41 protein-coding genes and 1 riboswitch are annotated in these 45,327 nt (G+C 64.3%); of the genes, 22 read left to right on the top strand and 19 right to left on the bottom strand.

Translation table 11 applies throughout. From position 1 onward, the window contains the following. Positions 1-66: 66 nt before the first annotated feature. From phrB to MnOB_RS21795, 4 genes are all read right to left on the bottom strand, one after another. Positions 67-1,497 carry a deoxyribodipyrimidine photo-lyase gene (gene phrB, locus MnOB_RS21810; protein ID WP_077526315.1) on the bottom strand — a complete coding sequence of 477 codons (1,431 nt, stop codon included), beginning with the start codon at positions 1,495-1,497 and terminating at the stop codon, positions 67-69. 11 nt (positions 1,498-1,508) lie between these two features. After that, positions 1,509-2,438: a MerR family transcriptional regulator gene (locus MnOB_RS21805; RefSeq protein WP_077526314.1), complete on the bottom strand. Its 930-nt coding sequence runs from the start codon at positions 2,436-2,438 to the stop codon at positions 1,509-1,511. Between the two features lie 2 nt (positions 2,439-2,440). Next, positions 2,441-3,409, bottom strand: a complete 969-nt coding sequence (locus MnOB_RS21800) for a YbgA family protein (protein ID WP_077526313.1) — start codon at positions 3,407-3,409, stop codon at positions 2,441-2,443. A gap of 253 nt (positions 3,410-3,662) precedes the next feature. Continuing rightward, the gene (locus MnOB_RS21795; RefSeq protein WP_077526312.1) at positions 3,663-4,646 is read right to left on the bottom strand and encodes an NAD(P)/FAD-dependent oxidoreductase; all 984 of its coding nucleotides are present in this window, start codon (positions 4,644-4,646) and stop codon (positions 3,663-3,665) included. A 197-nt stretch (positions 4,647-4,843) separates the two neighbouring features. Between MnOB_RS21795 and MnOB_RS21790 the strand changes: the two genes are divergently transcribed. From MnOB_RS21790 to MnOB_RS21780, 3 genes are all read left to right on the top strand, one after another. Beyond that, complete coding sequence (locus tag MnOB_RS21790; protein WP_077526311.1) at positions 4,844-5,752, top strand: TIGR01777 family oxidoreductase; 909 nt, start codon at positions 4,844-4,846, stop codon at positions 5,750-5,752. After that, positions 5,752-6,780: a ferrochelatase gene (gene hemH, locus MnOB_RS21785; protein WP_077526310.1), complete on the top strand. Its 1,029-nt coding sequence runs from the start codon at positions 5,752-5,754 to the stop codon at positions 6,778-6,780. The genes MnOB_RS21790 and hemH overlap by 1 nt, the downstream gene beginning before the upstream one ends. 209 nt (positions 6,781-6,989) lie before the next feature. Further along, positions 6,990-8,357: a spinster family MFS transporter gene (locus tag MnOB_RS21780; protein WP_077526309.1), complete on the top strand. Its 1,368-nt coding sequence runs from the start codon at positions 6,990-6,992 to the stop codon at positions 8,355-8,357. A 147-nt stretch (positions 8,358-8,504) separates the two neighbouring features. Here the strand turns inward: MnOB_RS21780 and MnOB_RS21775 are convergent, their stop codons facing one another. Both MnOB_RS21775 and upp read right to left on the bottom strand, forming a co-directional pair. Continuing rightward, complete coding sequence (locus tag MnOB_RS21775; RefSeq protein WP_077526308.1) at positions 8,505-9,782, bottom strand: uracil-xanthine permease family protein; 1,278 nt, start codon at positions 9,780-9,782, stop codon at positions 8,505-8,507. 3 nt (positions 9,783-9,785) lie between these two features. Further along, entirely contained in the window at positions 9,786-10,424 is a 639-nt protein-coding gene (upp, locus tag MnOB_RS21770; protein WP_077526307.1) for a uracil phosphoribosyltransferase, read from the bottom strand. A gap of 279 nt (positions 10,425-10,703) precedes the next feature. Here upp and MnOB_RS21765 point away from each other — a divergent pair, with 279 nt between their 5' ends. Together MnOB_RS21765 and MnOB_RS21760 are read left to right on the top strand one after the other, a co-directional pair. Further along, positions 10,704-11,261 (top strand): hypoxanthine-guanine phosphoribosyltransferase, encoded by a 558-nt coding sequence (locus MnOB_RS21765; protein ID WP_077526306.1) that lies wholly within the window; start codon positions 10,704-10,706, stop codon positions 11,259-11,261. A gap of 3 nt (positions 11,262-11,264) precedes the next feature. Further along, positions 11,265-11,738: a WbuC family cupin fold metalloprotein gene (locus tag MnOB_RS21760; RefSeq protein ID WP_077526305.1), complete on the top strand. Its 474-nt coding sequence runs from the start codon at positions 11,265-11,267 to the stop codon at positions 11,736-11,738. Here the strand turns inward: MnOB_RS21760 and dauA are convergent. Next, positions 11,705-13,459: a C4-dicarboxylic acid transporter DauA gene (gene dauA, locus MnOB_RS21755; protein WP_077526304.1), complete on the bottom strand. Its 1,755-nt coding sequence runs from the start codon at positions 13,457-13,459 to the stop codon at positions 11,705-11,707. The genes MnOB_RS21760 and dauA overlap by 34 nt on opposite strands. Positions 13,460-13,585: 126 nt before the next feature. On the opposite strand from dauA, the gene MnOB_RS21750 reads away from it, so the two are divergent. Continuing rightward, positions 13,586-14,074 (top strand): hypothetical protein, encoded by a 489-nt coding sequence (locus MnOB_RS21750; RefSeq protein WP_077526303.1) that lies wholly within the window; start codon positions 13,586-13,588, stop codon positions 14,072-14,074. Between the two features lie 62 nt (positions 14,075-14,136). Further along, complete coding sequence (locus MnOB_RS21745) at positions 14,137-14,424, top strand: PA4642 family protein (RefSeq protein ID WP_077526302.1); 288 nt, start codon at positions 14,137-14,139, stop codon at positions 14,422-14,424. Between the two features lie 184 nt (positions 14,425-14,608). Here the strand turns inward: MnOB_RS21745 and mqo are convergent, their stop codons facing one another. Both mqo and MnOB_RS21735 read right to left on the bottom strand, forming a co-directional pair. Further along, complete coding sequence (gene mqo / locus MnOB_RS21740) at positions 14,609-16,126, bottom strand: malate dehydrogenase (quinone) (RefSeq protein WP_077526301.1); 1,518 nt, start codon at positions 16,124-16,126, stop codon at positions 14,609-14,611. A 353-nt stretch (positions 16,127-16,479) separates the two neighbouring features. Beyond that, positions 16,480-16,716, bottom strand: coding sequence for a hypothetical protein (locus MnOB_RS21735; RefSeq protein WP_371580097.1), 237 nt, complete (start codon positions 16,714-16,716; stop codon positions 16,480-16,482). Positions 16,717-16,889: 173 nt separating this feature from the next. Between MnOB_RS21735 and MnOB_RS21730 the strand changes: the two genes are divergently transcribed. Together MnOB_RS21730 and MnOB_RS21725 are read left to right on the top strand one after the other, a co-directional pair. Further along, on the top strand, positions 16,890-17,474 hold the full coding sequence (locus tag MnOB_RS21730; protein ID WP_077526300.1) for a YajG family lipoprotein: 585 nt from the start codon (positions 16,890-16,892) through the stop codon (positions 17,472-17,474). Positions 17,475-17,696: 222 nt separating this feature from the next. Next, positions 17,697-17,975 carry a hypothetical protein gene (locus MnOB_RS21725; protein ID WP_077526299.1) on the top strand — a complete coding sequence of 93 codons (279 nt, stop codon included), beginning with the start codon at positions 17,697-17,699 and terminating at the stop codon, positions 17,973-17,975. Between the two features lie 63 nt (positions 17,976-18,038). Here the strand turns inward: MnOB_RS21725 and MnOB_RS21720 are convergent, their stop codons facing one another. Continuing rightward, positions 18,039-19,202, bottom strand: coding sequence for a 1-acyl-sn-glycerol-3-phosphate acyltransferase (locus MnOB_RS21720; RefSeq protein ID WP_077526298.1), 1,164 nt, complete (start codon positions 19,200-19,202; stop codon positions 18,039-18,041). Positions 19,203-19,306: 104 nt separating this feature from the next. Here MnOB_RS21720 and MnOB_RS21715 point away from each other — a divergent pair, with 104 nt between their 5' ends. Genes MnOB_RS21715 through MnOB_RS21705 form a run of 3 tightly spaced genes read left to right on the top strand, consistent with a single transcriptional unit; the run spans position 19,307 to position 20,389 of the window. After that, positions 19,307-19,489 carry a CPXCG motif-containing cysteine-rich protein gene (locus MnOB_RS21715; protein ID WP_028629947.1) on the top strand — a complete coding sequence of 61 codons (183 nt, stop codon included), beginning with the start codon at positions 19,307-19,309 and terminating at the stop codon, positions 19,487-19,489. Then, positions 19,489-19,749 carry a putative signal transducing protein gene (locus MnOB_RS21710; protein ID WP_077526297.1) on the top strand — a complete coding sequence of 87 codons (261 nt, stop codon included), beginning with the start codon at positions 19,489-19,491 and terminating at the stop codon, positions 19,747-19,749. Before MnOB_RS21715 ends, MnOB_RS21710 begins: the two co-directional genes overlap by 1 nt. A gap of 25 nt (positions 19,750-19,774) precedes the next feature. Then, on the top strand, positions 19,775-20,389 hold the full coding sequence (locus tag MnOB_RS21705) for an SOS response-associated peptidase (protein ID WP_077526296.1): 615 nt from the start codon (positions 19,775-19,777) through the stop codon (positions 20,387-20,389). Between the two features lie 137 nt (positions 20,390-20,526). On the opposite strand, the gene MnOB_RS29835 is transcribed toward MnOB_RS21705, so the two are convergent. Further along, entirely contained in the window at positions 20,527-22,668 is a 2,142-nt protein-coding gene (locus MnOB_RS29835; RefSeq protein ID WP_077526295.1) for a methyl-accepting chemotaxis protein, read from the bottom strand. A gap of 173 nt (positions 22,669-22,841) precedes the next feature. Here MnOB_RS29835 and MnOB_RS21695 point away from each other — a divergent pair, with 173 nt between their 5' ends. Both MnOB_RS21695 and MnOB_RS21690 read left to right on the top strand, forming a co-directional pair. Then, positions 22,842-23,660, top strand: a complete 819-nt coding sequence (locus MnOB_RS21695) for a M48 family metallopeptidase (RefSeq protein ID WP_077526294.1) — start codon at positions 22,842-22,844, stop codon at positions 23,658-23,660. A 114-nt stretch (positions 23,661-23,774) separates the two neighbouring features. After that, positions 23,775-24,758, top strand: a complete 984-nt coding sequence (locus tag MnOB_RS21690; protein WP_077526293.1) for an NAD-dependent epimerase/dehydratase family protein — start codon at positions 23,775-23,777, stop codon at positions 24,756-24,758. On the opposite strand, the gene MnOB_RS21685 is transcribed toward MnOB_RS21690, so the two are convergent. From MnOB_RS21685 to MnOB_RS21665, 5 genes are all read right to left on the bottom strand, one after another. Next, on the bottom strand, positions 24,759-25,202 hold the full coding sequence (locus MnOB_RS21685; protein ID WP_077526292.1) for a ketosteroid isomerase-related protein: 444 nt from the start codon (positions 25,200-25,202) through the stop codon (positions 24,759-24,761). It lies immediately after the preceding gene. 198 nt (positions 25,203-25,400) lie between these two features. Then, positions 25,401-25,982 carry a TMEM165/GDT1 family protein gene (locus tag MnOB_RS21680; RefSeq protein ID WP_107504118.1) on the bottom strand — a complete coding sequence of 194 codons (582 nt, stop codon included), beginning with the start codon at positions 25,980-25,982 and terminating at the stop codon, positions 25,401-25,403. Positions 25,983-26,075: 93 nt separating this feature from the next. Continuing rightward, a riboswitch (yybP-ykoY riboswitch) is annotated at positions 26,076-26,196 on the bottom strand. A 48-nt stretch (positions 26,197-26,244) separates the two neighbouring features. Then, positions 26,245-27,720 carry an amino acid permease gene (locus tag MnOB_RS21675; protein ID WP_077526290.1) on the bottom strand — a complete coding sequence of 492 codons (1,476 nt, stop codon included), beginning with the start codon at positions 27,718-27,720 and terminating at the stop codon, positions 26,245-26,247. 90 nt (positions 27,721-27,810) lie between these two features. Then, entirely contained in the window at positions 27,811-28,809 is a 999-nt protein-coding gene (locus tag MnOB_RS21670; RefSeq protein ID WP_077526289.1) for a class I SAM-dependent methyltransferase, read from the bottom strand. Between the two features lie 51 nt (positions 28,810-28,860). Continuing rightward, positions 28,861-29,823, bottom strand: coding sequence for a 2-hydroxyacid dehydrogenase (locus MnOB_RS21665; protein WP_077526288.1), 963 nt, complete (start codon positions 29,821-29,823; stop codon positions 28,861-28,863). 82 nt (positions 29,824-29,905) lie between these two features. Here MnOB_RS21665 and MnOB_RS21660 point away from each other — a divergent pair, with 82 nt between their 5' ends. Further along, positions 29,906-30,535 carry a LysE family translocator gene (locus MnOB_RS21660; RefSeq protein ID WP_077526287.1) on the top strand — a complete coding sequence of 210 codons (630 nt, stop codon included), beginning with the start codon at positions 29,906-29,908 and terminating at the stop codon, positions 30,533-30,535. A 274-nt stretch (positions 30,536-30,809) separates the two neighbouring features. On the opposite strand, the gene MnOB_RS21655 is transcribed toward MnOB_RS21660, so the two are convergent. Further along, positions 30,810-31,595 (bottom strand): AraC family transcriptional regulator, encoded by a 786-nt coding sequence (locus MnOB_RS21655; protein WP_077526286.1) that lies wholly within the window; start codon positions 31,593-31,595, stop codon positions 30,810-30,812. Between the two features lie 83 nt (positions 31,596-31,678). Between MnOB_RS21655 and MnOB_RS21650 the strand changes: the two genes are divergently transcribed. After that, complete coding sequence (locus tag MnOB_RS21650) at positions 31,679-32,863, top strand: MFS transporter (RefSeq protein ID WP_077526285.1); 1,185 nt, start codon at positions 31,679-31,681, stop codon at positions 32,861-32,863. A gap of 288 nt (positions 32,864-33,151) precedes the next feature. Here the strand turns inward: MnOB_RS21650 and MnOB_RS21645 are convergent, their stop codons facing one another. Further along, entirely contained in the window at positions 33,152-34,327 is a 1,176-nt protein-coding gene (locus MnOB_RS21645; RefSeq protein ID WP_077526284.1) for a thiolase family protein, read from the bottom strand. A gap of 179 nt (positions 34,328-34,506) precedes the next feature. Between MnOB_RS21645 and MnOB_RS21640 the strand changes: the two genes are divergently transcribed. The 4 genes from MnOB_RS21640 (at position 34,507) to MnOB_RS21625 (ending at position 42,689) form a co-directional block, all read left to right on the top strand. Next, on the top strand, positions 34,507-36,189 hold the full coding sequence (locus MnOB_RS21640; RefSeq protein WP_077526283.1) for a fatty acid--CoA ligase: 1,683 nt from the start codon (positions 34,507-34,509) through the stop codon (positions 36,187-36,189). Positions 36,190-36,462: 273 nt separating this feature from the next. Beyond that, positions 36,463-38,415: a DUF1302 domain-containing protein gene (locus tag MnOB_RS21635; RefSeq protein ID WP_077526282.1), complete on the top strand. Its 1,953-nt coding sequence runs from the start codon at positions 36,463-36,465 to the stop codon at positions 38,413-38,415. 31 nt (positions 38,416-38,446) lie between these two features. Further along, the gene (locus MnOB_RS21630; protein WP_077526281.1) at positions 38,447-39,814 is read left to right on the top strand and encodes a DUF1329 domain-containing protein; all 1,368 of its coding nucleotides are present in this window, start codon (positions 38,447-38,449) and stop codon (positions 39,812-39,814) included. 151 nt (positions 39,815-39,965) lie between these two features. Continuing rightward, on the top strand, positions 39,966-42,689 hold the full coding sequence (locus MnOB_RS21625; protein ID WP_077526280.1) for a winged helix-turn-helix domain-containing protein: 2,724 nt from the start codon (positions 39,966-39,968) through the stop codon (positions 42,687-42,689). Here MnOB_RS21625 and MnOB_RS21620 read toward each other — a convergent pair. Continuing rightward, entirely contained in the window at positions 42,678-43,538 is an 861-nt protein-coding gene (locus MnOB_RS21620; protein WP_077526279.1) for a hypothetical protein, read from the bottom strand. The genes MnOB_RS21625 and MnOB_RS21620 overlap by 12 nt on opposite strands. Before the next feature lie 90 nt (positions 43,539-43,628). Here MnOB_RS21620 and MnOB_RS21615 point away from each other — a divergent pair, with 90 nt between their 5' ends. Together MnOB_RS21615 and MnOB_RS21610 are read left to right on the top strand one after the other, a co-directional pair. Continuing rightward, a complete protein-coding gene (locus MnOB_RS21615) occupies positions 43,629-44,291 on the top strand; it encodes a TetR/AcrR family transcriptional regulator (RefSeq protein ID WP_107504116.1) in 663 nt (220 codons plus the stop codon). Positions 44,292-44,379: 88 nt separating this feature from the next. Further along, complete coding sequence (locus tag MnOB_RS21610; RefSeq protein ID WP_077526278.1) at positions 44,380-45,321, top strand: alpha/beta fold hydrolase; 942 nt, start codon at positions 44,380-44,382, stop codon at positions 45,319-45,321. Positions 45,322-45,327 lie beyond the last annotated feature (6 nt).

Raw genomic sequence — 45,327 nt, 5'->3', positions numbered from 1 at the left:
ATCGCCGTTCTTTTTTCATGGCTCCCCGGAAATCCGCGAAGAACCTTTTTTATTGGCCGCGAATCTTCAAACAGTGCGTTCCGAAAGGTTCCGGAATGCCTCCAGTGCCCGATCGCGGCTGGCATAGAGGTCCACCAGTGGCAACGGATACCCCGTCACGCCGTACAGGCCACCCAACCCGGCCGGGTTGTGGATATCGCGCTTGTCGAGATGAGCGAGCTCCGGTAACCACTGACGCAGGAAGCGGCCGTCCGGGTCGAACTTCTGCGACTGGTTGATGGGGTTGAAGATGCGGAAGTACGGCGCCGCATCGGTGCCGGTCGAGGCGCTCCACTGCCAACCGCCGTTGTTCGCCGCGAGGTCGCCGTCGATCAGGTTGCGCATGAACCAACGCTCGCCTTCGCGCCAGTCGATCAGCAGGTTCTTGGTGAGGAACATGGCCACCACCATGCGCAGGCGGTTGTGCATCCAGCCGGTGGCGAGCAACTGGCGCATTGCCGCGTCGACGATGGGAATGCCGGTGCGGCCTTGCTGCCAGGCTTCCAGTTCCTCCGGCGCTCGGCGCCAGGACAGTGCTTCGGTTTCGCGCCGGAATGGCCGATGGCGGGATACGCGAGGGAAGGCCACGAGGATGTGCTTGTAGAACTCGCGCCAGAGAAGCTCGTTGATCCAGCAAACAGCGCCGGGGTTGCCACTGTCGAACTCCCCCTGGTTGTTGCGCAGCGCCGCGTGCAAGCACTGGCGGGGTGAAAGCACACCGGCGGCGAGGTAGGGCGAAAGCTGGCTGGTGCCGGCTGCCGCAGGGAAATCCCGGCGTTCCTCATAGCACCAGAGTTCTTCCAGGGCGAAGGCATCCAGGCGTTCGCGTGCGGCCTCTTCGCCAGCCGGCCAGAGTTGGCGCAGGCTTTCCGGGGGTATCGGGAAGCCTTCCACCAAAGCCGGGAGCGTATCGCTGGGGATATCCAGTTCCTCCTGCGCCACAGGTGGCGGCAAGCACCTCGGTAGCGCGGTGTGCAGGCGCTGGTAGCAGACCTTGCGGAACTGGCTGAAGACCTGGAAGCAGGTGCCGGATTGGGTCAGCACGCTGCCGGGGCGGAACAGCAACTGGTCGAGATGGCTGTGCAGGATGATATTGTCTGCCGCCAGCAGATCAGCCACCTGGCGGTCGCGCCGGGCCTCGTTGACGCCGTATTCCTCATTGACCTGGACCGAGCCGATGTCGAACTCGTGGCAGACCTCGCGCAGCACTTGTGGCGCATCGGCCCAGGTGTCGACGTGGCGAACCAGAAGCGGCACGTTCAGCCGGTCCAGTGCCCAAGCCAGCTCAGCCAGGTTGCGCAGCCAGAAATCCACCTTGGCAGGGGCGTCGTCGTGGGCCCGCCACTGACCCGGGCTGATGAGATACAGCGCCAGCGTGGGACCGGAAGTGAGGGCGGCCTGCAGGGCTGTGTTGTCCTGCACGCGCAGGTCGGTGCGGAACCAGATGAGCTGGCGCATGGCGCATTCCTTTATCGGTTGTGCAACAGGCCGAGGTCTGACAGGGCCTGCAAAGCGTCGAGCGGGCTTTGGGCCAGTATGACGCCGGGAGTGGGGTCCGCCTGGTGGATGGCCGCTGCGGGGCCTGCCAGCAGACACGGACAGTGATGGCCGTTGAGCAGTCTGGGCAATTGCCCCGGGCTGAGCGGCTGGCTGGAATAGAGCAACAACGCGCAGGGCTGGATGCGCGCCACGGCCAGGGGCAGTTCGGCGGCAGGCACCGGCCAGTCGAAGACGACTACTGCGCAATCGGCGCTGCTGGTCAGCCAGGCCGTGAGCCAGAGTCCGGGCTCCATTGGCAGCTCCGAAACATTGATCATCAGGATCGGTGCCCCGTTGTATTGGCGGTTGTTGTGGTAGAGCCTCGCGCCCAGCTTGGTTCGCAGCCAGGAGTGCAGGAAGACGCGCTCCGCCTGGCTGCCGAACTGGCCGCGCCAGCGTTGATCCAGTTCTTCCAGCAGGGGCTGCAACAACTGGCGGTAGAGGGTCTGTGGCGGGTAGAGCGCCACGGCGGCGTTGAAGAATTCGTCCAGTCGGCGTTCGGCGAGGTTGCTGATGGCTTCCAGCAGATGCTGGCGCTGCTGGTCCCAGGGTGAGTCCGGCGTTGGCTCGACGAGGGGCAGTGCGGCTTGTTCCTTGAGCAGCCCCTTGACCTGGCCGACGGCGACGCCTCGATCCAGCCAGGTGAGGATCAGGCGAATGCGCGCTACGTCTTCCGCCGTGTAAAGACGGTGGCCCTTGCGGGTGCGCAACGGGACGACCAGCCCGTAGCGGCGTTCCCACGCGCGCAGGGTCACCGGGATCACGCCGGTCTGGCGTGCCACTTCACGTATAGGCAGCAGTCCCTGAGACAGCGCAGCCTGGTAGTCGATTTCCGTGGAGATTTCGCTTGGGCTGTCCATGGCTAGACGGCGTTGCGCAGGCTGAGTTCTTCCGGATGCGGCTGCAGATAGGCCTGCTGGGTGATGTAGCGATCCGGGTGGCTGTTGAAGTGATGCTTGAGCAGGGTGATGGGCACAACCAGCGGGATGACGCCGCTGCGGTACTGCTCGATCAGGCGCTGGAGCTCGGCTTTTTGCATGGGGTTGAGGTGGGGTTTGAGATAACCACTGAGGTGCTGCAGCACGTTGCTGTGGGTGCCGCGCGTGGCGCATTTGCCAAGGGCCGTCATGAGCGCGGAGAAATAGCGCGACCCGATCTCCGTTGCCAGGTGCGCGCCGATGTCGCTGAGCAGTCGGCCAAGGACCTTGTACTGCACCGGGTCGTGGGCCATCAGTTGGTACTTGTAGCGGGAGTGGAAGGCGATGATCGCCTTGTGCGTCAGTCCCTCGCGGCACAGTGATTGCCACTGCGCGTAGGCGTAGACGCGGGTGAAGAAGTTCTCCCGCAGCACAGGGTCGTTGAGGCGACCTTCTTCCTCCACCGGCAGATCCGGACGCAGGGTGCAGAAGGCGCTGGCGAAGATGCCCCGACCGCCACCTTCGATAGCCTGGCCACTGGCCTGATAGACCTTGACCCGCGCCAGCCCGCAAGAGGGTGACTTGTGCATGAAGATGTAGCCACTGATGTCGCCGAGCTGGTCGGCCATGGTCCTGCCGAATTCGGCCAGCGCTTCGGTGTGATCTCGCTGCGGGTCACGTGTGCCGACCGCTCGTGGCCTTGTGGGGTCGCCAATCAGTCGAATGGGCGCGCGGGGTATGCCGAGGCCGATGGCCACTTCCGGGCACAGGGGAACGAAGTCGAAATACGCCGCCAGACTGTGACTGCACAGCCGTGACGCCTTGTGCCCACCATTGAAGCGCACAGGCTCACCAAGCAGGCAGGCGCTGATACCAAGTTTGGGACGCTGTGGCAGATCGAAATACATGGCCATGGGTGTTACCTGGACATGAGTTGTACAAGGTCTGATTCTTGTACAGATTTTTTGAAATGATAGAGCCTTACTTGTACAAGTCAAATGCCTTGTACAAGTTATGGATGAGCGGGATCAGTGAGAGCCGAGCAATCAGGACGTCACTTTCATCGATGACGAGAGGGGCTGACGAGCAAGTGTGTTCCGTGTCTGGACGGCTGCAGGGCCGTCCATTTCGAGAGCGGGAATTTGCGCAGGTCAGGTCGCGGCGCGATTACAGGTGCTCGAGCAGACGCCGGGCGGCTTCCTGGCCACTGAGCCAGGCACCTTCCACGCGGCCGGACAGGCACCAGTCGCCACAGGCGTAAAGACCCAGATCGGCATCGGCGAGTGCGCCCCACTGGTGCGCCTGGCTCGGCCTCGCGTAGAGCCAGCGATGCGCCAGGCTGAAGTTCGGCGCTGGAACGGCGCAGCCGATCATCTCGGCGAAGGCACCGTGCAAGTGTTCGATCACCGCGTCCTTGGGCATGTCCAGGTGTTGCTTGCTCCAGTTGCTGGTGGCGTGCAGTACCCAGGTGTCCAGGCTGGCTTCGCGGCCGGGCTTGGAGCGATTGCGAGCGAGCCAGTCCAGCGGGCTGTCTTGCAGGAAGCAGCCTTCGACGCGGGTATCCAGCGGTTCGCTGAAGCCCAGCGCAACGGCCCAGGTCGGCTCCATGGCGACGCTCGCGGCGGCACCGGCGAGCTTGGGTGCGGCGGCCAGAAGGGTAGCGGCGTGGGGCGCCGGGGTCGCGACTATCACATGACTGAACGGACCGTGACTCAGGCCTTCGGCATCCTGAAGGCCCCAGTGGCGTTCGCCACGGAAGACCTCGGTGATGCGGCAGGCAAAATTCACTGGCAGGGCACCGAGCAGGGCGCGGGTGATGGCGCTCATGCGTGGCGTGCCGACCCAGCGGATCTGCTCGTCGGGGGAGGGCAGCAGCTGGCCTTCGCTGAAGTGGTAGAGACTGGGCGACCATTCTGCGACCCAGCCGCGATCGCGCCATTGCTGCACCACCTCGGCGAAGCGACGGTCGCGGGCGGTGAAATACTGAGCGCCAAGGTCCACGGAGCCGGCGTCGCTGCGCTTGCTGGCCATGCGTCCGCCGCTGCCGCGGCTCTTCTCGAAGAGCTCCACGGCCTGCCCAGCTGCATGCAGCGCCTGGGCGGCGGAAAGGCCGGCTATGCCGGTGCCGATGATGGCGATAGGTGCACTCATGGTCTACCTCGTTACCTATGGCTACAGGCTACGCTTTAGACAACACCTGTACAAATTTCAAGCTTTGTACAGGTCGATCGGTTCCAATCGCTGACTTCTGCATTTCTGACGATACGTGGCTCAAACCGGGGCACGTTGATCCGTCATAAACCAGACTAGGGCGATATCCGCAGTTAGCGCCATGCGAGGAGGATGCCATGCACATATTGCTGACCGGCGGTACTGGTCTGATCGGTCGTGCGCTCTGCCAGCGTTGGCTCGCGGAAGGCCATCAGATCACCGTGCTGAGTCGGCGGCCGCAGAGCGTCGCCAGCCTCTGCGGCCGCACAGTGCGTGGCATCGGCCAGTTTCCCGACTACGGCGACGAGCCCCTGGATGCCATCGTCAACCTGGCGGGCGAACCCATTGCAGACCGGCCGTGGAGCAACAAGCGCAAGGCACAGCTTTGGGGCAGCCGCATCACCCTGACCGAGCAAATGCTGGAGTGGTTGGAAAAGCGCGGCCAGATGCCGCAGGTCCTGCTCAATGGCTCCGCGGTTGGCTGGTACGGTGATGGGGGCGAGCGGGAACTGACCGAGGATTCACCTCCGGTAACCGATGATTTCGCCAGCCAGCTCTGCGTGGCCTGGGAGGAGACCGCGCAACGCGCAGAGGCATTCGGCATCCGCGTGGTGCTGGTGCGCACCGGTCTGGTGCTGGCGCGTGACGGCGGATTCCTCAAACGCCTGGTGCCGCCCTTTCGCCTGGGACTGGGTGGCCCCTTGGGCAATGGTCGGCAATGGATGCCGTGGGTGCACATCGACGACCAAATCGCACTGATGGATTTTCTCTTGAAGCGGAGCGACGCGCGCGGTCCCTATAATGCGTGCTCGCCGCAGCCCGTGCGCAACCGCGATTTCGCCCGCAGCCTGGGTCGCGCTTTGGGGCGGCCAGCCTTCATGCCGGCGCCGGCCTTTGTCCTGCGCCTGGTGCTGGGCGAACTGGCCGGTCTGTTGCTCGGCGGCCAGCGTGCGGTACCGGCCCGATTGCGGGCGGCGGGTTTCACCTTTGCATTCACCGATCTGGACATGGCCTTCGGCGACCTGCTGAAGCCTAAGGATGTTTGATGACTGATCACGCGCTGCTGCTGGTCAACCTGGGTTCCCCGGCTTCCACCAAGGTGGAGGACGTGCGGAGTTACCTCGATCAGTTCCTCATGGACCCCTATGTGGTCGACCTGCCCTGGCCGCTGCGGCGCCTACTGGTTTCGCTGATCCTGATCAAGCGTCCGGCGCAGTCGGCTCATGCGTATTCGTCCATCTGGTGGCCGAACGGCTCGCCGCTGATCGTCCTCAGCCGCGAATTGCAGGACGCCATTGTTCCCCACTGGCGGCATGGCCCGGTGGAACTGGCGATGCGCTATGGCGAACCTTCCATCGAAAGCGCCCTGCGCAAGTTGGCGGCGCAGGGCATCAAGCGCGTGACCCTGGCACCGCTCTATCCGCAGTTCGCCGATAGCACCACCACGACCGCCATCGAGGAAGCCCGCCGGGTGATCCGCGAACAGGGCCTGAAGTTGGACATTGCGGTGCTGCCGCCCTTCTTCGCCGAGCCGGATTACCTGGATGCCCTGGTAGCCAGCGCCAAGCCCTACCTGGAGCAGGACTTCGACCACCTGCTGCTGAGCTTCCACGGTTTGCCCGAGCGGCATATCCGCAAGCTGGTCAAGGGTATCGACCCGCAGCATGACCTGAACGCCGCCGACAGCCGTGGCGTCAGCGACGAGGTCCTGGCCGTCTGCTACCGCAGCCAGTGCCAACGCACGGCGGAAGCTTTCGCTGAACGTGCCGGCCTTGCGCCGGGCAAGTGGTCGGTGTCCTTTCAGTCGCGCCTGGGCAAGGACAAGTGGATCGAGCCTTACACCGAAGCGCGACTCGACGAACTGGGAAAGCAGGGCGTGAAGAAGCTGCTGGTGATGTGCCCGGCCTTCGTTGCCGACTGCATCGAGACGCTGGAAGAAATCGGCCAGCGTGGCAGCGAGCAGTTCCAGGAAGCGGGAGGCCAGGAACTGGTGCTGGTGCCGTGCATGAACAGCCATCCGCAATGGGTTTCGGCCCTGGCGAAACTGTGCGAAACCGCAGTGCGGCCTCTCTGACCCCTTCCATGTAGGAGTGCGCCGGTGCTCCATCGCGAGCAGAGCTCGCTCCTACGATCTCCTCCAGGGGTAGCCATTAGCCGAAGGGCACGGATCGCATTCAGCCTGCCTATATGACGACCGTTCTCGTATTCAGGCCGCCCATGGCCACCTAAGCTGGGCTCTTCTTCAACCGTCGTGCGCCGCACCGGCGGCGCCGAGGAGAGCCCATGCAGAACAAGAACAATGGCTATCCCTCGGGCCTGAGAGCCTGGACCACCGTCGCCATCCTGATGGTGGCCTACGTGCTGTCCTTCATCGATCGGCAGATTCTCAACCTGTTGGTGGAGCCCATCCGCCGTGACCTGGTCATCAGCGACACGCAGATGAGCCTGCTGATGGGCCTCTCCTTCGCGCTCTTCTATACCGTCTGCGGCATTCCCCTTGGGCGTCTGGCTGACAGCCGCAGCCGACGCGGGTTGATCGCCGTCGGCGTGCTGTTCTGGAGCGCCGCCACTGCCGCGTGTGGCATGGCCAAGCTCTACTGGCAATTCCTGCTCTGCCGCATCGGCGTAGGCGTGGGCGAGGCGGCTCTGTCGCCGGCGGCCTATTCGCTGATCGCCGACAGTTTCCCCAAGGAGCGGCGCGCTACGGCCATCAGCGTCTACTCCATGGGCGTCTATCTCGGTTCCGGTTTGGCCTTCCTGCTGGGCGGGCTGGTGATCAAGTTCGCTTCGGCCCAGGGCGACGTGCACTTGCCGGTGCTGGGCGAGGTCCGGCCCTGGCAATTGATCTTTCTGGCCCTTGGCGCGGCCGGTGTGCTCTTCACCCTGCTGATGCTGGCGGTGCGCGAACCGCAGCGGCGCGGCATCGGCGCCGGCGTGGTGGTGCCCCTTTCGGAGGTCGGTCGTTACCTGCGCAGCAATCGGCGCACCGTCATCTGCCACAACTTCGGCTTCGCCGGCCTGGCCTTCGCCGGGTATGGCAGCGCGGCCTGGATTCCCACCTTCTACATCCGTACCCATGGCTGGGACGCCGGCCAGGTTGGCGTGATCTACGGCAGCCTGGTGGCCGTGTTCGGCTGCCTCGGCATCGTCTTTGGTGGGCGCCTGGCGGACTGGATGGCCAAGCACGGTCGGGCGGATGCCAACATGCGCGTCGGCCTGTTCGCCGCCATCGGCGCCCTGCCGCTGGTGGTGCTGTTTCCCCTGCTGGACGACGCTTTCTGGGTAACAGTGCTGATGGCGCCTACCGTGTTCTGCCTGAGCATGCCCTTCGGCGTGGCGCCGGCCGCCATCCAGGAAATCATGCCCAACGCCATGCGCGGCCAGGCTTCGGCCATCTACCTGTTCGTGATCACCCTGATCGGCCTTGGCTTCGGTCCCACCGCCGTCGCCCTGGTGACCGACTACGTGTTCGCCGACGACAAGGCCCTGCGTTACTCGCTGCTGATCGTTACCACCATCGCGGTGGCGAGTTCGGTGGTGCTGCTGTGGGCCGGGCTCAAACCCTATCGCGAGAGCCTGCAGCGGCTGCAGAACTGGGGCGCAGAAGCGCAGGACGACAGCATCCTCCGCGAGGCACAACCTGCTTCGTAGGATGGGTCGGGCGGCGTTCCGCGAGGAACGAAACCCATCACTCGGACTTGATGGGTTTCGCTCCGCTCTACCCATCCTACGGGAATCCCTGAACGGCGAAGTTCCATGAAAAAGCCCCGCATTCGCGGGGCTTGTTTTGGATCGGCTTCAGATATGTGGCGCATCGTCCGCGCCTTGATGCTTCCAGGTCTGGTGCCCCGGCAGAATCAGGTTGAGGGCGATGGCGACGATGGCGCAGAGGGCGATGCCTTTCAGGCCGAAATCGTCCTGGCCGGTGCCGGTGCCCACCAGCATGCCGCCGATGCCGAATACCAGGGTGACGGAGACGATCACCAGGTTGCGGGCTTCGGCCAGGTCCACCTGGTGGCGGATCATGGTGTTCAGGCCAACCGCGGCGATGGAACCGAACAGCAGGCAGAGGATGCCGCCCATGACCGGTATCGGGATGCTCTGCAGGATGGCGCCGAACTTGCCGATGAAGGCCAGGCCGACGGCGAAGATCGCCGCCCAGGTCATGATTTTCGGGTTGTAGTTCTTGGTCAGCATCACCGCGCCAGTCACCTCGGCGTAGGTGGTATTCGGCGGGCCACCGAATAGGCCAGCGGCCGAAGTGGCCAGGCCGTCGCCGAGCAGGGTGCGGTGCAGGCCGGGTGTCTTCAGGTAGTTGCGGCCGGTCACGCTGCCCACGGCGATCACGCCGCCGATGTGCTCGATGGCGGGGGCCAGGGCAACCGGGACGATGAACAGGATGGCCTGCAGGTTGAACTCGGGGGTGGTGAAGTTCGGCAGTTCCAGCCAGGGGGCGGCGGCGATCTTCGCGGTGTCCACCACGCCGAACCAGAAGGACAGGGCGAAGCCGACGATCACGCCGGAGATGATCGGCACCAGGCGGAAGATGCCCTTGCCGAACACAGCGACGATCAGGGTGGTGAGCAGCGCCGGCATGGAGATCCACATGGCGGTGGCGTAGGGGATCAGCTCGGCGCCGTCACCGCCCTTGCCCATGGCCATGTTGGCGGCGATGGGGGCCATGGCCAGGCCGATGGAGATCACCACCGGGCCGATCACCACCGGAGGCAGCAGGCGGTCGATGAAGCCGGTGCCTTTGATCTTCACGGCGAGGCCGAGGAAGGTGTAGACGAAGCCCGCCGCCACCACGCCGCCCATGGTCGCGGCCAGGCCGAACTGGCCTTTGGCGAGGATGATGGGGGTGATGAAGGCGAAGCTGGATGCCAGGAACACCGGCACCTGGCGTCCGGTGACCAGCTGGAACAGCAGGGTGCCGAGGCCGGCGGTGAAGAGCGCTACGTTCGGGTCCAGTCCGGTGATCAGTGGCATCAGCACCAGGGCGCCGAAGGCCACGAAGAGCATCTGGGCGCCGGAAATCACCTGGCGCCAGAGCGGGTCCTTGAATTCGTCGCTCATCGATCAGTTTTCCTTCTGCTTGGTGCCGAAGATCTTGTCACCCGCATCCCCGAGGCCCGGGATGATGTAACCGTGCTCGTTGAGCTTCTTATCGATTGAAGCCGTGAAGATCATCACGTCCGGGTGGGCATCGTTGACCACCTTGATGCCTTCCGGTGCGGCGACCAGCACCATCGCGCGAATTTCCTTGCAGCCGGCGCGCTTGAGCAGGTCGATGGTGGCGACCATGGAACCGCCGGTGGCCAGCATCGGATCGATGATCAGCGCCAGGCGCTCGTCGATCTCCGGCGCCAGTTTTTCCAGGTAGGTGTGGGCTTCCAGGGTTTCTTCGTTGCGGGCCACGCCCACGGCGCTGACCTTGGCGCCCGGAATCAGGCTGAGGACGCCGTCGAGCATGCCGATGCCGGCGCGCAGGATGGGCACGACGGTGATTTTCTTGCCGGCGATTTTCTCGACCTGCACGGTGCCAGCCCAGCCCTGGATTTCGTAGTTTTCCAGGGGCAGATCGTTGGTCGCTTCGTAAGTCAGCAGGGCGCCGACTTCCTGTGCCAGTTCGCGGAAGTTCTTGGTGCTGATGTCGGCGCGGCGCATCAGGCCGAGCTTGTGGCGGATCAGCGGATGGCGGATCTCACGGATGGGCATGGGGAGGTTCTCCGGCGGGCTGGCAAAAAAATTGCGTTAGCTTAATTCATTGATCACGGGCTGTGCTGCACTGACTGGTGGGTCCAGAGCCCGGATGTCGCGGCGAAGCAAGGAACTGTCACACGCGGCAGCAGCCTGCTGCAGTATGGTCGACACTCGTCTGTCGGGACTTGCTCCGAGGCAGGCGGATGAGTACCTTTGCCGACTTTTATCTTGACGCCCCGTTCAAGTTTTCACCGGGAACCCTGCCTGTTCCCCGCAGAACCCAGAGGAATTGCCATGTCCGCCGATCTCGCACACATCCGCCAGGTAAGGGCCGAAGCCGATTGCCTGTACACCGACGCCCAGGTCGAGGCGGCCATCTCCCAGGTCGCCACCGCCATCAATGGTGAGCTGGCCGAACGCAACCCGGTGGTGTTCTGCGTGATGAACGGCGGCCTGATCTTCGCCGGCAAGCTGCTGCCCAAGCTGGATTTCCCGCTGGAGCTGTCTTACCTGCATGCCACCCGTTACCGCAACGAAACCAGCGGCGGCGAGCTGTTCTGGAAAGCCAAGCCGGAAATCTCCTTCATCGATCGCGATGTGCTGATCATCGACGACATCCTCGACGAGGGGCACACGCTGGCGGCCATCATCGATTTCTGCAAACACGCCGGGGCTGCCAACGTGCACACCGCCGTGCTGATCGACAAGACCCACGACCGCAAGGCCCGCCCGGACCTGAAGGCCGACTACGTGGGCCTGCCCTGCGAAGACCGCTACATCTTCGGCTACGGCATGGACTACAAGGGCTACTGGCGCAACGCCGCTGGCATCTTCGCGGTCAAGGGACTCTGAGCCATGAGTTCGCCGCGTTTCCTTGATCAGGCCCTGTTCACCGAGTTGGCCGAGAAGGCCGCGGCGAGCCCGCGCAAGCGCCAACATCACAACTTCCACGCCATGGAAGAGCCCTGCCACCGCCTGGCGGTAGGGTTGCAGCCAGAGACCTACATTCCGCCGCACCGTCACCTGTCTCCGGACAAGGCAGAGGGCCTGCTGGTGCTCAAAGGACGTCTCGGCCTGCTGATCTTCGATGAGGACGGCAAGGTGACCGACAAGCGAGAACTGGTAGCGGGTGGCGATTGTGTCGGCGTCGACCTGCCGCCGGGCGTCTTCCATGCGCTGGTGGTTCTGGAGCCGGATAGCCTGCTGTTCGAATGCAAGGCCGGTCCCTACCGCCCGGTAGGCGAGGGTGAGCAACCGAGCTGGGCGCCCCGCGAGGGTGAGCCAGGCGTAGCCGATTATCTGGCCTGGATGCGCTCGCTGTTCGCCTGATCCCCGACAGGCTCCAGCCAGCGCAACGCCTTGCTGCGAGCCTGTTCCAGCGTACTCACGTAGGCCAGTCTTCCCGTCTCGCGGTGCACGCCGGCACGGCGCAACTTGAGCCGCACCCGCGGTGAAGTGCCGACCAGCACCAATCCGATCCCCTGGCGACCGTAGTCGTGCAGCAGGTTTTCCAGGGCCGCCAGCGCGGTCATGTCCAGCATCGGCACCGCCGACATTTCGACGATCACCACCTTCACCTCGGGATTGAAGCGTCGCAGCACGCTCAGCGCTTTTTCTGCCGCGCCGAAGAACAGCGGACCGCGAATGGCGTAGACCAGCACCTGCTCGGGCAGATCGCGCAGGGCCTCGTGAAAGTGACGGGGCAGGGGCGCGGTGTCAGTGAGGTCGCTCATGCGCTTGATGAACAGGCCAGCGGCCAGCAGCAGGCCGACGCCCACCGCCAACACCATGTCGAACAGGACCGTCAGCACCAGGCAGGTGAGCAGGACCAGCACGTCGTTGCGCGGGGCAATGTGCAGGGTGTGCACCACGTGCCGCGCCTCGCTCATGTTCCACGCCACCATCAACAGGAGTGCCGCCAGCGCCGCCATGGGCAGGTAACTGAACAGCGGGGCGAGCAGCAGCATGGCCAGCAGCACAACGCCGGTGTGGATGATGGCTGCGATGGGCGACCGGGCACCGGCGCGCACGTTGGCTGCGCTGCGGGCGATTGCCGCGGTGGCGGTGATGCCACCGAACAGCGGCGCGACCAGATTACCTAGGCCCTGGCCGACCAGTTCTGCATTGGGATCATGGCGTGTGCCCGCCATGCCATCCGCGACCACGGCGCAAAGCAGCGACTCGATGGCGCCGAGCATGGCGATGGCGAAGGCCGGGGCCAGCAACTGGCGGATCAGTTCGAACGACAGGCCCAGGGGCTGGCCATCAGGGCCGGGCAGTAGCCAGGGCCAGGCGAACGTTGGCAGGAAGGGCGGAATGCCGGGATGGCTGATGCCGTCCACGACATAGCTGAAGCGCTCGCCGAGGGTCGCAACGGGAATGCCCAAGGCTTCCAGCAGCAGTCCGAGCAAAGCGCCCAGCGCCAACGCCACGAGATGGCCTGGGACCTTGGGTACCAGGCGCGGCCAGATCACCAGCACGGCGAAGCAGGCGACGGCCACCAGGGTATCGCCCAGGTGCGTGGTCGGCAGGGCTCCGGCCAGCAGGTGCAACTGGTCCACATAGTTCTGCGGCGTCCCGGGTAACTGCAGGCCGAGCAGGTCCTTGATCTGCAGGGTGGCAATGACGATGCCGATGCCGGCAGTGAATCCCAGCGTCACCGGGTAGGGGATGAACTGGATCAGCCGGCCAAGACGTGCCAGCCCCATGGCGATGAGAATCAGCCCGGCCATCAGCGTGCAGAGCAGCAGGCCGCCAAGGCCGAATTGTTGCGTGATGGGCAGCAGGATCACCACGAAGGCGGCGGTAGGCCCGGAAATATTGAAGCGCGAGCCTCCGGTGAGGGCGATCAGCGGCGCCGCCAGCAGCACTGTGTAGAGGCCATGTTGCGGCGCCACGCCGACCGCGATGGCCAGTGCCATGGCCAGGGGAATGGCGATGATGCCGACGGTGACGCCGGCAGACAGGTCGCCGCGCAGGTCGGCCAGGGAGTAGCCCTCGCGCAACGTCTGGCGCAAGGCCGCGAACAGGGGAGGGAGGTATTGGGACATGGTCGCTCCTGTGGCTGAGGTCCCGAGTATAGGAGGCAGGCTCCGAGAGGTAAGTCGGCAAGGGTCGAATGCCGCTGTCCGAAAGCCCCGTGCTAGAGTGTTCGCCCGCTGAATCCGGAGTCTTCGATGTTGCTTCCCTCGCGTTTCGGGGCCTGCCTGGCCCTTCTCCTGAGCCTGCCGCTGGCCTCCGCCGAAAATGCTCCCATGCATGCCCAGTTCCTGCCCCCGGACGACCTTTCGCTGCGTCAGGAGCAGCCCGATCAGCAGCAACTGATCCAGATCACCGAGTATTCGGTTGTGCTGGGCAGCCAGCGTCAGTCCAACCAGCAGCCGATTCCCATCACCTCGCCCGCCGTGCTGCGCCTCAAGGGCAAGCCGCTCAGCAAGGGCGCCGACGTGCGTCAGGTGGTGATCCAGTTCGATGTCGAAGGCAAGAGCCTGAAGAAGCCCGGCTACGACCCGCAGACCCACATCCTCAGCCTGAACTATCCGATGGCACAGTACGCGGCGGTGCTCGATCTGCTGCGCAATGGGCCGGTGTACTGCCAGTTCCTCAGTTACCCAAACGGCCATGTCTGGGCCGATCTGCACAGCGGGGCGGTACGCCTGCGTTGAGCGCGCAGGCCCGGCGGGGGTAAACTGCCCGCCCCGTGATACCCGGCCGAGAGATGTGAGCGATGCGTAAAGACAAGAAGCAGGTGATTGGCGAAGAAATCTCCGAAGACTCGATCAAGCTGTTCCTCGCGGTCGAGCCGGCTGACTCCACTCCGCCCTCGCTGCACAAGCTGATCAAGGCTTACCGTGGCCTGCGTATCGACGACTTCGAGCGTTTCGTCGGCTTCTTCGTCGAAGCCGGTTACGACCTCAACGCCAAGGATGAGAAGGGCAACGACTTCATCGCCCTGATCCAGGACCAGCGCCAGGCTGAGCCCTACATCGAAGTGATCAAGGCTGCTCGCGGCTGATCCCTTTGCGCTGTTGAGGAGCCCGCCATTGAGCGGGCTTTTTCATGGGCGCGGGTTCGAACGACAGGAGCGAGCCGATGGGCACGCTCGTTCGCGAGCAGAGCTCGCTCCTACAAAAAGCGGTTCTGCGGGCAACAAAAAACCGCCCCGAAGGGCGGTTTTTCTTTCAGCGTGCTACCGGGACTCAGGCGATGCTCTGGGTCGCGGTGTCGACGCTGGTCAGGCCAAGCGCCGCATCGGAGCGGGCGCTGACTTCGCGGTACAGGGCTGCGTCGCTTTCCAGGACCTTCTCGCGAGCCGGGAAGATTTCCTTCAGCTTGGCCGTCCATTGCTCGGAACGCGCCTGCTCGGCGAAGCAGCGCTCGATCAGGTTGAGCATGATGGAAACGGTCACGGAGGCACCCGGAGATGCGCCCAGCAGGGCCGCGATGCTGCCGTCTTCGGCCGAGACCAGCTCGGTACCGAATTGCAGGACGCCGCCTTTGCCTGCGTCCTTCTTGATGATCTGCACGCGCTGGCCGGCTACTTCCAGGCGCCAGTCCGCCGGATTCAGGTCCGGATAGAACTTGCGCAGGGCATCCAGGCGCTGTTCCTGGGATTGCATCACTTCCTTGACCAGGTAACGGGTCAGGTCGAAGTTGTCGCGAGCCACGGCCAGCATCGGGCCGAGGTTGCTCGGACGTACCGAGAGCGGCAGGTCCATGAAGGAACCGTGCTTGAGGAACTTGGTGGTGAAGCCGGCGTAAGGTCCGAACAGCAGGGATTTCTTGCCGTCGACCACACGGGTGTCCAGGTGCGGCACGGACATCGGCGGGGCGCCGACTTCGGCCTGGCTGTAGACCTTGGCCTGGTGCTGCTTGACCACTTCGGGGTTGTCGCAGCGCAGCCACTGGCCGCTGACCGGGAAGCCGCCGAAGCCCTTGCCTTCCGGGATGCCGGAGAGCTGCAGCAGCGGCAGCGCGCCGCCGCCGGCACCGAGGAACACGAAGCGCGCGGACACTTCACGAGTGGCGCCGGTCTCGGTGTTCTTGATGCTGACTTTCCAGCCCTTGTCGGTGCGGCTGAGGTTGGTGACCTTCTGGAAGTAGCTGACGCGGGTGTCCTGCAGGCTGGAGAGGTACTGCAGCAGCTGGTTGGTGACAGCGCCGAAGTTGACGTCGGTACCATTCATGGCGCGGGTCGCAGCGATTTTCTCGGACGCGTCGCGTCCTTTCATCATCAGCGGCGTCCATTTGGCCATGGTGGCGCGGTCTTCGGTGTATTCCATCTCGCTGAAGGCGTGGTGCTGGCGGAGCAGCTCGAAACGCTTCTTGAGGAAGGCTGTGTCCTTTTCACCGCGCACGAAGGAGAGGTGCGGAACGGCGTTGATGAAAGTCTTGGGCGAGCCGAACGCGGTCTTGCCGCTCATGTAGGCCCAGAACTGCTTGGACACCTCGAACTGGGCGTTGATGTTGGCGGCCTTCTTGATGTCGATGGAGCCATCAGCCGCCTGGGGCGTGTAGTTGAGCTCGCAGAGGCCCGCATGACCGGTGCCTGCGTTGTTCCAGGGATTGGAGCTTTCGATGGCTCCCGATTCCCGGAGTTCGGCGATCTCCAGCTTCATACCGGGATCGAGCTCTTTCAGCAGTACCGCCAGCGTAGCGCTCATGATGCCGGCCCCGACCAGCAACACGTCCACTGCTTCGTAATCGTTTTGCGCCATTTGCTCGCCACTCTCTCGTGAAGTAGTGAAAAACCGTCATCTCACGCTCTTTTGGAGACGTGAACCTCAAAAGGATCGGCTACCCCCAGGCAGGCCGCTTCCGTCTGCATACGTGTTGCTACGCATGCGTCCCTGCAAAAAAGCGTTTGCAATTCGGGCGGAAGGATGCGGCCAGCCAACGAGTGGCAGCGCGAAAAGTGGACGGCTCTCTGTGGGGCTGTGCGGATGACCAAGCTGGCGCGAGGTGCGGTGTTGCGAGGCCCGATCAGGAGACGACCTTATAATCGGGGGGCGATTATAACGATGAAATGGACGGAATAGGGCGCTCGGTGTGACTTTTATTCATCCACCGGTCAGGCTGCCAACGCGCGGCGGCGCGAAGGTTGTCTGACGACTGGTGCGACGCGGGCGCTGGCGGGCAGGGGCTGGTCGAGCCAGGCGAGGCTGGTTTCGCTCACTTCCACCCAGTTGCCGCTGGCTGGACGGTCGACGCCATGGTGCAGGCCACGGCAGATCCCGGCGTTGTCCACGAGGGCGAAACTGCGGCGTTGCGGGCGGCGGGCGAACATGGACCAGAGAAGAAACATCATGACTACTCGTGTGGGGCTGACGCCTTTATGCCAGCCAGGCGTGACAGGGGAATGACAGGAACCGCTGTCGCGGATGGCGGTCTGACATTGCATGGGAGCTGGCGCTCTGTCAGTACCTCGGCCCGGTGGTTATACTGCCGGCCGTTTTGCCTTCATTCCTGGAGAGAAAAAGCATGCTGAAACGCTCGTTGCTTGGCCTGCTGGCCGCCCTCAGCCTGACCCTGGTCGGCTGTGCCCTCAGTCCGCAACAACTCAGCCCGCAACCCAAGCTCACCGGCCCGCTGACTCCGGTTGGCCAAGGCCAGCCGGTGGTGGTGCGCGTTGCCGACGGCCGTCCTTCTCCGGTTCTCGGCACCCGTGGTGGCATCTATGCCGATACCAGTGCCATCAGCGTGCAGGGTCAGGACATCCTCCCGCGCCTGCAAGCCGAGGCCGAGGCCGCCGTGCGCTTGCTGGGCTTCACCCCGTCGCCGAACGCCTACAACGCCCCGCAACTGACCCTGACCCTGGCTGACCTGAAGTACCAGTCGCCCAAGGAGACCTATGTCACCGAGGCCAACATCAGTGCCAGTTTCCGTGTCGACGTGCAGAACAGCAGCCGCCGCTACAGCGGCAAGTACGGTGCCTCGCTGAACCAGCGCTTCGGTACTGCACCGAACCAGCAGACCAACACCAAGCTGGTGAGCGATGTGCTGAGCGATGCCATGACCCGCGCCTTCAAGGACCCGACCATCGGTCAGGTTCTGTCGCAGCAGTAAGCGCACCCCGCCTCGGAGAGCCCGGCCATGTGCCGGGCTTTTTCTTGCCCCCGCAGTCCGTTGGGCTTTCATGAGTCCGGCGGCATTCGTCGGAAGGAGCGAATGGGCAGGCCGCGGTTTCGGTAGACTCGCGTCTTTCCTATAGACCCCCCGGATCAGGGCGGGCAGATATTTGTCTTGCAGGTTGAGTGCACGGTGGCACCTCCTGAAGCGGAGTTCGAGATGTCGCTGCAGGCGCTTTTGGCCATGTTCCTGGCTCACCCCGCACAGGTCGTCAATGGCCTGGCTTTGTTCTTTGCGTGTGCTGGTGCCTGGGTGCTGCTGGCTACTCGTCTGCGGGAGCGGCGTTCCATCGCACGCCTGGCCGCCGAAAGCGATCTGGACGAAGCCACCGATATGCTGGATGAGGGCGCCCGACGCTTGAACCGCTTCTTCTACGCCTTCGGCTATTTCAGCCTGGCGGTGGCCTTGGGGGTTTCCTGGGCCAGTACGCAAATCTGATGCCTTCGGGCTAAAACAAAAACGGCGACCCCAGGGTCGCCGTTTTTGCATTCCGAATCCGTCTTACAGGGGCAGTCCTGCCTTGATCCGGTACTGATTGCGTACGGGAGTGGCGTACTGCTGGATCAGGTAAGGGCGCTGCTCCTCAGGGCAGGCGTCGAGGCGTTTCTGCCACTCGGCCTTGGCACGGGCCAGTTCGTCGCCTTTGAATACTTCGGCGGCAGTCGGTACACGCAGTTCGGGATCGCGCTCGCCCCACATGGCGTAGGCCAGGTAATGCACGGGGAACAGGCGATAACCGCCGAGAATCTGCTTGTCGATTTCCTGGGCCAGTTGTTTGGCATCTTCGCTGGCGCTGCCGATTTCACTGCCGAAGGCGATATGCACGCGACCTTTGTAGCCGGTGATGCCCAGCGCAATGCTCGCATCGTCCTCCCCCGCAGCCTTGGCGTAGCTGCCGGTGCTGGCGCGAATCTGCAGTTCGCGGGCCTTGGCCTGGTCGCAGGGGTCGTACTCGTAGCTGATGGAGACCGGGATCAGGTGCAGGTCGCGAATCACATCCGCGAACGCCTCATCCTTGCGGCTCATGTGGAACATCTTGAGGATCGCCGAATCGGTGCGGTCGTCACCGTCTTTTGCGCGGCCCTCGGCCTGGGCGATCCAGATCGATTGGACATCCTTCTGGATCGAATGATTGATGTACGCCGACAGCAGCTGGAAGGCCGCCAGCTTCTCGCGGCGCCCGGCGAGGTTGCGATGCACGATGAAGCTCTTGTTCAGGCGCATCAGGTCGCTGACGAAGGGCTTCTGCAGCAAGTTGTCACCGATGGCGATGCGCGGCGTCGGCAGCCCGGCGTGGTACACGGCGTAGTTGACGAAGGCCGGGTCCATGACGATATCGCGGTGGTTGGCCAGCAACAGGTAGGCGGTGCCCGGCTTCAGTCGCTCGACGCCCGAGTAGGTCACGCCGTCGGTAGCGCGCTCGATGGTGTTGTCTACATAAGGCTCGATGCGGTCTTGCAGCGCGGACACCGAATTGATGCTGGCGAACTCCCGCCGCAGCCGATGAGCTATAACAGGCTTGAGGAGCCAGCCCAGTGGGCCCGCCAGCTTCGGGAAACGATAGCGGGTGAGGGTGCCGAGGAAAGCGTCGTCGGCGAACAGGCGCGCAAGCACCGCCGGGACCTCGGCATCGTCATAGGGTCGGATGGCTTCGAATTCGCCCATTAGTCACTCTTGTTCTGGAATCGGCTGGGTATTGGGTGGAGGCCCCGCAGCACGGAGCCTGAAGTAGACCGGCGATTATACAGGCAAGTCACACGGGAGGCGGGATGCTGGAGACAGAGGACTACCAATGCCCCTATTGCGGCGAGCCGGCCGAAGCCGTGCTCGACCTTTCCGGTGGCGACCAGCAGTACATCGAAGACTGCCCGGTGTGCTGCCGGCCCATCCTGTTCCTGCTCTGGACCGATGGCCAGGACTGGAGCCTGGAGGTTCGCCGGGAGGATGACTGATGCGACGCGTCTATGAGCCCAGGGACATGATCGAAGCCGAACTGCTGTTGGGCATGCTCGCCAGCGAGGGCGTGGAGGCCCACCTGGCCGGTGCGCACCTGTTGGGCGGCATCGGCGAGTTGCCCATGTTCGGCTTGCTCGGCCTGCTGGTCGAGGACGAAGACGCCGAACGCGCCAGCGGCCTGATCGCCGCGTACAATGCCGCGCAACCCTTGCCGGGCGAAGAGCCCGACAGTTACCCCGGGACTCTGCTCTGCTGAGGCCCGCACACCGACTGGCCGCCTCATGTCTGGACGTTTCGCACTGTTCCGCTGGTCGCCCGCTCTGGCCGCCATTCCCGGTTTTCCCGCCGACCAAAAACCCCACTGGAACCTGGCGCCCGGCAGCCGGGTGCTGATGCTGCGCGAGCTGGACGGCCAGCGCCGTGTCGACGAGGCCCGCTGGGGCCTGACGCCGGCCTGGCTCACCGATTTGTCGAAGACCCCGTCGCATGCCCGTCTCGAAACCTTGGCCGACCAGCCGATGTTCCGCGAGCCTTTCCGCTCGCGGCGTTGCCTGATCCTGGCCAACGGTTTCTATGAGTGGCGGGGCGTGCGCAAGCGGCCTTACTGGGTCAGCGCCGAAGGCGGGACCCTGTTCCTCGCCGCGCTCTGGGAGGCGTATCCGGTGGGCGATGTGGAGTACCTCAGCCTGGCGATGGTCACCCAGGCTGTCGCCGACCTGCGCCGCCCGCTGGTGCTGGATGAGGAGAGCCAGCGCCTCTGGCTGGCCGCCGATTCGACGCCGATGCAATTGCTGGAACTGCTGGCCAGACCGGGCCCGCAGCTGCGCGAACGCGCCCTGGCGACCCTGGTGAACAATCCCAAGCTCGATGGGCCGGAGTGCCTGACACCGGCCTGAGGCTGTAGGGGCGAATTCATTCGCCAAGGGCAGCTCGGCTGCCCCCCACGGAGCCAGCAGGGCAGACCTTCGGCCTGCTTGGCGATTGAAATCGCCCCTACAAAAGAACAAGCCCCTCGTGAGAGGGGCTTTTCTGCTTACACCTTGAACTGATTGATCAGCCGCCTTTGCTGCTCGGCCAGCTTGGTTAGCTCGGCACTGGCCTGGGAAGCTTCGTCGGCGCCGCCGGCGACTTCGTTGGCCACCTGGCCGATATTGATCACGTTGCGGTTGATGTCCTCGGCCACCGCGCTCTGTTCCTCGGCGGCGCTGGCGATCTGGGTGTTCATGTCGTTGATCACCGATACCGCCTGGGTGATGGACTCCAGCGCATGGGCGGCCTCGTTGGCGTGCTGCACGCTGGTGTCGGTCTTGTCCTGGCTGTCCTGCATCACCTTCACCACTTCGCGGGTGCCGTGCTGCAGTTGCTGAATCATCGTCTGGATTTCTTCAGTGGCCTGCTGGGTCTTCTGCGCCAGGTTGCGTACTTCGTCCGCTACCACCGCGAAACCGCGTCCCTGCTCGCCCGCGCGCGCCGCTTCGATGGCCGCGTTCAGTGCCAGCAGGTTGGTCTGCTCGGCGATGCCGCGGATGGCGACCAGGATGGCGTTGATGTTCTCGCTGTCCTTGGCCAGGGTCTGCACCACGCCCACGGCCCGGCCGATTTCGGTGGCCAGGGCGGAGATGGCTTCGGCGGTGCTGTGGACGATGCGCTTACCGTGGTTGGCCGCCTGGTCGGCGTGGCTGGCCGCTTCCGCTGCGTGGGTGGCGTTGCGGGCGACGTCCTGGGCGGTGGCGGTCATCTCATGGACGGCAGTGGCCACCAGCTCGATTTCCGCCAGCTGCTTCTGCACGCCCTGGTTGGTGCGGATGGCGATGTCGGCGGTGTGCTCGGAAGAGTCGCTGACCTTCTGCACCGAGGTGACCACCTGGCTGATCATCGATTGCAACTTGCCGAGGAAGGTGTTGAAGCCGCCGGCGATGGCGCCCATCTCATCGGCGCGGCTGTTGTGCAGGCGCTGGGTCAGGTCGCCGTCACCCTTGGCGATGTCATCCAGCATGCCGACCATCTGGCGCAGCGGACGGGCGATGCCGTAGCCGACGAACCAGATCACCAGCAGGCCGAGGCCCGCGATCACCAAGCCCACCAAGGCCATACCGAAGATATCGGCGTCGCGTTGCGAGCTGAGCTCGCTCTGCAGCTCTTTCAAGTCCTTCAGCACGACTGCCTGGGGCAGTTGCAGGACCAGGGTCCAGCGAGCGCTCGTGTCGGCGATGCCGAAGGGCAGTAGGAGTTCGATTGCATCCTGCTGTGCGTTGACGCTGAAGTGCGGTTCGCCCAGGGGCTGGTTTTTCAAGCGCTCCACTGTCGCCGCCCCGAATACGCTGGTGCTGGGCTCACCCAGCTTCGACGGGTCTTTGGTATAGGCGACCAGGCGACCGTTGCTGGCGACAAGGGCGATTTCGCCCGCGCCGTCGTACAGCTGGGCGTCGACCTTGACCAGCAGATCCTGGATGAAGTCCAGCGAGAGGTCGGTGCCCACCGAGCCGAGGAACTTCCCGTTGACCAGGATTGGCGCGTTGAACGACGACATCATCACCATCTTGCCGCTCATTTCGTAAGGCGCCGGATCCACCACGCACGGCTTGAGGGACTCTTTCGGGCACAGGTAGTACTCGCCCTCGCGAACGCCGGTGGGCAGCTGCTTGCTGCTTTCGATGGTCGGGCCGAGCAGCTCGAGCTTGTAGCCACCTTCCGGCGAGCGATACCACCAGGGCATGAAGCGCCCGTTTTCGTCATGGCCGGAATCCGCGCGACCGGCGTACAGGCTGTCGCTGTTGTCGAAGGCATTGGCTTCCCAGCCGATGAACGCGTCCAGCAGCTTCGGGTTCTGTACGAGCGTCTGGCGTACCAGGTTATTCAGGTTCTCGCGGCTGATGCTCAGTTGCGGATTGCCAGCCTGGTCCTTCTCGCCGATCAGGGTGTTGAGGTTGGCGATGTTCTTCGAGACGCCCAGCGGCATCTCCAGCTCCCGCTGGATCTGGCTGACCTGGGCGCGTGCCAGCGCCACGAGCCGTTCCTTGATGCCCTGTTCGAGCAGCGCCTGGGTGCGTTGCTGCACCAGTTCCTGGGTGCGGGCGCCGGAAAACAGTGCGTAGAGCACCAGGGCGGCAACCACCGCCAGTACGCTGGCTCCTGCCAGGGCTGCGATGGAGAACTGAATGGACCTGAACTTCATGTGGGCTCCGAAAAAGCTATTTCACCGTGAATCTGTATATCGGCCGAACTGTTAAATTTCCTAAGTCGCCGGTGCAGATAAATGCGTCGCCGGCTTGTCTACATGCGACGCGGTTGCCCGGGTCACAGGCCAGCCGTAGCATTACCGACCTTGCGAAACGATGGAGAGCCAACATGGCCAAGCTGATTCATCTGTCCGGGCTGACCGCGGCCCTTCTCCTGGCAGGATGCCAGGCCGTCAATACCACCAGCGGCGGAGCGGTTGGCGTCGAACGCAAGCAGTACATGTTCAGCATGCTGTCGACCAGCGAACTCAACCAGATGTATGCCCAGTCCTATCAGCAGACCCTGACCGAAGCGCAGCAGAAGGGCGTGCTGGACAAGAACAGCACCGACGCTCGTCGTGTCGACGCCATTGCCAAGCGTCTGATCGCCCAGACCTCGGCCTTCCGCCCGGATGCGGCGCAATGGGCCTGGGAAGCCAACGTCATCGACAGTGAGGAGCTCAACGCCAACTGCGGTCCGGGCGGCAAGATCATCGTCTACAGCGGCCTGATCGATAAGCTCAAGCTCACCGACGACGAGCTGGCCGCGGTGATGGGCCACGAAATCGCCCACGCCCTGCGCGAGCACAGCCGCGAAGCCATGTCCAAGGCCTACGGCGTGCAGATGGCCAACCAGATCGGCTCGGTGCTGGGTGTCGGCCAGGCGGGCCTGGGAATGGCCAACGCGGGCGTGGAATACCTGATGACCCTGCCCAATAGCCGCTCCAACGAGAACGAGGCTGACCTGATCGGTCTGGAACTGTCCGCGCGCGCCGGTTACGACCCGAACGCTGCCATCACCCTCTGGCAGAAGATGGAGCAGGCTGGTGGTGGCGCCCCGCCGGAGTTCATGAGCACTCACCCGTCGTCCAGTTCGCGCATGTCGGCTTTGAAGGCGGCCATTCCGAAGGTGATGCCGTTTTACGAGCAAGCGAAAGGACAGCGCTAGCAACAGCCGGGTTGTCGGGGATTCCGGCTGGCATCCCGGCAACCCGCGTTCTAGACTGCTCGCCGCCACCTCGAAGCGTCGGGGTGGCGAATCTCCAGCGGATGAGGAGTCGCAGTGAAAATCGCCGTACTGGGAGCAACCGGCCTGCTCGGCCATCACGCGGCACGGGCGGTGAAGGCCGCAGGGCACCGACTGGTGCTGATACACCGGCCGACTTCACGGATCGAACGCCTGGCGTACCTGGAGCCCGAGTGCCGAGCCGCCGAACTGCTCGACCATGCCGGCCTCACCCGTGCACTCAGTGGTATCGATGGCGTGATCTTCTGCGCGGCCGGCTATCCGAAACGGCCGCGTCGCTGGCAGGAGGAAGTCTCCAGCGCCCTCGACCAGACCAACCATTTCTACGCGGCCTGCCTCGCCGCCCATGTCCCGCGCATTCTGTACACCGGCGCTGCCATTGCGCTGCCTCGACATCCCGAAGGCCTGCCTGGCCACGAAGGACTGTTCTATGAAGGGATGCCGCGCTGGAAGAGCCCTTACCTGCTGAGCAAGTGGGCGCTTGACGAGCAGGCCCGCGAGCAGGCGCGCAGTGGCCTGCCGGTAATCATCGGGATTCCCGGCATGTGCCTGGGCGAGTTCGACGTCGGGCCAAGCACGGGGCGCATCATCACCGCCATGGCGCAAGGCTGGATGACCCATTACGTACCCGGCCGGCGCAACCTGCTGGACGCCGCCGACGCCGGGCGCGGTCTGCTGCTGGCGCTGGAGAAGGGACGCGTAGGCGAGCGCTACCTGCTCACCGGGCAGAACATCGAGCTGGCCGAGCTGACCGAACGTATTGCCAAGCTGCTCGGGGTTCAGCCGCCGCAACCCATGCCGCTGGCGATGGCCAAGGGCATGGCGGTGCTCGGGCGTTTGCGTTACCGGCTGTCTGGCGAAATGCCGAAGCTGGATGACACCGCGATCGCGGTGATGGCGGGTGGGCAGTTCCTCGATGGCAGCAAGGCGCGCCATGAACTGGGCTTCGTTGCGGAGACGCCGCTGGAGGTCACCCTGGAGCGCACCATTGGGTGGTTCCGGGCCAACGGCTATCTCTAGTCAGGGGAGGGCTTTTTCGGCCAGCGGCTGGGTCGCGAGACCAAGCTGGGCGCGGAAGCTTTCCATGTCGAACATGGTGCAGATTTCCTGCACTTCACCCACGCTGTTCAAAGTCCAGAAGGCCATCGCCGAGATACTGAGGATCTTGTCGCTGGGCGGGTAGCCCAGGGCGGGCTTCTGGATGCTGCCGATCAGGGTGCACCAGGTCACCACTTTGTTGCCTTCGGCGATGCATTCCTCCACCACCACTTCCAGGTCCGGCATGGCCTCGCGGATGTTCGCCACCATCTGGCCATAGGCTGCGCTGTTCAAGGCGCGGCCGATGAAGGAGCTCTTGTAGAGGAAGTCCTTGCTCTGCAGCTGCTCGGCCAGGGCCAGGCGACCCTTGTTCCACGACAGCTCGATGTGCTGGCGAACCAGCCGCTTCATATCGTCCAGTGACACGATGCGCTCCCCTGCGCCTTGATCCAGCGTGCACTTTACCAGTACGTCCGTTCCAGCCATTGGCCGAAACGCCGCCGGTTGGAGGCAATTTCGCAGGATGTGACGGGGAGCGCTCAGCGTGAGCGGAGCGATACCCATCACTCCACGTGGCTGATGGGTATCGCGTTGCTCAACCTGCGAAAAGACGTGCAGGCGGCGTCAAATGACGCCGCTGAGCTTCAGTGCTTCGTACACGGCGTAAACGGCCAGGGCCGCGAAGGCGACGGCAGCCAGGCGGCGGATCAAGGTCAGCGGCAGGCGGTCGGCGGCGAAGTTGCCGGCCAGCACCACCGGCACGTTGGCGATCAGCATGCCGAGGGTGGTGCCCATGACGACCATGACGAAGTGCGGGTACTGGGCCGCCAGCATCACCGTCGCGACCTGGGTCTTGTCGCCCATTTCGGCGAGGAAGAAGGCGATCAGCGTGGTGAGGAAGGGGCCGTACTTCTTCAGGCCGGACTCTTCGTCGTCATCCAGTTTGTCCGGCACCAGGGTCCACAGGGCCACTGCGGCGAACGAGGCGGCGAGGACCCAGCTGAGGGTGGCGGCGGAGAAGAAGCTGGCGACCCATGAACCTACGGCGCCGGCGGCGAAATGGTTGGCCAGGGTGGCGGCGACGATGCCCCAGATGATCGGCCATGGTTTGCGGAAGCGGGCGGCGAGCAGAAGCGCGAGCAACTGAGTCTTGTCACCAATTTCGGCGAGGGCAACGATCAGCGTCGGGACGAAGAGGGATTCCAGCATCAGGGTTCCTACGGGGGCGGGTCGACTAATCACCATGACACACGCAATCTGCCCACCCCGGGTCAGGTTGTGTGTGTCATAGGTCTTGTCAAACCGCTGGCCTGTCTATGCAGGCTCGGGGTCGCATGCGCCATGGTCTGTGGACCAAGTATGTTGACGCACGCCGGGCGAGCAGGGCGCTCGCGGGAGACTACTCCCCTAGGACGGGGCGCATTTTGCACAAGCCGGGTCGCCCCGGCAAGTACGAAATGCCGGTCGGTCAGTTGTCGCCGCCGCGCACATCCATCTCCGCGTAGTGCACCAGGCGACTACCTTTCTTCATGCGATAGCCCAGCCAGATGACGAGGAACAGTGGCAGGCTGATGTAGGTGGCGGCCAGGCCGGCCCAGTCGATCTTGTCGCCGAAGAAGGCCTGGTAGTTCTGCCCGAGGGTGATCAGCAGGCACAGGGTGAAGGCGAACAGCGGTCCGAAGGGGAACAGCTTGGCGCGATAGGGCAGGTCTTCCAGTCGCCCGCCCTGGGTCAGGTAGCCCTTGCGGAAACGGTAATGGGAGATGGCGATGCCCAGCCAGGCGATGAACCCGCACATGCCCGAGGTATTCAGCAGCCAGGTGTAGAGGGTGCTGTCGCCCACGATGGAGGTGAAGAAGCACAGCGCGCCGACCAGGGTGGTGGCGTAAAGGGCGTTGCGCGGAACGCCGTTGGCCGACAGGCGTGCGAACAGTTTCGGCGCCTTGCCCTGCAGCGCCAGGTTGTAAAGCATGCGGGTGGACGCATACATGCCGGAGTTGCCGGCGGAGAGGATGGCCGTGAGGATCACCGCGTTCATCACGCTGGCCGCAGCGGCGAAACCGGCACGCTCGAAGAGCAGGGTGAAGGGCGACACACTGATATCGCTGGCGTCGTTCTTCAGCAGGTTCGGATCGGTGTAGGGAATCAGCACGCCGATCACGAAGATCGCCAGGATGTAGAACATCAGGATGCGCCAGAACACCTGGCGGATGGCGATGGGAATGTTCTTCTTCGGGTTTTCCGACTCGCCTGCGGCGATGCCGATCAACTCGGTGCCCTGGAACGAGAAGCCCGCGATCATCGCCACCCCGACCATGGCCTGCAGGCCGCCGACGAAGGGCGCGTCACCTTGGGTGAAGTTACTGAAACCGGGCGATTCGATGCCGCCCATGATGCCGAAGATGGTGGCCAGGCCGATGCCGATGAATACCACGACCGTCACTACCTTGATCAGCGCGAACCAGAACTCGCTCTCGCCGAAGCCCTTCACCGAGACGAAGTTGAGCAGGAACATCAGCCCGAGGAACAGGGCGCTCCAGTACAGGCCCGATACCTCCGGTAGCCAGAAACTCATGATCAGCTGCGCCGCCACCAGTTCCGCAGCGATGGTCACCGCCCAGTTGTACCAATAGTTCCAGCCCAGGGCGAAGCCGAAGCCATCGTCGACGAACCGGCTGCCATAGGTGCTGAACGAGCCGGAGACCGGTATGTGGGCGGCCATCTCGCCGAGGCTGGTCATGAGGAAGTAGACCATCAGGCCGATCAGTGCATAGGCCAGCAGCGCGCCACCCGGGCCGGCGGTGGCAACGGTGGCGCCGGAGGCGACGAACAGACCGGTGCCGATGGAGCCGCCGATGGCGATCATGTTCAGGTGGCGGGGTTTGAGGGAGCGGTGCAGCCCATCCTTGGCGGGAGTGGCGCTGGCAGTGTTCAGATCGGTCACAAAAATCTCCAGGTCCCCCCGGTCGAAACCGGGAGGAGGACGGCTATCGGGGGCCGCTTGAGTATGGATAAAAGGGCGGGGCCCGCCAGGTCAGCCCCGGCGGGCGCGGTAGATGCGGAAGCCATCACCTTCGGCGAGGGTCTGGCAGGGGCCGAGATGGTACTCGATAAGCGGGGGATATTTGAGGAAGCTGTTGGCCACGATGCGCAGCTCGCCGCGGGGTAGCAGGTGATTGCGAGCCTCGCGGAGCAGGTCCTCGCTGGCCTGGTAGTCGGTATGCACGCCCTGGTGGAACGGCGGGTTGCTGATGATCGCCGTCAGGTCGGCAGGGGCGCCGTGGATACCATCCGTGGCGATCACGTCGCCTTCCAGGCCATTGGCGATCAGCGTCAGGCGGCTGCTGGCAACGGCAAACGCGTCCACGTCCAGCAGGGTCAGTTGGCTCTGTGGATAACGTCGCTTGAGCCACGCACCAAGCACGCCGGCGCCGCAACCGAAGTCCAGCAGGTGGCCATTGGGCAGGCCGTCCAGTTGCTTGAGCAGCAGGGCGCTGCCGCGGTCCAGGCGGCCATGGCTGAACACGCCGGGCAGGCTGACCACTTCCAGCGGGCCGTCGGCCAGGTCCAGCGAGTAGTGCTGGGCCAGGGTTTCCAGGTCGGGGGCAGCGGGGGCCTGTTCGATATGCACCTGCCAGAGTTGGCAATGGCGCGCGCTGTCCAGCTTGCGCGGCTTGCCGAACGCGGCCAGTTGTTTGGCCGCGCGTTCGATACCGCCACGTTTCTCGCCGACGAGGAAGAGCTCACCGCCGGGCAGGCGGGCCGCAAGCGCGGCCAGCAGGTAGTCGGCCAGTTCACGGGACTTGGGCAGGAAGAGCACCGCAGCGGTGAACGGGGTATCCGGCGGCGTGGTGCCGAAATGGCTACGCCCGGCGAAGCGGGCTTCGAGGGCTGCCTGGTCGCCAGCGTGCCAGCTCCAGCCGCTGGCCTGCGGCAGGGTGCCGAGCAGGTCGTCGGCGGGTAACCCGGCCAGCAATACCGCGCCTTGGAACAGATCGGCCTGTCGAAGCAGGACTTCGCTGCGTGGGTCCATCTAAAGGAGATCCTGATAAAAGCAGCGAATTTTATCAGGAAGTTGTAGGAACTAGCTGACGACTCTGACAGGCGATTCCTTCAGCCAAGCAGCGCCGTTCTCCGCAAGCTGCTGCACGATGCGCTGCCGGGCCTCGCGACTACCCCAGGCGCTATGCGGCGTGACGATCAGGCGAGGTATATCTGCGGCCAGTAGCGGGTTGCCATCCCGAGGCGGTTCCTGGGTCAGCACATCCGTCGCGGCGCCGCCCAGATGGCCGCTGCGCAGCGCGGCGGCCAGGGCTTCTTCGTTCACCAGGCCGCCACGGGCGGTGTTCACCAGCAGGGCACCTGGCTTCATCAGGGCGAGTTCGGCGGCGCCGATCATGTCGCGGGTCTGTTCGTTGAGCGGGCAATGCAGGGTCAGGGCATCCACCTGGGGCAAGAGTTCGTGCAGGGGCAGGCGGTCGGCGCGAGGCGGGCGGCCCGGTAGCTGGCCCAGCAGCACGCGCATGCCGAAGGCCTCCGCCAGCCGTGCCACCGCGCCGCCCAGTTCACCGTGGCCGAGCAGGCCGAGGGTCTTGCCCTCCAGTTCGAAGATCGGGAAATCCAGCAGGCAGAACTGGCTGGACTGCTGCCAGCGGCCGGCGCGGACGGCGGCCTGGTAGTCCGGCAGGCTGGTGGTCAGGGCCAGCAGCAGCGCCAAGGTGTGCTGGGCCACCGAGGGCGTGCCGTAGGCCTGGCAGTTGCAGACCGTGATGCCATGGGCGCGTGCCGCATCGAGGTCGATATTGTTGGTGCCGGTGGCGGCCACCAGGATCAGCTTGAGGTCCGGATTGGCGGCCATGGCGGCGGCATCGATACGGACCTTGTTGCTGATCGCCACCTGGGCGCCGCGCAAACGTTCCGTCACGTCTTCAGGAGCGGTTTGCCCATGCAGATGCAGTTCGCCGAAGGTGCGGCGCAGCGGGTTCAGATCGAGGTCGCCGAGGTCGAGGGAGGCGTGATCGAGGAAGACGGCGCGGCTGCTGTTCATGCGGGGCTCTACCTTTTGCGAGTCCGTGGGAAAGCGTAAGGTTGCCAGCCTACCAAAGCTTGTTACATCCATCGGAGGTCGCATGTACTGGACGGAGTTCCTCACCGTCGCCCTGATCCACCTGCTGGCTGTGGCCAGCCCCGGACCAGACTTCGCCATCGTGGTGCGCGAGAGCGTGGCCCACGGGCGCCGCGCCGGTACCTGGACCGCGCTGGGGGTAGGCACCGGCATCTTCGTGCATGTGGCCTATTCGCTGCTGGGCATCGGCCTGATCGTGTCCCAGTCGATCATGCTGTTCAACGCGCTGAAGTGGGCGGCGGCAGCCTATCTGCTGTACATCGGCATCAAGGCCTTGCGGGCCAAGCCGGCTGACCCTGTTGCTGCCGAGGCCGCGCTCATGGCCGGCGAACGCAGCCCGCGCGGAGCCCTCGTCACCGGCTTCGTCACCAATGGCCTGAATCCCAAGGCGACCCTGTTCTTCCTGTCGCTGTTCACCGTGGTCATCAACCCGCACACGCCGCTGGCAATCCAGGCCGGCTACGGCGTCTACCTGGCCTTCGCCACCGCAGCCTGGTTCAGCCTCGTGGCGATGTTGTTCAGCCAGCGCCGGGTGCGCGCCGGCTTCGCTCGCATGGGGCACTGGTTCGATCGGCTGATGGGGGCGGTGTTGGTGGGGTTGGGGATCAAGCTGGCGTTCAGCGAGCTGAAGTGATTCGCGCTGAAAGGCTTTCTTGTGGGAGCGAATTCATTTGAACTTGGGAAACCACGCCCTCAGGACGTGGTCATGAGTCACGGGCTCTGCCTGTGACGATTCGAATGCTCGGGCTAGCAGGATGAAGCCGATTCGGTAGGGTGCGCCGCGCGCACCAGCGGTTCGACCTGGTGCCGAAGCGGATCCTGGAATCGGTGCGCACAGCGCACCCTACGGTCCAGACTGGGCTAAAGAGGTCGGCATTGTGCTCGGTAGTGGATTCGCTCCCACAGGTTCATGGAACGTCCTTCTCCAGCGCGGCCAGCTGTCCCAGGCTGGCCACGTATTCCCTCGGGTTCTTGCCCAGCAGGCGCCGGAACATGGCGCTGAAGGCACGGCCGCTGCCGTAACCCAGATCGACGGCCACTTTCTGCACGCTCTGTCCTGACAGCAGGCGGGGCAGTGCCTCGGTCAGCCGTAGCTGCTGGCGCCAGTCGTTGAAGCTCATGCCCAGCTCTCGGGCGAATAGCCGGGCCAGGGTGCGGCTGCTGGCGCCGACTTCCAGCCCCCAGTCTTCCAGCGTGCGGTCCTGTTCCGGTGCCTTCAGCAGTGCCAGGCAAATGGCTCGCAGGCGCCGGTCCTCCGGCACTGGCAGGTGCAAGGGCATGTGCTCCAGCGCGGCGATTTCGTGAAGGACCAGCCGTTGCACCAGGAGCCTGTGTTCGTCGGCGTCCATCTCCTCCAGTTGAACGGCGCGCAGGATCAGTTCCCGCAGCAGCGGTGAGACCGCCAGCACGCAGCAACCATCGAGGGAGACGGGGGCTGCCCCGGCATCGATGAACAGGGTGCGCATCTGCACCTGCCCGGCCATGAAGATCTGGTGCTCCACGCCCGGTGGAATCCACACCGCCTGGGTCGGCGGAATCACCCAGGCGCCGGCTGCGGTGACCAGGCGCATCAGGCCGCGTGCGGCATAGAGGAATTGCGCTTCGTCATGGCGGTGGAGTTCGACGTGGGCGCCGTCCTGGTAGTCGCGTGCGACTGCGCTCAGGCGGCCTTGTTGGTGGAGTCTGATCAGCATGTCCGATTCGATGACTTGTATGGCCGGTTGCTTCGTTGTGGACAACCTAGCATGACCCTTCCTCCCATAAGAACGTCGCCGTCATGAATCACCCCCGCACCGTTATCCGCTTCATCAACGCCGCCCATGTGATCGACCACATGTTCATGCTCATCTTCCCGGCTGCCGTGCTCGGCATGGGGCGTGACTTCGGTCTTGCCTACGGCGAGCTGATCGGTCTGTCGCTCGGCGGCTTCATCGCCTTCGGTGCGTGCTCGCTACCTGCCGGATGGCTGGGTGATCGCTGGAGCCGGCGGCAGATGATGTTGCTGTTCTTCCTGGGTATAGGCGCCGCCGCCATCTTCACCGGCCTGAGCACGTCGGTCCCCGTCCTGGTGGCGGGCCTCACCCTGGTCGGGGTATTCGCCGCCATCTACCACCCGGTGGGCACGGCGATGCTGGTGGCCCATGCGGAGAATCGCGGACGGGAAATCGGCGTCAACGGCATGTGGGGCAATCTGGGCGTGGCCTTTGCGGCGTTGCTGACCGGCTTTCTGACGGCGCGCTTCGGCTGGCGCGTGGCATTCATCCTGCCGGGCGCTGTGGCCATCCTGCTGGGCTGCTGGTTCGCCTGGTGCGTGAAGGACGAAGCCCCGCCGGCCCTCGCCGTCGGAGCCAAGCGCACGGGGAGCGGCATGCGTGTGTCGATGCCGCTGGTATTTGGCGTGCTGGCGCTGGTCACCGCCACGGGTGGAGTGGTGTTCAACGCGTCCACCGTGACCTATCCCAAGCTGTTCCAGGAGCGTCTGCATGACCTCTTCGCTGCACCGGAAACCCTCGGCCTGGTGGTCAGTCTGGCCTATGCCTTCGGCGCCATCGCGCAGTTGCTGATCGGCCGGGTAATCGACCGGGTCAGCCTGAAGGTACCCTTCGTCCTGCTGACGTTCTGCCAGGCACCGCTGTTGCTGGCGATGGCCTGGACTGACGGCTGGGTGGTGATCCTGCTGGGCGCGGCCTTCATGTTCGTGGTGTTCGGCCAGGTGACGGTGAACGATTCGATGGTGGCCAACTTCGTCGCGCCGCAATGGCAGGCCCGGGTGTTCGCGCTGCGCTACTTCGTTTCCTTCGGCGCCAGTGCCGCGGCAATCCCGATGATCGCGTTCATCGAACCGAGACAGGGGCTGACGGGGTTGTACCTGGTGCTGGTCGGGTTTGCCGTGCTGACCTTCGCGGCAGCGCTGGTGTTTCCGAGGACGCCGGCGCATGTGCCGAAGGTGGTGGCGGCCTGAGGCTACCCTCTCCCCCGGCCCCTCTCCCTGAAGAGGAGAGGGGTGACTCGCGCCTGAAACTTCGAGAGATTCTGCCGTTCATCAATGGCCTGGATATGCGATGGGACCAAGGCGCGCTCGGAGTGTCGGCCCCCTCTCCCTGAGGGAGAGGGTTGGGGTGAGGGGGAGATGTAGCTGCGCGGCTCGATGCATCTACTGGAGATGGTTGCCTTGCGTGTCCATCGTGCGGTGATGGCCCATAAAAAAGGCGCAGCCAAAGCCGCGCCTTTTCTATTCCAGCAAAAGCTCTTACAGCAGCTCGATCGCCACTGCAGTCGCTTCACCGCCGCCGATGCACAGCGAGGCCACGCCGCGCTTGCCGCCCTTGTTACGCAGGGCGTTGATCAGGGTGATGATGATGCGCGAGCCGGTGGAGCCCACCGGGTGGCCCTGGGCGCAGGCGCCGCCGTAGACGTTGACCTTGGCATGGTCCAGGCCGTGTTCGCGCATGGCCAGCATGGTGACCATGGCGAAGGCTTCGTTGATCTCGAACAGGTCCACGTCGTCCTTGTTCCAGCCGGTCTTCTTGAACAGGTTGGTCATGGCGCCGATGGGGGCGAGGGTGAATTCGGCCGGGTCCTGGCTCTGGGTGGCGTGGCCGACGATCTTCGCCAGCGGCTTGAGGCCACGGCGTTCGGCTTCTTCGGCGGTCATCAGGACCAGCGCGCTGGCGCCGTCGGAAATGGAGCTGGCGTTGGCGGCGGTGATGGTGCCGTCCTTGCGGAACGCCGGCTTGAGGCTGGGGATCTTGTCCAGGTTGGCGGTCAGCGGTTGCTCGTCGTCCTTGACCACGACCTCACCCTTACGGGTGGTGACGGTCACCGGAACGATTTCGGCGGCCAGGGAGCCGTCGGCGATGGCGGCCTGGGCGCGCTTGAGGGATTCGATGGCATAGGCGTCCATCTCTTCACGGGAAACGCCGTACTTGTCGGCGGTTTCCTGGGCGAACGAGCCCATCAGGCGACCGGTGCGGGCATCTTCCAGGCCATCGAGGAACATGTGGTCCTTGATTTCGCCGTGGCCCATGCGCAGGCCGGTGCGGGCCTTTTCCAGCACGTAGGGGGCGTTGGACATGCTTTCCATGCCGCCGGCCACCATCACGGAGTTGCTGCCGGCCTTGAGCAGGTCGTGGGCCAGCATCACGGCCTTCATGCCAGAGCCGCACAGCTTGTTGATAGTGGTGCAGCCGGTGGCGGCGGGCAGGCCGGCGTTCAGCGCCGCCTGGCGGGCCGGGCCCTGCTTGAGGCCAGCGGGCAGCACGTTGCCCATGATCACTTCTTGCACGTCGGCCGGCTGGATACCGGCGCGGTTGACGGCCTCGCGTATGGCCAGCGCTCCAAGGTCCACGGCGGAAACGCCGGACAGGCTGCCCTGGAAGCCGCCCATGGGTGTACGGGCGCCACTGACGATAACGATATCGGACATCTCGAACCTACCTATCTGGATAACTGGCCGCGACCGGCCGGAGCCTCGGATTCTATCTCGTGACCAGAAAGCTAAAAAGAGTCACCCATCAAATCACTCTTTTGACTGATTTGCGCCTGGCCGATGCGACCTAAAGTCGAGAACAACCAAAAAGTCCTCAACCTCGCCAGGTGTGCCCCATGCTTCAGACCCGCGTCATCAAGCCCGCCGACAACGCCTACGTCTACCCGCTGTTGATCAAGCGCCTGCTGATGTCTGGCAGCCGCTACGAGAAGACCCGCGAGATCGTCTACCGCGACCGTATCCGCTACAGCTACGCGACCTTCAACGAGCGCGTCGCGCGCCTGGCCAACGTGCTCACCGAGGCGGGTGTGAAGGCCGGCGATACCGTTGCCGTGATGGATTGGGACAGCCACCGCTACCTGGAATGCATGTTCGCCATCCCGATGATTGGCGCGGTGCTGCACACCATCAACATCCGCCTTTCGCCGGACCAGATCCTCTACACCATGAACCACGCCGACGACCGCTTCGTGCTGGTCAACAGTGAGTTCCTGCCGATCTTCAAGGCCATTGGCAGCCAGCTGACCACGGTAGAAAAGACCCTGCTGCTCACCGACGGCACCGACCACGACGCCGATCTGCCGAACCTGGTGGGCGAGTACGAGACCCTGCTGGCCGCCGCGAGCCCGAAGTACGACTTCCCCGACTTCGATGAAAACTCAGTCGCCACCACCTTCTACACCACCGGCACCACCGGCAATCCCAAGGGCGTCTACTTCACCCATCGCCAGCTGGTGCTGCACACCCTGTCCATGGCGTCCACCATCGGCGCGCTGGACAGCATCCGCCTGATGGGCACCGATGACGTCTACATGCCTATCACCCCGATGTTCCACGTCCACGCCTGGGGCGTGCCCTACGTGGCCACCATGCTCGGGGTGAAGCAGGTTTACCCCGGCCGCTACGAGCCGGACATGCTCTGCAAGCTGATCCGAGAAGAGAAGGTCACCTTCTCCCATTGCGTACCCACCATCCTGCAGATGGTGATGAACGCGCCCACCGCCCAGGGATACGACTTCGGCGGCCTGAAGATGATCATCGGCGGCAGTGCGCTGAATCGCACCCTGTACGAAACCGCAAAGTCCCGTGGCATCCAGCTCACTGCCGCCTACGGCATGTCCGAGACCTGCCCGCTGATCTCGGTGGCGCACCTCAACGAAGAACTGCTGGCCGGCAGCGAGGATGAGCGCATCACCTACCGCATCAAGGCTGGCGTGCCGGTACCGCTGGTAGAAGCGGCCATCATGGATGCCGAGGGCAAGTTCCAGCCGGTGGACGGCGAATCCCAGGGCGAGCTGGTGCTGCGTGCTCCCTGGCTGACCTACGGCTATTTCAATGAAGCACAGAAGAGCGAGGAGCTCTGGGAACACGGATGGCTGCACACCGGCGACGTGGCCACGCTGGACGGCATGGGCTACATCGATATCCGCGACCGCATCAAGGATGTGATCAAGACCGGTGGCGAGTGGATCTCGTCCCTGGAACTGGAAGACCTGATCAGTCGTCACCCGGCGGTACGTGAAGTGGCCGTGGTGGGAGTACCCGATCCGCAGTGGGGTGAACGTCCGTTCGCCCTCGTGGTGGTTCGTGACAACCAGTCCCTCGACGCCAAGGTTCTGAAGGAACATCTCAAGCCGTTCGTCGAGCAAGGTCACATCAATAAGTGGGCTATTCCCAGCCAGATCGCCGTTGTTACTGAAATTCCCAAGACCAGCGTGGGCAAACTGGACAAGAAACGCATTCGTGTCGACATCGCCCAATGGCAGGCAGCCGGAAGCACTTTCCTCTCCGCACTCTGACCGTTCGTCTCCCATCCCTGAGTAGCCCAGGCCGCGCCTTGCGCGGCCTGGGCTTTTTTCTGTCCAGCCAACCAAGCAAACGCTTGGCTTGTTAATTGCTGCGTTCCGAGAATTACTGGCTATCTTTCCTACCGAAGGATCGGACTAGTCCGTCGGAAGGTGCGAGCCAGAGTGCCTGGGGGTTCCAAATCACACTTTCGAGGGATCAAGCGCTAATACCTGCTGGCTATAGTCCGCAACCATCAATAACAAAAAACACATGGAGTAGCGTCGATGACAACAACCACAACGTTCTGGCGCCTGGCGAAATTGCCATTGGCCGTCAGCCTCGCTTCCACGCTTGCAGCTCCGGCATTCGGCGTGACGTTCAACATCGGTGAAATCGAAGGTCAGTTCGACTCTTCGCTGTCCGTGGGGGCCAGCTGGTCGATGCGGGGGGCCGACAAGGACCTGATCGGCGTGAACAACGGTGGGGACGGTCTATCCCAGACCTCCGACGACTCCCACCTGAACTTCAAGAAGGGCGAAACCTTCTCGAAGATCTTCAAGGGCATCCATGACCTCGAACTGAAATACGGCGATACCGGCGTCTTCGTTCGTGGCAAGTACTGGTACGACTTCGAGCTGAAGGACGAGAGCCGTCTGTTCAAGGACATCGACGACAGCAACCGCAAGGAAGGCGCCAAGTCGTCCGGCGCCGAGCTGCTCGACGCCTTCGTCTACCACAACTACAACATCGCCGATCTGCCGGGCAGCGTGCGTCTGGGCAAGCAGGTGGTGAGCTGGGGTGAAAGCACCTTCATCGGTAACAGCATCAACTCCATCAACCCGGTCGACGTGTCTGCATTCCGTCGCCCCGGCGCCGAGATCAAGGAAGGCCTGATCCCGGTGAACATGTTCTATGTGTCCCAGAGCCTGACCGACAACCTGTCCGCCGAGGCCTTCTACCAGCTCGAGTGGGACCAGACCGTCGTCGACAACTGCGGCACCTTCTTCGCCCAGCCGGACGTGATCGCCGACGGCTGCGACCGGAACCTGGCGGTGCTGCGTACCCAGCAAGGGCTGAACAATGCCCTGCAAGCTGCCGGTCTGCCGGCCGCCGCGCGCAACAACGTCATCAACACCCTGCAAGCCCGTGGCGTGCAGTGGGGCAACCCGGACGAGGGCGCCATCGTCAAGCGTGGTGCGGACCGCGATGCCCGCGATGACGGTCAATGGGGTACCGCCTTCCGCTACTTCGCCGAGGAGATTGATACCGAGTTCGGCCTGTACTTCATGAACTACCACAGCCGCAACCCGTACTTCAGCGGTCGTGGCGGACCGGCTGCTGCCTATTCGCCGACCGGACTGGGCCAGGCCCTGGGCGGCGCGCTCGTCGGTACCATTCCGGGTGCCGCGATTCCGGGCACGGTCAATGCCCTGGTACCGCAACTGCTGCCGCTGGTCGTTGCCGGCAACAGCGAGTACTACGTCGAGTACCCCGAAGACATCCGCCTCTATGGCCTGAGCTTCTCCACTACCCTGCCCACCGGTACCGCCTGGAGCGGTGAGGTCAGCTACCGTCCCAACCTGCCGGTACAGCTGAACACCACCGACATCCTGTTCTCCGGCCTGAGCCCGCTGAACCCGAACGTGTCGGTACTGTCCGGTCGCCCGAACACCGACCAGCCTGGTTACCGCCGCAAGGAAGTCACCCAGTTCCAGACCACCTTCACCCACTTCTTCGACCAGGTCATGGGCGCCAGCCGTCTGACCCTGGTGGGCGAGGTTGGTGTCGTTCACGTGGGTGGCCTGGAGCACACGACCGAGGCTCGCTATGGCCGTGATCCGGTGTACGGCCCCGGCCCGCTTCCGGCTGGTCAGTGCCGTGCGCTCAACCTGAGCACCCTGGGTAGCGCCACCGCCGAAAACCTCACCAAGTACTGCGAGGACGACGGTTTCGTCACCACTACCGCTTGGGGCTATCGCGCCCGTGCCGTGTGGGACTACAACGACGTGTTCGCCGGTATCAACCTGAAGCCCAGCATCGCCTGGTCCCATGACGTGGACGGCTACGGCCCGAACGGCGTGTTCAACGAAGGCAACAAGGCCGTAAGCCTGGGCCTGGATGCCGAATACCAGAACACCTACACCGCTAGCCTTGCCTACACCGACTTCTTCGGCGGCACGTACAACACCTCGATCGATCGCGATTTCCTCGCGCTCAGCTTCGGCGTGAACTTCTAAGCGGTCTGGAAATTTGAGGAAGACGATGAAAATGAAAACAACAAAGAGTCTGCTGCAAACCGGCGTGCTGGCGCTGTCCATGCTGGCCACTGGTGTCATGGCTGCGGTATCCGCCGATGAAGCGGCCAAGCTGGGTTCCACCCTGACCCCGCTGGGCGCGGAAAAGGCCGGCAACGCCGATGGCTCCATCCCCGAGTGGACCGGCGGCCTGCCGAAGAACGCCGGCAACGCCGATGGCCGTGGTTTCCTGTCGGACCCCTTCGCCAGTGAGCAGCCGCTGTTCACCATCACCGCGCAGAACGTCGACCAGTACAAGGACAAGCTGACCCCCGGCCAGCTGGCGATGTTCAAGCGCTACCCCGACACCTACAAGATGCCGGTGTTCAAGACCCACCGTTCGGCCACCGTGCCGGCCGACGTGCTCGAAGCCACCCAGTACAACGCCACCCACACCAAATTGGTTGAAGGTGGTAACGGCCTGGAAGACTTCCGCACCGCCAACCCCTTCCCGATTCCGCAGAACGGCCTGGAAGCGATCTGGAACCACATCACCCGCTATCGCGGTGGCAGCGTGCGCCGTCTGGTGACCCAGGCGACTCCGCAGCCGAACGGCTCCTACAGCCTGGTGTACTTCCAGGACGAGTTCACCTTCCGCGACAAGCTGAAGGACTACGACGCGAACAAGCCGAGCAACGTGCTGTTCTACTTCAAGCAGCGTGTGACTGCTCCGTCCCGCCTGGCCGGTAACGTCCTGCTGGTGCACGAGACCCTCAACCAGGTGAAGGAGCCGCGCCTGGCCTGGCTCTACAACGCCGGTCAGCGTCGCGTGCGCCGCGCACCGCAGGTGTCCTACGACGGTCCGGGTACCGCCGCCGACGGTCTGCGTACTTCCGACAACTTCGACATGTACAACGGTGCGCCGGACCGCTACGACTGGAAGCTGGAAGGCAAGAAGGAGATCTACATCCCCTACAACAGCTACAAGCTGGATGGCCCGAACCTGAAGTACGCCGACATCATCAAGGCCGGCCACATCAACCAGGACCTGACCCGCTACGAGCTGCACCGCGTATGGCATGTCGTCGCCACCCTGAAGTCGGGCGAGCGCCACATCTACGCCAAGCGTGACTTCTACCTCGACGAAGACACCTGGCAAGCCGCCGCCATCGACCATTACGACGGTCGCGGCACCCTGTGGCGCGTGGCTGAGGCCCATTCCCAGTACTACTACAACCACCAGGTGCCGTGGTACACGCTGGAAAGCCTCTACGACCTGCTGTCCGGCCGCTACCTGGCGCTGGGCATGAAGAACGAGGAGAAACAGTCCTACGACTTCAGCTACACCGCTGGCGAGAGCGATTACACCCCGGCGGCCCTGCGCCAGGCGGGCGTTCGCTGATCGCTGCAATACCCTGTTGCGAAGCCGGCCTCCGGGCCGGCTTTTTCTTGTCTGTACTTCCTTCCCGGCGGGGCTTCTATTGGCTCCCCCGAACGGCTAGGCTCGTTCGAGCTCGCTCCCCCGCACGTACAACAGTCCTAGAAGCTGGGTGATGACCGTACTGACCCGTTCGCGATCCATTTCGTCGACCGCTGCCATCGTGGCGGATGCGCGCTTTTTCCGCCCGCCGCGTCCTGCCGGCCATGTCCCGCGCCCGCGCCTCTGCGAGCGGCTTGCCGCCGGCCTCGACGGCCGTCTGCTGATGCTCAGCGCCCCGGCCGGCTTCGGCAAAAGCTCCCTGGCCATCGAATTCTGCGAAGACCTGCCCGAAGGCTGGCAAAGCCTCTGGCTCAGCCTGAGCCGGCGCGACAGTGATCCGGGGCGTTTCCTCGAACGCCTGCTGGATGGCCTGCGCCAGTTCTATCCGGGCTTGGGTGATGAAGCGATGGGGCACCTGAAGATGCGCCAGCGCCACCAACCCTTCGCCTTCGAGCAATGGCTGGATGGCCTGCTCGACGAAGTTGCCGAGCGCCTGGATGCCAACCAGCCACTGCTGCTGGTGCTGGACGACTATCACCTGGCACAGAACGCAGTGCTCGACCGCTGCCTGCAATTCCTCCTCAACCACCTGCCCGATGGCTGGGTACTGCTGGTCACCAGTCGCCAGCGCCCGGACTGGCACCTGGCGCGCTTGCGCCTGTCGCGTCATTTGCTGGAACTCAATGAACAGGACCTGCGCCTGACCGAAGACGAATGCCTGGCGCTGCTCACCAGCCAGGGCGCCAAGCTGGACGGCGACGACCTCGAGGGCCTGCTGCAACGCAGTGAAGGCTGGGTCGCAGGTCTGCGCTTATGGCTGTTGGCCGGCCAGGAAGCGCCGGCCGGCGCGGGTGTGGAGCAAGCCGCCCATGGCGATGAAAGCCTGATCCGCGAATACCTGCTGGAGGAAGTCATCGAGCGCCAGCCGCCCGAGGTGCAGGGCTTCCTCTTCGAGACTGCCCGCTTCGAGCGCTTCTGTGCCGAACTCTGCGATGCCGTGCGCGAAAGCCACGACAGCGCCTCGATCCTTCGCCACCTGCAGGCCCACCAGGTGTTCCTGGTGCCACTGGATGAGCAGGGCCAATGGTTCCGCTACCACCACCTGTTCTCCGACTTGTTGCGTACTCGCGGAACCCCGAGCCTGGCGCCTTCCGGCATGCACCTGCGCGCCTGCCGCTGGTTCAGCGCACGCGGGCTGCTGGATGAGGCGGTGGAACAGGCCTTGCGCGCCGGCCAGCCCGATGTGGCGGCCTCGCTGGTGCAGAACCTGTCCGAGGAGCAGCTGCTGGCCAACCAGAACATCGCCATGCTGCTGCGCTGGAAGATGGACTTGCCCGACAGCCTGCTTTCCAGCACGCCGCGCCTGATCGTGCTCTACAGCCTGGCCCTGGGCCTGGCCTGCCAGCTTGACGCTGCGGAAGAACTGGCCGGCAACCTGGCGCGCTTCCTGCCCGCACCGGACGCCGCGCAACAACGCAGCCTGCTGGTGCAATGGCAGGCAATCAATGGGCTGATCGCCCGTGGCCGTGGCGACATCGAGCGCGCGGAAAGTTCCTGTACCGAGGCCCTGACCGCGCTGTCGCCGGAAAACTACGGCCAGCGCCATCTCTGCCTATCCCTGCTGGGCAACATCGCCCTGGTGCGCGGCGATCTCTGGCGCGCCCGCGGCCTCAATCGCGAAGCGCTGGAAATGGCCCAGCGCGGCGCCAATCCGTTGTTCGAGTCACTGGTCCATTACGACCGTGCCCGCGTCCTGCAGGTGCGGGGCGAAACGCTGCGAGCCCAGGCCGAAGTGCAAAAGGGCCTGGAGCGCCTGCGCGGTGTGGACGTCCCCCGGGCCTGCGTAGCCAGGGCACGGTTGATGCTCTACCAGGGCTTCCTGCTGTGCATGCGCATGGAGCATCAGGCGGCGCGTGTCAGCCTGCAGGCGGGCATCGCCGAAGCCCGTGCCTGCCGCGATATCAGCCTGTTGATCGGGCACTGCGCCCTCGCTGCCCTGGAAGGGCGCGAAGGGCGCTTCGCCGCCGCGTTCGCGCAACTGGCCGAGGCCGAGCGGCTGATGCACATCTGGGACGTCCCGCCGGTGTATTACCTGGCGATGATCACCCTGTCCAAATGCGAACTCTGGCTGGCGCAGGGGCAGCTAGAGCTGGCCGAAGCCTGGCTGCCGCGCCTGGAAGAAACCTATGCGGGCGAACAGGCGGCCGCGGCGCCGGAGTTCCACCCGTTGCTACCGCTCTGCATCGAGCAGCAATCGGCTGCGTTGTCCCGGGCGCAAGGCAAGGCTGCCGAAGCCGAGGCACGGCTTCGGGCGTTGCTGGAGAAGTCAGAAAGCCAGGGAATCATGCATGTGGCGCTGGGGGCCCGGCTGCAACTGGTGAGCCTGCTGCGTTCCAGTCGCGAGCGTGAAGCGGCGGCTTTGCTCGATCGTGCCCTGGAAACCCTGCAAAGCGGTGCCCTGCTGCCTTATCGGGAACTGCTGGAGCAGCATCCGCAGTGGTTGCGAGAGCAACTGGCGACCCGCTCGCCGGACACGGTGCGGGAGTTGCTCGAACTGCTACCAGGTGCCGAAGTTGCGCTCCCGGTCGATGCCGGTGCCGCCGAGGCATTGAGTTCGCGGGAGCTGGCGGTGCTGCAGCTGATCGCCCAGGGCTGCTCCAACCAGGAAATCAGCGAGCGCCTGTTCATCTCCCTGCATACGGTGAAAAGCCACGCCCGCCACATCAACAGCAAGCTTGGCGTGGAGCGCCGTACCCAGGCGGTGGCCCGGGCCAAGGCGCTCGGTTTACTGCGCTGAGGCCGCTGGCGGCACCGAGAGGTCGAGTGCCGGGCCGGCCGGTTTTGTCGGAACGGGCTTGGCCAACTGGGCATCCACGTCCTGCTGGATGCTGACCAGCACCGGCAACAGATCGGCCATGTTTGCGCGCACCTCGTCGTATCGATGCTTCTCCGCCAGCTCGGCCACCCGCGCCAGCAGTTGCCCGCGCACATCCGCCGGCAAGTGCACGAACAGCTCCGGCAATTGCTTGGCCAGTTCGGCGCTGTAGAGCACCAGGTCCTCACGATTGAACTGGCGGGTCAGGCCCAGGTAGTCCAGTGCGCTGGACGTCAGCATGGCAGCGGCGGCCTTGGTTTCCTGCAGGCCCTGAAGGCGAATCTGGCTGGTCTGTTCCTTCTCGGAAAGCGTCATCCAGAACTCCACCGTAAGGGTGAAGAGGATGGCCTGCTGGCGCAGGGAATAGGTCATCAGGCCCAACGCCTCGGCACCGTAGGGTTGTTGCGCGGCCTTGAAGTCGAAGTACAGGCGCATCAGCTCCTTGAGCTGGAAGAGCACTTCGCGCGCCTCGTTCTGCCGCAGCTCCAGTGGCGCGTAGATGTTCAACTGCGGCTTGAAGTTCGCCTCACTGACCATGCGCGTGTAGATGGGGCCGGTGAACTCGCCGCTGCGCCGCGGCAGGGCGTTGACCTGGGTGGTATCGATCTTCTGCAGGGCCTGGATCAACTGGTGGTAGTCGGCGCTGGACCAGGGGCGCTGAATGTCCGGGATCTTCTGCCCCAGGTAGAACAGTTCGGCGGCCGGTGCGCGCAGGGCGAAAACCAGCAAAAGGATGGCCAGCGGCCAGAGCAGGGGGCGTGATAGCGTCATCGATCTGGACAATCCTGCGGGGAAGGGCCGGCCAAGAGTAGCGAGGCCGCAATGCGCCGTCACCCGCGCCTTGGTTGGGGAAGCGGGCTGATGGAAACGAGCGAGCAGGGTGCCGTACGCGCGGTGTTCGAGGACCTGGGCGGTTTCAATGCCGTGCGCCAGCAGGGCGAAGGCGAGGGACCGCTGGTGGGCCATCTGCTGCGGGCCAACATCCAGTTGGCGGCCATTCCAGTGTTCGCCCGCAAGGGGATCGCCGAGACCACGGTGAACGACCTGCTGGACGCCGCCCAGGTGTCCCGCCGGACGTTCTACAAGTACTTCGCGAACAAGATGGATGTGCTGGAAAGCATCTATCGCACGGCTGTAGTCCTGTTGTTGACGCGTTTTCGCGAGATGCAGGGCGATGCCGGCAGCGCCGACGCCTGGCTGCGCGGTATGGTGGCGCGCTACTTCGACTACCACCTGGCCGTCGGCCCCATCATCCGCCTGATGCAGGAAGAAGCCCTGCGCGCCGATTCCCCCCTCGCCAGTCATCGCCAGCGTGCCCACGAGGAAATGGGCCGCCTGCTCGCCGAACGGCTGCACGGTGAAGGCGATGCGCGTGACCCGCTGACCTATCGCGCGCTGATCTGGGCGATGGAGGCGGCTTCCCTGGAGTTGCTGGCCAGCGCAGCCTCCGCCTGCGGGATCGAGCGGGCCAAGACGGTGCTGGGGGATCTGCTGATCGCCGCGCTGCGCCCTCGCACTGTCTAGCGCAACGGACACATCCTAGGTTGGGCGCGGTCTTCGGGGCCACGTGCTGTGATAGGCCCTCGACAATAACAATCACGAGGTGCCCCGCATGTCCGCATCCAGCTTGCCGCTGTCGCCGCCGCTAGCCGCCGGTTTCGCCCGCCTGGGTTTCGGCTCACTGCCGCTCGACCGCCTCAAGGCGCGCTACGCCAGCGCCGACAGTGGTTCACGTTTCATCGAGCTGGATGGTTTCAACGTCCACTACCGTGACGAGGGCAGCCGCGATAAACCGGCCCTGGTGATGATTCACGGCGTGGTGGCCTCCCTGCACACCTGGGACGGTTGGGTCGAGGCCTTCGCCCCGCATTACCGCATCATTCGCTTCGACGTACCGGGCTTCGGCCTCACCGGACCCAAGCGCGGCGGCGACTACTCGGCCGAACGCATGATCGGCATCCTCGGCCTGCTGCTGGACTACCTGGGCGTGACCAGGGCCTCCATTGCCGGGAACTCCCTGGGCGGTTACATCGCCTGGAACTTCGCCCTGACCCAACCGCAACGCGTCGACAAGCTGGTGCTGATCGACCCGGCCGGCTACCAGATGCGCAAGGTGCCCTGGATGATCGCCTCCGCCGCGCTGCCCGGTGCCACCCTGGCCATGCCGCTGTGGATGCCGAGGGCGCTGATTGCCCAGGGCATCAAGGAGGTCTATGGCGAACCGGGCCGGATCAAACCAGGCGTGGTGGACCGTTACTACGACCTGAGCCGCCGCCCCGGTAACCGCCGGGCAATGATGGACATCTTCCGGGTGCTGCTGAAGGTCAACCAGGAGGAACTGGAGGGCACCGGCGAGCGCGTGGCGCAGATCAAGGCGCCGACCCTGCTGCTGTGGGGCGAGAAGGACCGCTGGATTTCGCCGAAGCATGTGCCGCTGTGGCAACGCGATCTACCGGGAATCCAGGTGAAGACCTATCCGGGTGTTGGGCACGTCCCGATGGAAGAAATTCCGCAGCAGAGCGCGGCGGATGCGATGCGGTTCTTGCTGGGCTGACCGCTC

This window comes from Metapseudomonas resinovorans, assembly GCF_002003485.1.
GTDB lineage: Bacteria > Pseudomonadota > Gammaproteobacteria > Pseudomonadales > Pseudomonadaceae > Metapseudomonas > Metapseudomonas resinovorans_D.
Note: the sequence above shows the minus strand (reverse complement) of the source record. Positions and strands in the feature narration are given on the sequence as shown.

Coding starts and splice junctions, on each gene's coding strand:
- phrB (WP_077526315.1), bottom strand. CDS start 1,497: ATGCGCCAGCTCATCTGGTTCCGCACCGACCTGCGCGTGCAGGACAAC.
- MnOB_RS21805 (WP_077526314.1), bottom strand. CDS start 2,438: ATGGACAGCCCAAGCGAAATCTCCACGGAAATCGACTACCAGGCTGCG.
- MnOB_RS21800 (WP_077526313.1), bottom strand. CDS start 3,409: ATGGCCATGTATTTCGATCTGCCACAGCGTCCCAAACTTGGTATCAGC.
- MnOB_RS21795 (WP_077526312.1), bottom strand. CDS start 4,646: ATGAGTGCACCTATCGCCATCATCGGCACCGGCATAGCCGGCCTTTCC.
- MnOB_RS21790 (WP_077526311.1), top strand. CDS start 4,844: ATGCACATATTGCTGACCGGCGGTACTGGTCTGATCGGTCGTGCGCTC.
- hemH (WP_077526310.1), top strand. CDS start 5,752: ATGACTGATCACGCGCTGCTGCTGGTCAACCTGGGTTCCCCGGCTTCC.
- MnOB_RS21780 (WP_077526309.1), top strand. CDS start 6,990: ATGCAGAACAAGAACAATGGCTATCCCTCGGGCCTGAGAGCCTGGACC.
- MnOB_RS21775 (WP_077526308.1), bottom strand. CDS start 9,782: ATGAGCGACGAATTCAAGGACCCGCTCTGGCGCCAGGTGATTTCCGGC.
- upp (WP_077526307.1), bottom strand. CDS start 10,424: ATGCCCATCCGTGAGATCCGCCATCCGCTGATCCGCCACAAGCTCGGC.
- MnOB_RS21765 (WP_077526306.1), top strand. CDS start 10,704: ATGTCCGCCGATCTCGCACACATCCGCCAGGTAAGGGCCGAAGCCGAT.
- MnOB_RS21760 (WP_077526305.1), top strand. CDS start 11,265: ATGAGTTCGCCGCGTTTCCTTGATCAGGCCCTGTTCACCGAGTTGGCC.
- dauA (WP_077526304.1), bottom strand. CDS start 13,459: ATGTCCCAATACCTCCCTCCCCTGTTCGCGGCCTTGCGCCAGACGTTG.
- MnOB_RS21750 (WP_077526303.1), top strand. CDS start 13,586: ATGTTGCTTCCCTCGCGTTTCGGGGCCTGCCTGGCCCTTCTCCTGAGC.
- MnOB_RS21745 (WP_077526302.1), top strand. CDS start 14,137: ATGCGTAAAGACAAGAAGCAGGTGATTGGCGAAGAAATCTCCGAAGAC.
- mqo (WP_077526301.1), bottom strand. CDS start 16,126: ATGGCGCAAAACGATTACGAAGCAGTGGACGTGTTGCTGGTCGGGGCC.
- MnOB_RS21735 (WP_371580097.1), bottom strand. CDS start 16,716: ATGATGTTTCTTCTCTGGTCCATGTTCGCCCGCCGCCCGCAACGCCGC.
- MnOB_RS21730 (WP_077526300.1), top strand. CDS start 16,890: ATGCTGAAACGCTCGTTGCTTGGCCTGCTGGCCGCCCTCAGCCTGACC.
- MnOB_RS21725 (WP_077526299.1), top strand. CDS start 17,697: ATGTCGCTGCAGGCGCTTTTGGCCATGTTCCTGGCTCACCCCGCACAG.
- MnOB_RS21720 (WP_077526298.1), bottom strand. CDS start 19,202: ATGGGCGAATTCGAAGCCATCCGACCCTATGACGATGCCGAGGTCCCG.
- MnOB_RS21715 (WP_028629947.1), top strand. CDS start 19,307: ATGCTGGAGACAGAGGACTACCAATGCCCCTATTGCGGCGAGCCGGCC.
- MnOB_RS21710 (WP_077526297.1), top strand. CDS start 19,489: ATGCGACGCGTCTATGAGCCCAGGGACATGATCGAAGCCGAACTGCTG.
- MnOB_RS21705 (WP_077526296.1), top strand. CDS start 19,775: ATGTCTGGACGTTTCGCACTGTTCCGCTGGTCGCCCGCTCTGGCCGCC.
- MnOB_RS29835 (WP_077526295.1), bottom strand. CDS start 22,668: ATGAAGTTCAGGTCCATTCAGTTCTCCATCGCAGCCCTGGCAGGAGCC.
- MnOB_RS21695 (WP_077526294.1), top strand. CDS start 22,842: ATGGCCAAGCTGATTCATCTGTCCGGGCTGACCGCGGCCCTTCTCCTG.
- MnOB_RS21670 (WP_077526289.1), bottom strand. CDS start 28,809: ATGGACCCACGCAGCGAAGTCCTGCTTCGACAGGCCGATCTGTTCCAA.
- MnOB_RS21665 (WP_077526288.1), bottom strand. CDS start 29,823: ATGAACAGCAGCCGCGCCGTCTTCCTCGATCACGCCTCCCTCGACCTC.
- MnOB_RS21660 (WP_077526287.1), top strand. CDS start 29,906: ATGTACTGGACGGAGTTCCTCACCGTCGCCCTGATCCACCTGCTGGCT.
- MnOB_RS21655 (WP_077526286.1), bottom strand. CDS start 31,595: ATGCTGATCAGACTCCACCAACAAGGCCGCCTGAGCGCAGTCGCACGC.
- MnOB_RS21650 (WP_077526285.1), top strand. CDS start 31,679: ATGAATCACCCCCGCACCGTTATCCGCTTCATCAACGCCGCCCATGTG.
- MnOB_RS21645 (WP_077526284.1), bottom strand. CDS start 34,327: ATGTCCGATATCGTTATCGTCAGTGGCGCCCGTACACCCATGGGCGGC.
- MnOB_RS21640 (WP_077526283.1), top strand. CDS start 34,507: ATGCTTCAGACCCGCGTCATCAAGCCCGCCGACAACGCCTACGTCTAC.
- MnOB_RS21635 (WP_077526282.1), top strand. CDS start 36,463: ATGACAACAACCACAACGTTCTGGCGCCTGGCGAAATTGCCATTGGCC.
- MnOB_RS21630 (WP_077526281.1), top strand. CDS start 38,447: ATGAAAACAACAAAGAGTCTGCTGCAAACCGGCGTGCTGGCGCTGTCC.
- MnOB_RS21625 (WP_077526280.1), top strand. CDS start 39,966: ATGACCGTACTGACCCGTTCGCGATCCATTTCGTCGACCGCTGCCATC.
- MnOB_RS21620 (WP_077526279.1), bottom strand. CDS start 43,538: ATGACGCTATCACGCCCCCTGCTCTGGCCGCTGGCCATCCTTTTGCTG.
- MnOB_RS21615 (WP_107504116.1), top strand. CDS start 43,629: ATGGAAACGAGCGAGCAGGGTGCCGTACGCGCGGTGTTCGAGGACCTG.
- MnOB_RS21610 (WP_077526278.1), top strand. CDS start 44,380: ATGTCCGCATCCAGCTTGCCGCTGTCGCCGCCGCTAGCCGCCGGTTTC.